A 56,126-nucleotide genomic window follows, 5' to 3' on the forward strand; every position below is an offset into this window, starting at 1 on the left:
GGTCGTTCTTGTAGCTGATGACGTTGTCCGGCTTGATGCTCGGGTTGTCGGTGATCGGGTCCCGTGTGGCGTCGGGGTGGTTGTGGACCGACGCGCCGCACCGCCAGCGGCCCACCAGGCGGGAGGCGAGCCATTCCATCGACGTTTTCGGCCCCACGACCTTGGCGTCCTTGAGCTTCTTCAGCTCGGTGCCGACCTGCGCCCACCAGCCGGGCACATCCTGGCCGAGCCGCCGTACGACCTGGAAGGAGCCGTTGCGCATCCACTCGGGCACCCCCTCGGGCAGGGCGCTGCCCGTGGCACCGAGGACGAAGAAGTCGGCGGAGAGGAGCCGGGCGCCCGGCTCGGGCTTTGCCTCGATGCCCTCCACGTTCGGTTCGCTGACGCCGTCCTTGAAGCCGAAGTGCTCCTTGCCGCCCCGGGGTTGGGGCAGGGTGGCGCCGGACTGCTCGTGGACGGGCACGAGACCGGCCCGGGTGGCGGCATCCTTCTGGCGCGTGAGTTCCTTGTCGTGGTCGTCCTTGAGGTCGGCGGCGACGGTGAGCACGGCGTGCGTGACCTGTTTGTGGTCGTCGCCGAACAGCCAGTTGTCGGGCGCGTTGTTGTCGACATCGCCCAGGGGGCGGGCGCGGCGGGCGGCACCCTGGACGAAGGCGCCGACCGCGTCGATGCCGTCGTTCTCCGGCAGCAGGTCCTGCTTGCCGGTGAGGACCGTCAGACCCGGGTAGGTGAGGCTGAGGCCCACCCAGGTGGCCTTCAGATCGGGGTCGGCGCCCTTCAGGTTGTCTCGGCCCTCACTGAACTGGGCGTTGAAGGCGGCGACTTGCTGGGTCGTGGCCAGGCGATTGTTGTCGACCAGGTCCTTCAGCCAGCTCCGGGCGGCGGCCGCGTCGCCGAAGCGGAGGAAGAGCAGGGTCATGTGGTCTTTCTTGAATCCCGCGAGGATGTCGCCCTGGATCTCGGTGCTGTCGCGCAGCGCCATGGGGAAATCTCCCTTGATGGTGTGGGGACGGGGACGGACTTGGTGACCGGGCGGCCCCGGGGGGCCCGTGGGCTGGGCCGCCCGGGAGTCCGGCGGCGGGGGACGGTCAGGCGCCGGGGCGCAGCTGCACCCAATGGCCGATGCTGGGCACGCCATTGGCGTCCAGGACGTAGAGCAGGTAGTAGCCGGGCGGGGCGTCCTTGACGGACTGCGGGCTCTGCAGGTCCAGCGTGTTGCCGGCCCGCGCGTTGATCTGCAGCTCGATGCGGCGCTGGCTGGTGTCCACCGAGTGGGTGGAGGTGATGGGTGCCATCAGCACGACCTTGCGGGCCAGCCTGGAATTGGTGGTGTCGATCTGGAAGTCGGTGTTGTACCCGATCGGCCCGTCCGGCACGGTGCGCAGTCCTGGCCGCTCGCCGCCCTGGTTCAGATACGGCGGCTTGAAGATCTCGATGGAGCCGTTCATCCCGGACTTGATGTCCGGGTTGTTGGCGATCTCCTGGAGTTCGTCGCCGGTGATCATGATGCGGCCGTCGGGCAGGATCACCGCGTTGGAGTGGTAGCCGCGCGGCAGTCGCTGCTGCGGGCCGAGCTTCCAGGTGCCGTCGGCGCCGCGGATCTCGGTCTGCCGCCAGAAGTCTTCGGCGTTGGGGTTGTACTCGCCCTTGCCGTAGTCGCGGATGTCGAAGGCGCCGTTGACGGTGAAGAGCCGGCCGTCGGGGAAGATCAGCGTGTCGTCCTGGGTGCGGCCGAAGGCGCGTGAGGTGTCCTCGTTCCAGGTGCCGCCGGAGAACTTGTACGTCTTCGGGTTGTTGCGGTCGCCGCCGAGGATCAGCGCCGAGTCGGGGCCGTTTCCCGGGGTGGGGTTGGGCAGGGCCACCGCGGAGCCGTATTTGCGCTCGCCGCCGTCGGGGCGGTTGGGCAGCTTCTGGCTGGTCTCGCCGACCGGATCGAAGGCGTACTGCTGGTCGTAGGCGCGCCCGAAGCCGTAGATCCTGCCGTCCCGCAGGGAGAACAGGTGCGGATAGTCGGTGGAGTAGTCGGCGTTCACCGGCCACTTGTCGAGCTGCTCGTTGTCCGGGACGCTCGAATGGTCGTACGACACGGCGGTGTTCTTTGCCGGGAAGCGCTCGATCGTCTTGGAGAGCTTGCCCCAGCCGATGTCGCCATGGCCGGAGGTGATGAACTGCCGGCCGTCGGCGCCGGTGACGACCGACGGGTACCAGCGGCCCTCGGCCATGTCCTGCTGCCGGTGCCAGGTCTCGGTCCAGGGGTCGAAGACGAGGGCGAGATGGGCGCCGCTGCCGTGGTTGCCGCCCAGGTTGCCGCCGAAGATGCCGACCATGCCGTTGGGCAGATAGGAGTGGCCCGCGCAGAAGATCGGGGCGGGCCGCGGCTCGTTCAGGCCGTCGTCCATGTCGACCACGGGCGGCGGTACGGCCTTGAAGGTGCCCGCGCCGGTGTCGTCGTCGGCGGCGGGCGGCGTCCAGACGTAGGCGCGGCCCGCGTTCTGACGGCCGATGACCTGGGTGGGCGCGGTCTCCATGTTCGGGTTGTCCTCGACGGCCTCGAAGGAGAACAGCAGCACCTTGCCAGTGGGGAGCAGAGCGACGTGGTCGCCGTAGTCGGGGCTCTTGATGTACTGCTTGAACTCGCCGAACTGGGCGGCCGAGAAGGCCGCGTTCGCCGCCGCCTGGGAGTCGGTGTGCTCCTTCAGGCTGCGCTTGCGCATCGGATCCGGATAGCCGGCGTCGACAGCGCGCAGGCCGATGCGGTCGCGGGCCAGTTCCTCGGCACGGGCCCGGCCGAGCGCCTTGACCTCGTCGGGGCGGACCTCCTTCGCGATCTGTTCAGGGGTGATGTGCACGCCGCCCGCAAGGGGCTCGACGACGTGCCGGGCCGGCGCGGTGGAGCCGAGCGCGATGGGGGCGGTGACGGACAGGACGAGCGCGGCGCAGCCGGCCGTGAACGTCCATCTCCGGCTGCGGGGGATCCCTCTGCGGGACATGGGACTCCTCGGGGGAACACGGGACGCCGTGCGCGGCGCGGGGCAGCACAAAGTGACCACGTAGAGTGACGAAACGCGAGTAGTCAATCACGCTACGTAGCGATTGGTGGGCGTCTGCTCGTGAAGATTGACCGTTCTACCCCGATAGGCGGTAACGCTGCGTGTCCAATGCAGCAGGGCCGGACCGGCGGGCTCCAATGGGCGGGCTCAGTCCCCTCCCCCTCTTCCCAGGAGCCTCAGCATGACCACAACCACCCGTGTCCCCCTCGCCGCGGCGGGGGCTCTCGCCCTGCTCGGCTGCACCGTCGCACCGGCGGCTGCACTCGCCGACTCGCCGCAGCCGCCCCGGCATATCGTGGGCGAGCTCATCCCGGGCGGCGCCGACGGCACCCGCCACGAGGTGTTCTGCCCCGACACCCAGCACGTCTACGGCGGCGGCTTCAGCCTCTCCGCCCGCAATGGCACCCAGCTCTCCGAGGACGCCGCTGCCGACGTGCAGGAGAACCGGCCGAACGACAACGCCACCGGCTGGATCGTCACCGTGCACAAGATCACCTGGTGGCAGCGGCCACGGCACGGGCAGCGCGGCCCGGCCGGCGGGGACAAGAAGAAGGGGGGCGACGCCGGTCCGGCCGATCTGACGATCCACCTCACGTGCAGCGACGACACGGAGATGCACGGCATGTGACGGATGACCGCCGTACCGGGTGCGCTCAGTTCAGGAACGCCGTCTCGATCCGGCGGCGCACCGTCCGCGGACGCATCCGGTGCAGCCGCTCCACGGTGTCGGCGACCTGCTGCGGGCCGCCCACCGACAGGAACTTCCCCCGCACCGGCTCGGCATGGCCCGCCCTCCGGCCCGGCTGCGCCGACCGGGGTCAGCCGGGTGCGGGAGACCGTACGGCCGTCCGTCAGCCGCACGGTGTCCCGGGTGGACCGGGAGAAGCCCCGGCCGTCCGCCTGCAACGCGGCCACCAGATCGCCCAGTTCGTCCCCGCCGAAGCCGTGCGGCCACGGCACGGCCGGCTCCCCCGCCTCGCGCACCGCCTCGCCGAACGGCCTGTCGGACAGGAAAAGTTCGCGGGTCATCTCGCCAGTCGTGCTCCAGCCGGATCCGCTTCGCCGACGCCCACCGACCGGGGTCGTCCGGATACGGTTGCGAGAAGTCGTCCACGCCGGGGACGCGACGACCAGTGCGGCGGACACACCCAACGTGAAGTACCCGTAGACCGCGCTTACCCCGAGCGGGACCGCCCCGACGGCGCCAGGTGCGCATGAGCGACCTGGACTCCCTGCAGCACGTGAACAACGCCCGGCTGCTGGAGATGATCCAGGAGCCTCAGCGTTCGATCCGTACCGGCTTCGTCTCGCTCACCTGGTCGATGTCCGACACCCGCACCGTCGCCTTCATCTCCCAGGTGCCGGGGATGGGGAGGTTGACGGCGGCGGCGCCCCAGTAGCCGCCCTTGTCGGTGACCTTGGCGTCGATGGGGCCGATGTCCTGATCGGGCAGGCTGAAGGACAGACGCAGCTCGGGGACGCTCACGAAGCCGCCGTCGGGGCCGTAGACCACGGCCTGCAGCCCGTTGTCGCCGACCCGGCCCGGGTCGAGGGTGACCTGCACCTTGCCGCTGACGGTGCCGACCCGGGGGGTGTCGATCTCGAAGGGGATGTTGGTCACCGAGGCCACGGGGAGCCCGGCCGACTGCTCCGCCGTAGCCGCCTCGGCCGCCGCCCGGCCCGGAAGAGTGCCCGTCAGCACGGTGGTGAGGACGAGTACGACGACGGAGACCGCGACCTCCGCCAGCACGGAACGACGCAGCGCCCGGCGATGGGCGTCCTCGGCGGGGGTGAGGGCCGACCGCTTGGCGGGGGGCTTCTCAACGGCAGGTACCTCGACGGAAGGCTTCTCGGCGGAAGGCTTCTCAGGGGAAGGCTTCTCGGGCAGCACCAAACCTTCCGCCCGTCCGGTGGACGATTGCGCGGCCGATACGGCCGCCCGTCCCCCCACCGGCTGCGGAACCCGTGCTTCCTTCTGCTCGTCAGCCGTCTCGACCGCCACGTTCCCCGCCGTCCTTTCCGTCGCCTCCGTCGCCTCCGTCGCCTCCCTGGCCTCCCTGGCCTCCGTTGTCTCCGTTGCTCCCCTCGCCCCTCTTGTCGCCGTGGTCACCGTCTGGCGTGAGCGCGCGCCCGCCGCCAACAGCAGCGTCACCATCGCCAGTTTGGCGAGCAGGACCCGGCCGTACGTCGTGTCCGTCAGCGCGGACACGGAGCCGACGCCGCGCCAGGACTGGTAGACGCCGGTCACCACCAGGACCGTCACCGACCAGCCCGCCAGCCGGGAGAAGCCGTTGACGACGCGCCCCGGGACGGACGCGCGGTAGAGCAGGGTGAGCAGGGCCGTCAGACCGCCCAGCCACACCGCCATGGACAGCAGGTGCAGGACCGAGGACGTCATCGCCGCCGGGACCTGGATGCCGGCCGAGGCGTGTTCGGCGGCGGCCCAGGTCAGGGCGAGGCCCACCGCCAGCACGGCGCCGGTCAGGAGCACCGGGCGCGACGGCTGCTCCCCCTTCCGCTCCTTCAGGAGCCCCCGCTGCCGCAGCAGGAGGACCGCGGCCGCCGCCAGCAGCGCGAGGCGCGCCACCAGGGCCAGGCCCGGACGGGTGCCCAGCGTGCGGGTCAGGCCGGCCGGGTCGAGCACCTCCGCGGGGCCGGCCCCCGTCTCGTAGGGGCCGCGGAGCAGCAGCAGGAACACCGTCGACACGGTGAGCGCCCACCAGCCGGCCAGCAGCAGCCCGCGCAGCGGCCGGATGTCCGGCGGCCGGCAGACGGCGACGAAGGCGGCCGTGCCGATGAGCAGGGCGGCGGCCAGGTAGGCGACATAGCGGCCGATGTTGAAGAGGCCGCTGGTGGCCGAGTTCTCCACGGAGGTGCTGGGCAGGGCCGGCGGGATCGCGGAGGGTTCGCCCACGGAGAAGGTGAAGGCGCCCGCGATCGGGTGGCTGTCGGCCGACACGACCCGCCACGCCACGGTGAACGTGCCGGTGCCCAGCTTGCCGGGCAGGGTGATCCGCGCGGTGTCCGCGCGGCCGTCTGCGTGCTCGCTCTTGCCGGTCTTCAACCGCTGGTTGTCGGGGTCGAAGACGCGGAAGGAGTCGTCGAGCAGGCCTACCGACTCGGTGAAGGTGAGGGTGATGGAGCCGGGGGCCGTCTTGACGACGCTGCCGTCGGCGGGGTCGGCGCTGCGGAGGGCCGCGTGCGCCGAGGCCGGTCCGCCGCCCAGGAGGAGCAGGACCAGCACGGTGCCCAGCAGCACCAGCCCCTGAAGTCTCCTTCGTCCGCGCCCGTGCCACTCACCCCCGTGCCGACCGGCGCCGCCTCGGCCGCCACCGCCGTGCCGTCGTCCGCCATCGCGCCCTTCGCTCACGTCAACCGCTCCGTACCGCTTGAGACTCGAGACTCGCGTGCTCGGTGATACGTACGCATGCACACGGCATCCGGTTCACCCGGGTCACTACGTCGGGCGCGCCGACGCCCGGCCGTCCGGCCTCTCGGGAGGGGTGATCGGGGTGATGGGAGGCGATCGGGGTGATGGGCGGCGATCGGGGTGATCAGAGTGATCGCTGAGGTCACTCCGGGAACGCTGTCTCCCGGCGCAGGAAGGCGAGTTGGGCCTGTTTCTCGGGCAGGTACACGTCCGGGAGGTCGATCTCCGGGAGTGTGACGCGCGGTCCGGCCTCGAATCCCTGCCGCAGGAAGCGGGCGATCGCCTTCTCGTTGCGCACGTCCGGGTCCACCACGATCCGCCGCCGGTCCAGGCCCAGCAGCACGTACGACGCGAAGGTCCCCATCAGCGCCGCCGACCAGCCGGGCCGTGCGCCCCGCTCGTGCGCCGGCGCGATGAGCACGTGCACGCCGATGTCGCCGGGCTCGACCTCGTAGACCTCGCCGACCCGGTCCTCGGTGGGCTCGTAGGTCTGGAGGAGGGCGACCGGGACGCCGTCCAGCTCGGTCAGGAAGGCGTGGTGGGTGTCCAGGGTGTCCATGTGGGCGTAGATCTCGGCGACCTGATCCCGTGTCAGGCCGTTCATGCCCCAGAACACGGCCCGCTCCTGGCTCACCCAGCCGTGGACGACGTCCGCGTCGCGCTCGGCGTCGAGGGGCCGCAGGCGGACGGTGCCGAAGCCGTCGGCCGCCTGCTCGTGCACCGGGGCGTGGGGAAGGCGGGGGTCAGGCATGGTCGCTCTCCTTCGTAAGCTGCGCCCAGTCCGTGACGACCGGGGCCAGTTCGCCCCTGAGCCACAGGGGGAGCTGGTCGTGGTGGTGGGGGTGGTCGGGCAGGCCGGACGCGCCGTACGGCACGACCCACAGGCTGTCCTCGCGGCGCGCCAGGTCCCACACGTAACGGGCGGCCGGGCCGCGTGCGGCGAGGTCGGTCCAGCCGGGAACGGCCGAGGTGCACAGCACGCAGTCGTGGTCGCCGGAGAGGGCGGGGGCCTGGTCCGAGGGGTCGGGGAGCGCCCGCCAGGGGGCGAGGCGGTGGGTGTCGCCCCAGCGGGCGGTCGGCTCCGGCCGCTGCCGGGCGACCTCCTCCAGGGCCTGCCGGACCAGTGCCGGGCGGTCGATGCCGTACAACTTCTCGGCGCGCAGGAGGTGTTCCAGGGCGAAGCCGATGCGCGGGAGGAGGGCCAGCCAGGGGAGGAAGACCTCCGGGTAGGCGGGCGGGGTCGTCAGGGGAGCGAAGGCCGGGTGCGCGGCGAGGCGGCGGACGAGGGCGCTGCGCAACGCCGCGAACCGGCCGCTTCCCGGCTGTCGGCGTCCATGCGGCGGTTCCAGCGCAGGAGGCGGTCGCGGAGTTCGGCGGCGGGTGCGGTCAGGTCGTCGAGGGCGGCCAGGCGGTCCAACAGGGGTGCGGCGGAGGCCAGATGCGTGTCCGTGTGGAGGGCCGGCATGTCGGACGCGGACCAGGCGCGCTTCTCGTCCAGCAGCGCCCGGATGCGGTCGGCGCGGTGCGGGGCAGCGAACTCGACGCCCAACTCGGCTGCCGGCCCCCGCTGGTTGGCCATCACGGCGACGCCGTCGATGAGTCCCGCGCGGGGCATCTCGTACCAGCCGGTCCACTCGTGGCCGGGTTCCCAGGCGGGCACCAGCCGGGTGCCGTTGGCCTCGGCGCGCCGCGGCACCCGGCCCGCGACCCGGTGCAGCAGGCCGCCCTCGGTGTCGGCGGCCTGGACGACGTTTACGGGCTCCACCCAGAGGTCGACGGCCCGGTCCACGTCGGCGACCCGGCGGGCCCGGAGCAGCGGCAGTAGGGCGCTGAACCCCAGGTCGGAGGTGACGCGGGGCGGGTGGCACAGGCTCAACGCGAGCGGGGTGCCGTCGTCGAGGCCCTCGGGCCCGCCGGCGACGACCGGGCCGCGTTCCGTCTCCAGGACCTCGACCTCGACGGTCTCCTCCCCGGCGACGCGCACGAGTTCGGTGTGCCGGGCGACCCGCCGCCAGGTGCCGTCCGGGCCGAGCGCCTGCACTCCCGCGCCCGTGCGGCGCAGACGTTCGCGGTAGAGGTCCTGGTAGTCGGCCATGGCGTTGGTGATGGCCCAGGCGACCGTGCCGGTGTGGCCGAAGTGCGCGATGCCGGGGACGCCGGGGACGGCGAGGCCGACGACGTCGAACTCGTCGCAGGCGAGGCGTATCTGCTGGTAGACGCCGGGGTCCTCGATGAAGCGGTGCGGGTCGCCGGCGATGACCGGCTGCCCGGTGACGGTCCGGGAGCCGCTCAGCAGCCAGCCGTTGCTGCCGGAGGTGCCGGGTCCGTCGGTGGCGAACAGGCCGACCGCGTCGGGGCCGAGACGGCGGGCGGCCTCCTCGCGCCACAGCTTGGCGGGGAAGCCGGCGAAGAGGATGTGGGTGGACAGCCAGACGGCGAGCGGGGTCCAAGGCTCCCAACGGCCGGGGGCGAGACCGACCCGCTCGAACTCGGGAGCCACGGTCGCCGCCGACCACTCGCCGACGCCTCCCTCCCCGTCGGCTTCCTCGCCGACGAGCCCCTCGTCGACGAGCCCCTCGTTGACGCCTTCGGCGTACGCCCGTACCCAGTCCGCCGTCTCCGGGTCACGTCTCTCCAGCTCGTCGAAGCAGCGTCTCGCCGTGTCGTCGAGGCGCACGCGGCGCGCGAATCGGTCCCAGGGGAGGGCCTCGGGGCCGAGGAAGGAGGCCGAGGTGCCCCGCGCGCGGTGCCGTTCGACCTCCAGCTGCCAGGCGCGGTCTCGGGCGGTGACCAGCCCCTGGAGACGGGCGAGCGCGCGGGCGTCGGCGGCGCGCAGATGCGGGACGCCCCAGGCGTCGCGGTAGATCTCGGCGGTCACCTGGGACCCCTCTTCGCTTTAGGTTAGCCTTGCCTAATCAGCCCTGCCGGAATCGTACGCGAGGCGTGAGGACCCGGCTGCACACGCCGGAGCACTGGCGCGCAAGCGGAGCGCACAAGCGGGATCATCGACGCATGGACGTCACCCTGCACCTCTCCCAGGACCCCGAGGCCGACGAGCTCCTCGGCCGCTCCCCGCTCGCCGCGCTGGTCGGGATGCTGCTGGACCAGCAGGTTCCGATGGAGTGGGCGTTCAAGGGCCCCCGGACGATCGCCGACCGGCTCGGCGCCGACGACCTGGACGCCCACGACATCGCCGCCCAGGACCCGGAGGCCTTCGCCGCGCTGCTCTCCGACAAGCCGGCCGTGCACCGCTATCCCGGCTCCATGGCCAAGCGCATCCAGCAGCTCTGCCAGTACCTCGTCGAGCACTACGACGGTGACGCCGGCGCCGTCTGGGACGGCGTGGCCACCGGCGGGGAACTCCTCAAGCGCCTCCAGGACCTGCCCGGCTTCGGCAGGCAGAAAGCGCAGATCTTCCTGGCCCTGCTCGGCAAGCAGCTCGGCGTGCAGCCGACGGGCTGGCGGGAGGCGGCCGGCGCGTACGGCGAGGAGAAGTCCTTCCGGTCCGTCGCTGACATCACCGGCCCGGAGTCACTGGCGAAGGTGCGGGCGCACAAGCAGGAGATGAAGGCGGCGGCGAAGGCGGCGAAGGGTTAGACCCCCAAGGGGCTGGACCCCCAAGGGGCTGGACCCCCAAGGGGCTGGACCCCCAAGGGGCTGGACCGCCAAGCGGCAGGGCCGCCAAGGGGCAGGCGACCGTGGGGCAGGGAGGCCGTGGGGCAGGCCGGCCGTAGGGCAGGCCGGCCGTAGGACGGGCCGACCGCGGGACGGGCCGGCCGTGGGACGGGCCGACCGCGGGACGGGCCGGCCGTGGGACGGGCCGGCCGTGGGACGGGCCGGCCGTGGGACGGGCCGGCCGTGGGACGGGCCGGCCGTGGGACGGGCCGACCGCGGGACGGGCCGACCGCGGGACGGGCCGGTCGTGGGACGGGCCGGTCGTGGGACGGGCACTCAAGGGGTAAGTCGTGTGGCCCGCCCGGGTGGCGGGCCGTCGCCGCCGGGTCTGAGCTGGGGACATGACCGAGCCACCGACCGGCCCCTCCTGGAGCCGGGAGTACGACGACCGCAAGGTCCACACCCAGCGGCACGGCCACGAGCCGGAACCGCCCTTCGAAGGCCCGCTGCACGCCCTGTCCCGCGCCGCCTGGCAGATCGTGCTGCTCACCGGCATCGCCTCGCTGATCCTGGGCGTCCTGGTGCTGGTCTGGCCGGGCGCCTCGCTCTTCGCGGCCGGCGTCCTCTTCGGCCTCTACCTCGTGATCAGCGGCGTCTTCCAGCTGGTGTCCGCCTTCGGCACGCTCCCCCACGCTCGAACAACCTCGCGCGGGGGGACCCCCATGACCACCTCGCTGCGCGTCCTCGGCTTCATCAGCGGCGCGCTGTCCCTTCTGCTGGGCCTGTTCTGCTTCCGCGGCCCGATGCAGTCGATCCTGCTGCTCGCCCTGTGGATCGGCATCGGTTGGCTGATCCGCGGGATCACGCAGACCCTGGCCGCCGTCTCCGACACGTCCATGCCGGCCCGTGGCTGGCAGGTCTTCCTCGGGATCGTCACCTTCGTCGGCGGGATCGTCCTGATCGACTCGCCCTTCGAGTCGGTCGCCGTGCTCACCCTCGTCGGCGGCATCTGGCTGGCGGTCGTCGGCGTCGTCGAGATCGTCACCGCGCTCAGCATCCGCGGCCGGGCCCGCCAGGTCCCGCGCGCCCTCTGAACACGCCCCCCTGCTTCCCGCGCCCCCTCCTCCGAAGGGGTGATTCTCGCGCCCGGCGTGCTGAACGCCGGGCGTGTCGCGGGGAGATGACCTGCCATGAGCACCGTACGCAGCCACTCCCGCAGCCACGCCTGGCTACGGGTGCTCGTCGTGCTCCTCGCCCTGCTGATGCCGGGCGCGCCCGCGGAACTCTCCGCGCCGGCGACCGCGGCCGCCGGGACCATCGAGTACGACGTCCTCGACACGGTGCTGCGACCCGCCCCCTGCGCCCACCGTCCCGTCGCACCCCTGCGCCCCGCCCCGCTCCCGGCCCCTGCACCCGGTGACCCGGCCGACCGGCCGCTCCCCGCGCCGCCGAGGCCGTCGTACGCCCTGCACACGCTGCGCACCGTGGTCCTGCGCTGCTGACCGGTCCCCTGCCCCGAGACCAGTCAGCACGACGTGTACGAGCAAGACGTGTACGACGCAAGGAGCACAGCCATGCCCACCGACCCGTACGCGGTCCTGCGCGCCCTGCTGCGCGCGGAGGCCGTCCGCAACACGCCGAAACCGCAGGTGAAGGAACCGATCCCGCAGCCGCCCCAGGAGAAACGGGACCACTGACCGGACGGCGCAGGCGGCACCCGGCGGGCAACCGCCCGCCCTGCCGCCTCCGCCCGCCCTGCCGCCTCCGCCCGGCCTACTGCCTCCGCCGGGCCGTGCCGGAGAGGGAGCAGGTGATCTCGCGGCCGATCTGGGTGCCGACGGACCGCGCCAGGGACTTGAACATTCCGCTGCCGACGACCTGTTCGCCGACCGACGGCCCCTCCTCGGCCCTCGCCTCCTGCGACTGCTTCGGCTGCTTCGGGTGCTTCGGATGCTTCGGATGCTTCGGATGCTTCGGCCGTGGTGGCCGCTCCGCGGGCGTGGCCGCCAGCTTCTCGAACGCCGATTCTCTGTCCACAGCCTGTGCATACCGTTCGTAGAACGGCGATCCCCGCACCGCGCTGTCGAGGGCCGGGCCGTCCCCCGGGCCCATCAGTGACTCCGGGATGCGCAGCCGGGTCGCGGCGACCGGGGGGCGGGGCGCCCTTCTCGCTGAGGACCGTGACGACGGCCTCGCCGGTGCCGAGCCCGGTGAGGAGTTCCTCCAGGTCGTAGGCGGACTTCGGGAACGTCTTCACCGTGGCCTTGAGGGCCTTCTGGTCGTCCGGGGTGAAGGCCCGCAGGGCGTGTTGGACACGGTCGCCGAGCTGGGCGAGGACCTCGCCGGGAACATCCCTGGGTGTTTCAGTGACGAAGAACACTCCTACCGCTTTCGAGCGAATCAGGCGCACGGTCTGCGTGATGGCGTCGAGGAACGCCTTCGAGGCGTCGTCGAAGAGCAGGTGTGCCTCGTCGAAGAAGAAGACGAGCTCCGGTTTGTCGGCGTCGCCGACCTCGGGGAGCTGCGGCTTGTCCTGGACGGCGGGCAGTTCGAGGACCGACACGATCCCGCGGCCGTCGGACGCCGTACGCAGGAACTCTGCGGTGTCGAATGCCGGCTCACCGAAGAAGCTCGCCCCCGCACCCTGTCGTTTCACAGCGCCCGGCGCCGAGACCCCGGACAGGTCCCTCTTGACGTCCGCGAGGAAGACCGGCACACCCTGCGCGGAGAGCTGCTCGGCGATCAGCTGGAGCGTCGTGGTCTTCCCGGTGCCGGTGGCGCCCGCGACCAGGCCGTGCCGGTTCGGCATGGGGAGCGGGATGCGAACCGGGGCGTCGGGCAGGCACGTGCCGTCCCACAGCAGCGCGCTCAGTCGAGGGCGGGGCCGGCGAAGGCGTACCCGGCGGCGATGTCACCGACGCTCGTCCACTCGCTCACCGGCAGACCTCGTTCCGTTTTACCCCCGTTCATCACGTCTTTTCCAGCGTTGCACTCCGTCTCCATGGCTGCGCCCGGAACGTCTGGACCGGTAGGCTTTCCGTGTGATCTTCAAGCGCATCGGAAACGGCCGGCCGTACCCCGACCACGGCCGGGAAAGCACCCGGCAGTGGGCGGACGTCGCGCCGCGCCCGGTCCGCCTCGATCAGCTGGTGACCACCAAGCAGCAGCTCGACCTGGAAACCCTGCTCGCGGAGGACTCGACGTTCTACGGCGACCTCTTCGCGCATGTCGTGAAGTGGCAGGGCGACCTGTACCTGGAGGACGGGCTGCACCGCGCGGTGCGGGCGGCGCTCCAGCAGCGACAGGTGCTGCACGCCCGCGTCCTCGAGCTGGACTGACCTGCGCCGCGCACCCGGCTGAACCGCTGGCTGAACCCCCGGCCGCACCCTCGGGTTGACCCGTTCGGGTGCTTTCCCGTGCCCCGCACGGTGTCGGATGATCGTTTATTAGTCACGGCCGCCCGGGCGCACTACGCTGCGGCCATGAGCATGCTGACTCCCCCCGGCATGGGCGGTAAATACCGGATCACGGGGGACAAGTACCCCCGCATGCGCCCCCACCGGCGACGCGGCAGGCTGGTCGTCGTGGTCGTCGCCTGCGGTGCCGTGCTCGGCGTCGCCGGCTGGGGCACCCTGCAGCTCATCGACGTCTTCACGGGCGGCGGAGGGACGGCCACGGCGGCCGGCGCAGGCTGCTCCGACACCACCAAGGCAAGCCCCGCGGCCTCCGGATCCGCCGCAGCGGGCGGCGCGGGCGCCCGGACGGGTGCGGCTTCGGGCACTGGTTCGGGTTCGGGTGTCGGCTCGGTTCCCAAGCCCGCGCAGATCACCGTGAACGTCTTCAACGCCACCACCCGCAGCGGCCTCGCCAAGACCACCGCGGACGAGCTGAAGAAGCGCGGCTTCAAGATCGGCGACGTGGGCAACGCCAGCAAGCAGTACGACAAGAAGGTCGCGGGCACCGGGATACTGCTCGGCCCCGCGTCCTCCCTGAACACCTCGCTGCCGGTCCTCGCCACCCAGCTCAGCACCGCCGAGCGCCGCACCGACGCCGCCCGCACGGGCCCGACCCTCGACCTGATCATCGGCAACGGCTTCAAGGCGCTCACCAGCCAGGCGGACGCGACCAAGGCCCTCACGGCCCTGTCCGCACCGCAGCCGACAGTGGGCACCGGCACGAAGAAGGCCTGCTAGCAGCCCCCTGCTCAGCCGCTGCCCACCCACCCCGCCGGTCAGCCGGCGGTCAGCGACAGGGTTACTCCGCCGCGCCGTACAGCCGGTCGCCCGCGTCTCCGAGGCCCGGGACGATGTAGCCGTGCTCGTTGAGGTGGTCGTCGACGGCCGCCGTGACGACGGTGACCGGGGTGCCCGCGAGCTCGCGCTCCATGATCTCCACGCCCTCCGGGGCGGCGAGCAGCACCACGGCCGTCACATCGTCGGCGCCGCGCCGGATCAGCTCACGGATCGCGGCGACCAGCGTGCCGCCGGTGGCCAGCATCGGGTCCAGGACATACACCTGGCGGCCCGAGAGGTCCTCCGGCATGCGCGTGGCGTACGTCGACGCCTCCAGCGTCTTCTCGTTGCGGATCATGCCCAGGAAGCCCACCTCGGCGGTCGGCAGCAGCCGGACCATGCCGTCCAGCATGCCGAGGCCCGCGCGCAGGATCGGCACCACGAGCGGGCGCGGGTAGGAGAGCTTGACGCCGGTGGTCGGGGCGACCGGCGTCTTGATGTCGACCTGCTCGGTGCGCACGTCGCGCGTGGCCTCGTAGGCGAGCAGGGTGACCAGTTCGTCGGCCAGCCGGCGGAAGGTCGCGGAGTCCGTGCGCTGGTCGCGCAGCGTGGTGAGCTTGTGGGCGACCAGAGGGTGGTCGACGACGTGGAGACGCATGTCCACAACAGTAACCGGGCCGAACCCGCCCGGCGTCCCCACACACAGTGAGCCTCTCCCCCCGGCTTCGGCCGTTCGCTGGCATCAAACCGCCCGTCGGAGGGAAAGTGAGGGAAAGATATGGAGACGGACCGGGGTACCCGGGGTGGTGTGCTGATGCCTGACGTGCCCGACCTGCCCGACTCGCCGGACCGCGACGCGCCGGAGACGCAACCGCCCGAGTCCGAGTCCGAGCGCCGTCGGCGCCGCGCCCGGTTCCTGCGCGAACTGGCCGAAGCCCGCGAACTGCGCGACCGGGTCCAGCCCCGCCGCGCGAAGACCGCCCGCCTGCGCCACGCGATGCGCATGCGCACGTTCCGCTGGTAGCCGCGCGGCAGCCGTTGCCGTACGGGACTTGGGGCATACGGGGAAGATCGCCACCGTCATGGGCGTCCCATGGGGTGGGCGTGCGTGGGTCCGCGGGAAAGCCGCGTACGATCCGCTGGTGGCGGCAACGAGTGTGCTGGTGAGTCGCGCACGGACGACCTCACGTACGTGCGATCAAAACCACCGGACACAGGGAGCCGAAGACGTCCCCTGAACGCCTTGTTTCTGCCACGATTCCGAGTGGGTGGGGCTCGGAGCCTGAGCTCTCTCTCCGCCCGTAACCTCCGCCGGGGGGACCCCCAACCGGCACGCCTATGACCAGTGGGAGAGTCACGGTGTACTTCGCCGCACTGCTCGCGCGCACCGAAGACGGGTGGGAAGCGAGCGACACAGAGCTCGACGATGTGGAGACCCTGTCGGATCTGGCCGACCTGGCCCGGGAAGCCTCTCCCGACGAGGACACGGTGCTCGTGCTGATCGAGCAGGAGGACTCCTGGTTCGGGGTCGTCCGCATCGACGGCGAGGAGGACCCTCGCATCTTCGTCTCCGACGCCGCTGCCGCAGCCCGCAGTTCGTACGGCGAGATCCTGCTCACCGACGAACTGCTCGGAAGGGATCCGGATGACAACGATACGGATCTGGACGCCCTCGACCTCGACGGCACCGAAGACGGTGAGGACGAGGACGAGGACGAGGACTCCGACGACCCCCAGGGGGGCGGCTCCGCCGAGGCCGTGCCGCACGGGCCGGTCGGCGACGCCGCCATCCTCGACGACCTCGGCGTCGGCGAGAAGGAACTGAAGTCGCTGTCCGAGGACGCGCTCACCGAGATCGCCGACGCCCTCGGCGCCTCGGAGGTCCTGGAGACCGTCCGCTGACCGCACCACAGGCCCCGCCGGACCCCGTCCGCGATCCCTGGCGGGCCGCGATGCGGCTCGCCCTGGACGAGGCCCGGCTGGCCGCCCGGGGCGGGGACGTCCCGGTCGGCGCGGTCGTGCTGGCTGCGGACGGCACGACGGTCCTCGCCACCGGCCACAACGAACGCGAGGCGGGCGGCGATCCGACGGCCCACGCGGAGGTGCTCGCCATCCGGCGGGCGGCCGCGAACCTGAAGGATGCGGCGACACGCACCGCCCCCGGCAACGGTGGTGGGCGACAGCCGGGCGAGTGGCGGCTGTCCGGCTGCACGCTCGTCGTGACGCTCGAACCGTGCACCATGTGCGCGGGCGCGGTCGTGCAGTCCCGGGTGGACCGGGTCGTCTACGGCGCCCGGGACGACAAGGCGGGCGCGGTCGGCTCCCTCTGGGACGTCGTCCGCGACCGGCGCCTCAATCACCGCCCGGAGGTCGTCGAAGGCGTCCTCGCGCAGGAGTGCGCGGGGCTCCTCACGGACTTCTTCCGCGATCGCTGATCCCCCTCCCGAATACCGATTTCAAACCGGGGCTCACCTTGTTGTAGGGTCTCTCTCGGTAGCGTGTCCGAGCGGCCGAAGGAGCTCGCCTCGAAAGCGAGTGTGGCGCAAGTCACCGAGGGTTCAAATCCCTCCGCTACCGCTGTGGACGAAGGGTCCGGTTCGATGAACCGGGCCCTTCGTCGTGTCACCTATGTGCGTGCTCTGCTCGCTCGGCTCGGGCCGCTCGCTCGGCTCGGGCCGCTTGCCCAGGTAGGTCCAGGCGAGGCCGCCGACGATCGGGGCGCTGAACATGAACAGCAGCCACAGCAGCTTGGGCACGTGGCGAACGCGCTCCTCGGGGGTGCGGACGCAGTCGAGCAACGCCCCCACACACAGCACGGCCACGATGACCATCGGGACGGCCGACAGCAGTTGCAGCGTCATGCGTCTCTCCTTCGCACCCTCTTCGCCCGCCTCCGTCCGGCGGCCTTCAACCCTTCATCGGATGAGGCCCCCCGAACGGTTCACGAACGCGCCGCCGTTCATGAACGCGCCGCGAATGCTCAAAAGCAGTGTGAAAATCGGACGGGCGGTTACACTCGCCGCCGGCAACAGGGGCCCAAGTGGGCGCATACAGGGGAGGCCAGGTGGCGGTGAACGCCAAGAAGATCGCCGTCTACGTGCTTGTGGTCTTCGTGCTCTACGTGATCATCACGGACCCGGCGAAGGCGGCGGATTACGTCCAGATAGGCTTCGAGGGCATATCGGACGCAGCCAAGGCCATCGGAGACTTCTTCACCTGGCTCGCCGACGGGGCGCGGTAGCCGGGGCGCGGTGCCGGGGCCGTCGTACGCACTGGGAGTGCCCATGATCCGCCACCTGGTCCTGTTCAAGCTCAACGAAGGCGTCCGGCGCGACGATCCCCGGGTCGTGCGCGGCGAGGCGGCCTTCCGGGCGCTGGGCGAGCAGATCGCGGAACTGCGCTTCTGGGAGCTGGGCTGGAACATCAGCGAGCGCCCCATCGCCTACGACTTCGCGATCAACTCTGCGGTCCAGGACGCGGACGCGTTGAAGCGGTACATCGAGCACCCGGACCATCAGGCGGGCGTCGCCCTGTGGCGGGAGTTCGCCACCTGGGTGGTCGCCGACTACGAGTTCTGAGCCGCCTCCGTCGGCAGTACTCGGCAGTACGAAGCCCTCCGCCCGAACGGCGGGGGGCTTTTGCGCGTCCTGGATCACCACCAAAGCCCCAACTTCTTGCTCAACACGGAGTTATGAGGTGCTTGCACACAGTGCACATGTCTTGTGATGCTATGACCGCTTTTGACGGATGAGTTGACCGATGTTGACCTGACGAAGAGGTGGCGTTGACCGTGTCGGCCAGTACTGCGCCGCCTCAGCATGAGGCACCCCCGGCACCCGCTCCGGCACCCACCCTGGAAGTCGTCGCCGTCCCGGAGGCCGCCGCGGAGGCCGCCCCGACGCCCGAGCGGCGCCGTGGCGCCGACACCCGGGCACTGACCCAGGTCCTCTTCGCCGAGCTCAAGGAGCTCCAGCCGGGCACGCCGGAGCACGATCGGGTGCGCGGGGCGCTCATCGAGGCGAATCTGCCGCTCGTGCGCTACGCGGCCGGCCGCTTCCGCTCCCGCAACGAGCCGATGGAGGACGTCGTCCAGGTCGGCACCATCGGCCTCATCAACGCCATCGACCGCTTCGACCCGGACCGGGGGGTGCAGTTCCCGACGTTCGCGATGCCGACGGTCGTGGGCGAGATCAAGCGGTACTTCCGTGACAACGTCCGCACGGTCCACGTGCCGCGCCGGCTGCACGAGTTGTGGGTGCAGGTCAACAGCGCGACGGAGGACCTGACGACCGCCTACGGACGCACCCCGACGACGGCCGAGATCGCCGAACGGCTGCGCATCGGCGAGGACGAGGTGCTCTCCTGCATCGAGGCGGGCCGCTCGTACCACGCCACCTCCCTGGAGGCGGCCCAGGAGGGCGACGGCCTCCCGGGCCTGCTGGACCGCCTCGGCTACGAGGACCCGGCGCTGGACGGCGTGGAGCACCGCGACCTCGTCCGCCACCTCCTGGTCCAACTCCCTGAGCGCGAACAGCGCATCCTGCTGCTGCGCTACTACAGCAACCTCACGCAGTCCCAGATCAGCGCGGAACTCGGCGTGTCCCAGATGCACGTCTCCCGGCTACTGGCGCGTAGCTTCCAGCGGCTGCGCTCGGCGAACCGCATCGAGGCGTGAGCCGCGACCCGGCTTCAGTCGTCCCTCGATCGGGGATCGCAAGCACGATCGAGACGTCACCGTTGGGGGCGAATCGCCCACCTGGACTGTTCCCGACAGATCTGCGCTGAAAAACCGTCACACCCCCTGTTTCCAGGGCCGATTCGTTACTCACATGTCGACATGTCACTACAGCGTGTTGCCGACATGTGACATTCTGCCGGAAGCGCGTTTGCCGGGGCTTCGGCGCCGGTATTCAGGTGAAGGCTGACGTTCCTCAAGCGGGAATGTTCGCCGCGACCGTCCCGCGACCCAAAGGGGGTGGCATGTCCGCAGATCAGGGCAGCTCGAAGGTGCTCACGCTCACGAAGAGCGAGACCGCGCCCGTCGTGCCTGTCGAGCCCGACGTGCTCGACGACGTCACAGCCCCCGAGGCCGCCCAGGCCCCGGCCCTCACCACGGCCACGGGGGCCATCGACACCCGCACCCTGTCCCGCTCCCTGTTCCTGCGACTGGCCACACTCGCCGAGGACAGTCCCGAGCGCGTGTACGTCCGGGACACCCTCATCGAGCTCAACCTCCCCCTCGTGCGCTACGCGGCGGCCCGCTTCCGCTCGCGCAACGAGCCGATGGAGGACATCGTCCAGGTCGGCACCATCGGCCTGATCAAGGCGATCGACCGCTTCGACTGCGAACGGGGCGTCGAGTTCCCGACGTTCGCGATGCCGACGGTCGTGGGCGAGATCAAGCGCTTCTTCCGCGACACGTCGTGGTCGGTGCGCGTGCCGCGCCGCCTCCAGGAGCTGCGCCTGGCTCTCACCAAGGCCAGCGACGAGCTCTCCCAGAAGCTGGACCGCTCCCCGACGGTCGCCGAACTGGCCGCGGTCCTGGGCGTGTCCGAGGAGGACGTCGTCGACGGCCTCGCCGTCGGCAACGCGTACACGGCCTCCTCGCTGGACTCCCCAGCGCCCGAGGACGACGGCGGCGAGGGCTCCCTGGCCGACCGCCTCGGCTACGAGGACACGGCGCTGGAGGGCGTGGAGTACCGCGAGTCCCTCAAGCCGCTGCTGGCCAAGCTGCCGCCGCGCGAGCGCCGCATCATCATGCTGCGCTTCTTCGCCAACATGACCCAGTCCCAGATCGGCGAGGAGGTCGGCATCTCCCAGATGCACGTCTCGCGCCTGCTCACCCGCACCCTGGCCCAGCTGCGCGACGGCCTGATCTCCGACTAGGGCCTGTCCGGCGGATCAAGCCGCAGGAAAGCGGACGGCACCGCATCAGCACCGGTGCGCGGGGCGATGGGGATCCCCGGATCCCCCCGCTCGAGCCCAGCCGAGGCGGGGCGCGGGCAGCCGCGAGGCGGAGGAGGGCATCGACACGATCGGCGCCCCTCCCCGCTCCGGCGAAGTCGAGAGCGGAGGAGTCGGCAACCGCCGACAACACCGCTGAGGATCCCCGCCGGGGAAGTGCCTGCCACACCCCGCGTCCACCGCTTGACCCGCTGGACAGGTCCGAAGGCCCGGCCTGGCGAACCAGGTGGCGGGAAGAGCAGGACACGGCCGGGGCGAGGGCGAAGGCCCCTTTGACGGCCGGAGTCCCGGAGCCCGGCTCGCCGCAGGGTGGCTCGTCGGCCGGTGCCGACTCACCCGCCGGGGGCGACGCGTCCATCGGGGGCGACGCGTCCATCGGGGGCGCTTCGTCCACGGGGGGCACCTCGTCCGCCGGAGGCGGCTCGTCCGCCGGAGGCGGCTCGTCCGCCGGAGGCGGCTCGTCCGCCGGAGGCGGCTCGTCCGCCGGAGGCGGCTCGTCCGCCGGAGGCGGCTCGGGTGGGCATACGACGCCGGGGTCGGCCTCGCCTTCGCCCTCGCCGGTCCCGTCCGGTGGTGCGTCCGCCGGGCCGGCGGTGCTCGTCGTGAGCGACACCGTCCGCGCGGGCACGGATCAGCGGTGGTGTGAGGACGTGACCCTCACGCTCCACAACTCCGGTGGCACAGCGGTGCGTTCCGGCACGGTCACGTTCGGGACCCATGTCGTCGACGCGCTCGGCATCGACTGGGCGACCCGCGAGTCGACGGCCCCGCTCCCGACGCCGATCGCCGCCGGCGCGCGTGCGGAGAGGACCTGGACGGTGTGCGTCGACGCGATGGGGGTCCCCCCGCTCGAGCGCAGTCGAGAGTGGGGGAGGGTCCCGCTGGGGATGCACATCGAGACGCGGGACGTGTCGGTGCGGTGGGAGTGAGAAGAGGCCGAGGGGCGCGGTGACGCCGTGGCGCCACCCGGCGTCCCCGTGCGGACGTTACTTCAGCGCCAGCCAGGCGACCGCGGCGACGATCACGACGGCGGCGATGACGCCGACGATCAGTCCGATGCGGGAGCCGGTCGGTGCGGGAGCCGGCTGGGCGGCCCGGGGGGCGCCCTCGTCGACGAACGCGCGGAACATCTGGGTGCTGCCGGCGGGGTCGTGGTTGCCCTGGGGGCCCTGGGTGTTAGCCATGGGCCGAGACACTAGCGAAAACGGGCGGGGCGCCCCAAGTGGGGGTCGCCACACGGGCGGTGAACAGGCCCCTGCGACCCGGCGTCTCGGCCGACTGCCGCGCCATCCCCACCCATGCCCCCACCTGCACATTTACCCTCGCAATACTTGCCTTTGCCAACTTTTTGCGACCCTCGCGCCGATTTTATTTGCCTGCAGCAACCAACCGCTCCTATGGTTGCCCCGAGCAACAAAATGGGAGGTGTGAGATGGCCGGGCAGGCGCAGTACGAGGAGTTGGCGCGTCAGCTCAGCGCCGTCGGGGCCGTGAAGCGGGACCTCGGGCGGATCCTGCCGCACGACTGCTCCGCCGGCTCGGCCGCCGTACTGGCGCTGCTGGGCCGCCACGGCGACATGCGCATGAGCAATCTCTCCGAGCTGCTCGCCGTCGACATGTCCGTGACCAGCCGGCACGCCGCGCATCTCGCCGACCGCGGTTGGATCGAGCGCTCCCCCGACCCGGCGGACAAACGCTCCCGCATCCTGCGCCTCACCCCCGAGGGGCACGCGATGCTCGCCGAGCTGTCCCGTCGGAGCACCGAGCTGCTGACGCAGCGGCTGGGCGACTGGACCGACGCCGAGGTCGGCCAGCTCATCGGACTGCTGACCCGGCTGCGCGCCAGCTTCGGCGACTGCCGGACGGTCCCGCACCGGCCGCCGCCCCCGCCCGCACCCCCTCCGCCCGCACCTCCGCCTCCCGTTTCATCCGTTTCAGCCCCCGGTTCCGTCCCCGGTTCCCCCGTTTCCCCCGTCTCCGGGGGCGAACGGACACAGACCACCCGTACACCCGCACAAGCAACGTAAGAGAAGGAAGCCCATGGCAACGACCACACCAGCCGGTGTGCGGGCTCACGCGAAGCACGGCGGAGGGTCCCACGGCTCCGCCGCGGACGCTCCGATGACGCACCGGCAGATCATGGAGGCGCTCTCCGGGCTGCTGCTCGGCATGTTCGTCGCGATCCTGTCCTCCACGATCGTCTCGAACGCCCTCCCGGAGATCATCGGCGACCTCGGCGGCGGCCAGTCCGCCTACACCTGGGTCGTGACCGCCACCCTGCTGGCGATGACGGCGACCACCCCCCTGTGGGGCAAGCTCGCCGACCTCTACGACAAGAAGGCGCTCGTCCAGATAGCGCTCGTCATCTATGTGCTGGGGTCGGCCGCGGCCGGGCTCTCGCAGAACTCCGGCATGCTGATCGCCTGCCGTGTCGTCCAGGGCGTCGGCGTGGGCGGGCTCTCCGCCCTCGCGCAGATCGTGATGGCCGCGATGATCTCCCCGCGTGAGCGCGGGCGCTACTCCGGTTACCTCGGCGCGACCTTCGCCGTCGCCACCGTCGGCGGTCCGCTGCTCGGCGGTGTCATCACCGACACGAGCTGGCTCGGCTGGCGCTGGTGCTTCTACGTCGGCGTGCCCTTCGCCGTCATCGCGCTGATCGTGCTGCAGAAGACCCTGCACCTGCCGGTCGTGAAGCGGGACGTCAAGGTCGACTGGGCCGGCGCGTTCTTCATCTCCGCCGCGGTCTCCCTGCTGCTGGTCTGGGTCACCTTCGCCGGTGACAAGTACGACTGGCTGTCCTGGCAGACGTACGCGATGGTCGCGGGGTCGGTCCTGCTCGGGCTCGTCTTCGTGTTCGTCGAGTCGAAGGCCAAGGAACCGATCATCCCGCTGCGCCTCTTCCGCAACCGCACCATCACGCTGTCGTCGATCGCGTCGATGTTCGTGGGCGTGGCGATGTTCTCCGGGACCGTCTTCTTCGCGCAGTACTTCCAGCTGGCCCGGGACAAGTCCCCGACCATGTCGGGCGTCTTGACGATCCCGATGATCGGCGGTCTGTTCGTCTCCTCCACCGTCTCCGGGCAGTTCATCACCCGCACCGGCAAGTGGAAGGCCTGGCTGGTCAGCGGCGGTGTGCTCATCACGGCCGGCCTCGGACTGCTGGGCACGATCCGCTACGACACGGACTACTGGAAGACCGCGATCTTCATGGCGCTGCTGGGTCTCGGCGTCGGCATGATGATGCAGAACCTGGTGCTGTCCACGCAGAACCAGGTGGATCCGAGCGACCTCGGCTCGGCCAGCTCGACCGTGACCTTCTTCCGGTCCCTCGGCGGTGCGATGGGCGTCTCGGCGCTGGGCGCCGTCATGGCCAACCGCATCACCGACTACGCCAAGGACGGCATCGCCGACCTCGGCCCCAAGTACGCCTCCCTCGCGTCCGGTTCGAGCTCCAGCGACTCCATCCCGGACATGGACAAGCTGCCCGCGCCGCTGCGCACGGTCATGGAGAGCGCGTACGGCCACGGCATCGCGGACGTCTTCCTGATCGCCTCCGCGCTGGCCCTGCTGGCCTTCCTGATCACCCTGTTCATCAAGGAGGTCCCGCTGCGGACCAAGGGCGCGCTGGCGCAGGCCGCTTCCGAGGACGCCTCGGCCGACAGCACGCAGACCCCGGCCGACACCGCGCAGGCCGCAGTCGCCACCACGGAGGCCCCGGCCACCGTCGAGGCCCCCGTGACGGCCGAGGAGAACGTCCCGAGCTGGGCCGTCGCCGCCTCCAACACCGAGGCCGCCGGCACCGAGGGCACGCAGCGGCACGCCGCCGTCGCCACCCTCGACGCCCCCGCCGCGCAGTCTCCCTCGGGCGGCATCCCGGTGCACGGCTTCGTGCGCGGCGCGGAGAGCACGCCCGTGCCGCAGGCCGCCGTCACGCTGATCTCGCTCGGCGGACGTCAGCTCGGCCGGTCGGTCGCGCAGGCCGACGGCGCCTACGCGCTGGACGCGCCGGGTACGGGTTCGTACGTCCTGATCGCCTCCGCGGACGGCTTCCAGCCGCAGGCCTCGACGGTCGTCGTGAACGGCGAGCCGGTCGCGTACGACATCCTGCTCAGCGGGACCAGCGGGCTCAGCGGTGTCGTGCGCGCCGCCGAGTCGGGCGACGGCGTCAAGGACGCGATGGTGATCGTCACCGATGTGCGGGGCGATCTGCTGGCCACCGCGGCCACCGGCGAGCAGGGCGAGTTCTCCTTCGCGGAGCTGGTTCCGGGCGCCGTGACCGTCGCGGTGAACGCCGTCGGGTTCCGGCCGCGCGCCCTGCCCGTCGAGATCGGCGCGACGGGCGTGACCCGCGCGGAGGTCGTCCTCGACGCGGGCGCCCAGCTCCAGGGCGTCGTCCGGGCGCCGCACGGTCCGCTGGCCGACGCGCGGGTGACGCTCGTGGACGCGGCGGGCAACGTGGTCGGCACCGCCACCACCGGCGTGGACGGCGCGTACGCCTTCGCCGACCTCGACGGCGGCGACTACACGCTCATCGCGACCGGCTACCCGCCGGTGGCCACCGCGCTGACCGTCGCGGGCGCCGGCGTCGACGGCCACGACATCGAACTCGCCCACCCCGGCGAGTAGTTCGGTTCGCTACAGGCTCCGGCCCGGTGCGGGGGTTCACCCCGCACACCGGGCCGGTCGCAGTTGAGGAGCAAGAGAGATGGGACTGACCGCGAAGATCCGCACGCGGGACGGGTGGGCCGTGTCGCACGCGGTCGTCACGGTGACCGACATGACGGGCGGCCAGGTGCTGCGCGCCGAGGCCGACGCGGAAGGAGCCGTACGGGACACGACCGAACTCGCCCCGGGGGCGTACACGGTGATCGTCACGGCCGTCGGGTACGCGCCCAGGGCGTCCAGCGCGATCGTGACGGCGAGCCGGCGGGCGGAGGTCGGCACCGTGACGCTGGCCCGGCAGGGCGGCACGGAACTGCCCCCGCCCGGCCCCTGGACCGTCGACCCGGCGCACTCGACCGTCGCCGCGGTCGCCCAGCACCTGGGCATCTCCAGCGTGCGCGGCCGGTTCACGGACTTCACGGCGTCCGTCGAGATCGCCCCGGACGACGTCGCCAAGTCCCGGGTGGAGGCGGTGATCCGGGCGGCGTCCATCGACACCGGCAACGCCATGCGCGACACGCACCTGCGCTCGGCGGACTTCCTGGACGTCGAGACGTACCCCGAGCTCACCTACCGCTCGACCGGTCTGACCACGGCCGGCCCGGACCGCTGGACCGTCCACGGCGAGCTGACCATGCGCGGGGTGTCCCGTCCGGTGGACCTGGACCTGGCCTACCTCGGCACGGGCTCGGACCCGTGGGGCGGTACCCGGGCGGCCTTCCGGGCGACCACCGAACTGCGGCGCGAGGACTTCGCCATGGACTACAACCAGGTCGTCCAGGCGGGCATCGCGGCCATCGGCACCACCCTGAAGGTCGAACTCGACGTCCAGGCGGTGCAGGGAGACGCCCTGCCGCAGCAGTAGCAGTAGCAGGACCACGGGATCAGTGGACGCCGGCCCGGACATAGGCACAGCAGGGTCAGCCGAAAGGGGGGCCGCGCGGCCTAGGGTGGGCTCATGGCACCGAACATCGCGACGAACACCAAGGTCTCCCTGGACGAGCTGCTGGACTTCGTCCGCCCCCGGCACCGGGCGATCCTGCTCACCCGGCGCGCCGACGGCAGCGCCCAGGCCTCGCCGCTGACCTGCGGGGTCGACGACTCGGGGCGGATCGTCGTCTCCACCTACCCCGAGCGGGCCAAGACCCGCAACGCCAAGCGGGACGAGCGGGTCAGCGTCCTCGTGCTGAGCGACGACTGGAACGGGCCCTGGGTCCAGATCGACGGCACCGCCGAGGTCGTCGACGCGCCGGACTCCGTGGAGCCGCTCGTGGAGTACTACCGCAACATCGCCGGCGAGCACCCCGACTGGGACGAGTACCGCGAGGCCATGCGGAAGCAGGGCAAGTCGATCATCCGGGTCACGCCCGAGCGATGGGGACCGGTGGCGACGGGCGGCTTCCCGGCCCGACTGGTTCAGGAGGACTAGACCGGACCAGTACGGGTGAGTATGGACGAACGCGGGCGAGTACGGGCGAGTGCGGGCGAGTACGGAACAGGACTGGTCGTAGGGCCTGGTCAGCCGTGTTTCACAGGCCTGGTCAGCCGCGTTTCACCATCGCCTCGATGCCCGCGACCAGCAGGTCCAGGGCGAAGGTGAAGTCGCGGTCCATCATCTCCTCGACCGTGTCGCCGCCGCGGGCCGCCATCAGGCCCCTGGACTGCTCGACGATCTCCGCGGTCTGCGGCGCCTCGGCGCTCGCGCTCAGGGCGTGCCGGAAGTACTCGTCCGGGCTCAGACCGGTGTCCGCGGCGCGCGCGATGAAGTGGCCCTCGATCGTGCCGTAGCCGTACACGAACTGGAAGACGGCCGAGATCGTGCCGGTGATGCCGTGCGCGGGCAGGCCGGTGCGCAGCACGACCTGCTGGACCGTGCGGGAGAAGCGCAGGGAGTTCGGGCCGAGGTTGAGGTAGCGGCCGGCGAGCGGGGACAGCCAGGAGTGGCGGACCAGCAGCCCGCGGTACACCGTGGCCAGCGTGCGCAGTTGCTCGCGCCAGTCCGCGCTCTCGTCCTGCGGGTCGGGCAGTTCCTCCAGCTCGCCGTAGACGCTGTCCAGGGCGAGTTCGAGGAGGTCGTCCTTGGTGTCGACGTACCAGTACACGGACATCGCGGTCACGTTGAGGTCGGCCGCCAGCCGCCGCATGGAGAACCCGGTCAGCCCCTCGGCGTCCAGCAGCCGCACGGTCGTCTGGATGATCCGGTCCAGGTCGAGCCCGGACGGCTGCCCCCCGCCCCGCCCACGCCGACGCGCCTTGCCTTCCAGCCACACGCTGTGCTGGGCGGCATCCTTGGCGGTCTCGGCCATGGCAGGGCCCTTCCGGGAAAAAGCAGAGGCAAGGAGGTTGCCCATTCCTTGCCACTCTCAACTTATAGCGCACCGGGGGGCTTGCGGCAAGGCCCCCGTCGTGCCGCAGAATCTCCGGCCTGGACCGGAATCCGCGGAATACGGGGGTCGCGAAATGCGCGTGCTGTTGACTACTTGGGGATCGCGCGGGGACGTCGAACCGCTGGCGGGACTGGCGGTGGCGTTGCGGGAGCTCGGCGCGCAGGTGCGGGTGTGCGCGCCGCCGGACGAGGAGTTCGCCGCGCTGCTGGGGCGGGTCGGCGTGCCGCTGCTGCCGCTCGGCCCGACGGTGAAGTCGGTGGTCGCCGGACCGAAGCCGCCGACGGCGGAGGCCGCGTTCCGGCTCGCTCCCGAGCTGGTCGCCGCGCGGTTCGCCACGCTCACCGCGGCGGCCGAGGGATGCGACGTGCTGCTGGCGACCGGCCTGATGCCGGCCGGCGCACGGGACGTGGCCGAGAAACTGGGCATCCCCTACGTCCTCGCGTGCTTCCACACCTTGGGCCTGCCGTCGCGGCACTTCCCGCCGGGGCGACGGCCGGGCACGCCGTCCCCGCAGGACGAGACCGACAACCGGGTGCTGTGGGAGCAGGACGCCCAGCGGGTGAACGCGTTGTACGGGGAGGCGCTCAACAGTCATCGGGCGGCGATCGGCCTGCCGCCGGTGGACAACGTCCGCGACCATGTCCTGACCGGCCGGCCGTGGCTGGCGGCGGACGCGACGCTGTGGCCGTCGCAGGGCAGGACGGACCTCGACGTGGTGCAGACCGGGGCGTGGATCCTGCCCGACGACCGTCCGCTTCCGGCGGACCTGGAGGCGTTCCTGGAGGCCGGCACGCCACCGGTGTACGTCGGCTTCGGCAGCATGGCCGCGTACGCCCCGACGGATATCGCCCGGGTGGCCATCGAAGCGACCCGCGCGCGGGGCCGGCGCGTACTCCTCGCCCGCGGCTGGGCGGGCCTGGCCCCGATCGACGACGGCGACGACTGCTTCGTCGTCGGCGAGGTCAACCAGCAGGCGCTGTTCCCGCGGGTGGCCGCCGTCGTGCACCACGGCGGCGCGGGCACCACGACGACGGCCGCCCGGGCCGGCGCGCCCCAGCTGGTGGTCCCCCGGATCGCCGACCAGCCGTACTGGGCGAAGCGGGTGGCCGAGCTGGGCATCGGCGCGGCACACCTCGACCCGACGCCGACCATCGAGTCCCTGTCGGCCGTGCTCGAGACGGCCCTGGACCCCGAGACCCGCGTACGCGCGAGCGCCCTGGCCGCCACGATCCGCACCGACGGGGCGACGGTGGCCGCGAAGCTGCTGCTCGACGCGGCCGGCCAGGACAGCGGGGACGGGCGGGACGGCCCGGATCGGCCGCCCGCGACCGCGTGACGTCGGTCACGCCCGTTCGGACGCCCTCTTCCCGCGTGCCATGGTCGTATGCGACCTCTTATCGGAGCTGATCAAGTGAACCCCCTGACCACCAGCGCGTTCGACCTTCCCGACCGTCTTTCCGCCAAGGCCGACCCGGCGCTGATCTCCGACGACGAGCGGCACTTCGCGGCCATCGCGCAGTGCCTCGACGAGGCGATCGCCGAGCTGTCCGACCGCCTCGACGCCGAGCGCCGGGCACCCGGCGGCATGGGCCGGCACGCGATGGACCGGGACACCGAGATCCACCGGCTGACCGGCCGGCTGCGCGCCCTGCGCCGCTTCGGCCTGGACCTGTGCCTCGGACACATGGTCGACGCCGACAGCGGCGAGCCCCTGTACGTCGGACGGCTCGGCCTCACCGACAGCGAGGGCCGCCGGCTGCTCGTCGACTGGCGTTCGCCGGCGGCCGAGCCGTTCTTCGGGGCCACCCACGCCAACCCGATGGGGCTCGCGAGCCGCCGCCGGTACCGCTGGACCCGTGGTCGGATCAGCGACTACTGGGACGAGGTCTTCACCTCGGACGGGTTCGCCGGGCACGCCGCGCTCGACGACCAGTCCGCCTTCATCGCCAGCCTGGGCACCAACCGGTCGGCGCGGATGCGCGACGTGCTCGGCACCATCCAGGCCGACCAGGACGCCGTCATCCGCGCGGGATCCCGAGGCGCGCTCGTCGTGGACGGCGGTCCGGGCACCGGCAAGACCGTCGTCGCCCTGCACCGCTCCGCCTACCTCCTGTACTCCGACCCGCGCCTCGGACACCGCCGGGGCGGCGTGCTGTTCGTCGGCCCGAGCCGGCCCTACCTGGGGTACGTCGCCGACGTCCTGCCCAGCCTCGGCGAGGAGGGCGTGCAGACCTGCACCCTGCGGGACCTCGTCGCCGAGGGAGCCACGGCAGCGGTCGAGGCCGACCCGGAGGCAGCCCGCCTGAAGTCGTCCGCGCACCTGGTGAAGGCGATCGAGAAGGCCGTCAGGTTCTACGAGGAGCCGCCCGCCGAGGGGATGACGGTCACGACCCACTGGTCCGACGTCCAGCTCACCGCCGGCGACTGGGCCGTGGCCTTCGAAGCGGCGGAACCCGGCACTCCGCACAACGAAGCACGTGAGCAGGTCCTGGAGGAGCTGCTCACGATCCTGATGGACAAGCACGAAGCCGGCCACGACGGCGAGGACGTCCCGCCCGCCCTGCTGCGCAAGTCGCTGCTGCAGAACCGGGAACTGCTCACCGCCTTCAACCGCGCGTGGCCGCTGCTCGAAGCGGCCGACCTCGTCTCCGACCTGTGGACCGTGCCCGCCTACCTGCGGATGTGCGCACCCTGGCTCGACCGGGACGACGTCCAGCGGCTCCAGCGCGCGGACGCCCAGGCCTGGACGGTGTCCGACCTGCCGCTGCTGGACGCGGCACGGCAGCGGCTCGGCGACCCGGAGACGGCGCGGCAGAAGCGCCGGCACGCGGCGATCCTCGCCGCCCAGCGCGAGCGCATGACGCAGGTCGTCGACAACCTGATCGAGGCCACCGCCAACTCCGGTGCCGACGGTGACGACGGCGAAGGTCTGGTGTCGATGTTGCGCGGCGAGGACGCCCAGGCCAGCCTGGTCGACGAGACCGAACTGCCCACGCTCGAGCCGGATCTGCTCGTCGGCCCGTTCGCGCACGTCGTCGTCGACGAGGCCCAGGAACTCACCGACGCGGAGTGGCAGATGCTGCTGCTGCGGTGCCCGTCGCGGAGCTTCACCATCGTCGGGGACCGCGCCCAGGCCCGGCACGGGTTCACCCAGTCGTGGCGGGAGCGGCTGGAGCGGCTCGGCTTCGACCGGATCGAGCTGGCCTCCCTGAGCATCAACTACCGGACGCCGGAGGAGATCATGGCGGAGGCCGAGCCGGTGATCCGGGCCGCGCTCCCGGACGCCAACGTGCCGACGTCCGTGCGCAGCGGCGGCGTTCCCGTCGTCCATGGATCCGTCGCGGAGCTGGGTTCGGTCCTCGACGCGTGGCTCGCCGCGCACGACGACGGGATCGCCTGCGTCATCGGCGATCCGTCCTTCCGGCCGACGTCGTCCCGGGTCCGGTCGCTGACCCCGGAACTGTCCAAGGGGCTCGAGTTCGACCTGGTCGTCCTCGTCGACCCGGAGGAGTTCGGCGAGGGCATCGAGGGGGCGGTGGACCGCTATGTCGCGATGACCCGGGCGACCCAGCGGCTCGTCGTTCTCACACGTTCGTAAGCATCCGGGGGCATTGAGGAAGGGCGGTGGCCTCGAGCCACCGCCCTTCCTTCGACCGGTCCCGGAGCGGGTCAGCCGCTCGCCTTCTGCGTCAGGTCGTAGAAGGTGGCCGAACCGACCGTCACCTTCTTGAAGTTGGCCTCGACCCAGGAGCTGATCTGCGAGGACGTGCCGCTGCTGCTGCCGCCCATGCTGCCGCCGCCCGAGCCACTGCCGATGAAGTAGTGGATCTTGCCGTCGGACACGTACTGCTTGAACTGCGCGAGCGTCGGGGACGGGTCGGTCCCGTTGAAGCCGCCGATCGCCATCACCGCGTCGCCCGTGGCGAGCTGGTAGCTCGCGGCGTTCTGGGCGCCGATCGCGGCCGCGGCCCAGGTGTAGTTGCCGGAGTCGGTCTCCAGCAGCTTCTTGGCCTCGTCGGTGACCGACGCGCCGTTGAGCAGACCGCCGACACCGCCACCGCCGCCCATGCCTCCGCCGCCGTCACCGGTCTGGCCGCCGGGCAGCTGACCGCCGCCGGGGAAGCCGTTGCCGTTCCGGGTGCTGCCGTTGCCGTTCTGCTGGCCCTGCTGGCCCTGCTGGTTCTGCTGGCCCTGCTGGTTCTGCTGGCCCTGCTGGTTCTGGCCGCCGCCCATGCCGCCGCCGAAGCCGCCCCGGCCGCCGCCTGGACCGCCGCCGCCCATCATGCTCGCGCCGGCCGGACCCGCCGTCACGATGGAGCCGGTGTGGCCGTCCTGCAGCGTGCTGAGGGTGTACGCCGTCGGTCCGGCCAGCGCGGCCACCAGGCCCACGGAGGCCGCCGCGAGAGCGAGCTGACGGTTGATCCGGCTCGCGAAGGTCAGGCCGAGCGCGGCCACCAGGCCACCGACCAGGACCAGCCACTTCAGCCAGGGCACGTAGTCGGGGGTGCGGTTGAGCAGGACGTACGACCAGGAAGCCGCCGCGACGACCGAGGCCGCGAGGGTGATCGAGGCCCAGATCTCGGACCGCTTCTCCCAGAGCAGACCCGCGCCCATGCCGATCACGGCCGCCAGGTAGGGGGCGAGCGCCACCGTGTAGTACTGGTGGAAGATGCCCGCCATATAGCTGAAGACGACCATGGTGATCAGCAGCGAGCCGCCCCAGACCAGGAACAGCCCGCGGGTGACCGAGGTGCGCCGGAACGTCCGGGTGGCCACCAGACCGCCGACCAGGAGGACCAGCGCGGCCGGCAGCAGCCAGGAGATCTGGCCGCCGATCTCGGAGTTGAACATCCGGTCCCAGCCGGTCTCGCCCCACTGGCCGGTGTTGCCACCGCCGCCGCCGACGCTGCCGGTCTCCTCGCCGTTGAGGCGGCCGAGACCGTTGTAGCCGAAGGTCAGCTCCAGGAAGGAGTTGTTCTGCGAGCCGCCGATGTACGGGCGGGAGGAGGCGGGCCACAGCTCGACGATCGCGACCCACCAGCCGCCGGAGACGACCAGCGCGGTGGTGGCCGCGGCCAGCTGTCCGAACCGCTTCTTCACCGACGCCGGCGCGCAGACCGCGTAGACGATCGCGAGCGGCGGGAGGACGAGGAAGGCCTGGAGCGTCTTGGCGAGGAAGGCGAAACCGATCGCGGCACCGGCCCACACCAGCCACTTCGTCCGGCCGTCCTCCAGCGCGCGGGCCACGAAGTAGCAGGCCACGGCCATCAGCAGGGCCAGCATCGCGTCCGGGTTGTTGAACCGGAACATCAGCGCGGCGACCGGGGTCAGCGCGAGAACCGTGCCGGCGATCAGACCGGCCGCGGGGCTGAACCGGCGGCGCACGGAGGCGTGGACGACGGCGACCGTGCCGACGCCCATCAGCGCCTCGGGAGCGAGGATCGCCCACGAGTTCAGGCCGAAGATCCTCACCGACAGGGCCATCGGCCACAGCGAGGCCGGGGGCTTGTCGACGGTGATGGCGTTGCCCGCGTCCAGCGAGCCGAAGAAGAAGGCCTTCCAGCTCTGGCTGCCGGCCTGGACGGCCGCCGAGTAGAACGAGTTGGCGTAGCCGGAGGCGCTCAGGTTGTAGAGATAGAGGAGGAGGGTGGCGGCCAGCAGGCCGAGGAAGGCCGGGCGGGCCCAGCGGGGGTCCTCGGGGCGGCCGCGCCACAGTCTGCGGTGCAGGGGCTGCTTCGGCTCACCCGACTCGGGGGCCGGGACGGCCGGCTGCCGCGGGGTGACCGGCACGGTGGCCGACGGCGTATCCCAGGCGGTCGTCTGTTCGAGGTGGGTGGTCATCGGGCGTCCCCCGGGTCGGTGTCGTGGGGGCGCACCGGCTGCAGCCGCATGGTGACGTCCCTCCGGCTGCCGTCCGCGGCATCACCGGCGCGGAGCTGAGTCGTGTCGTACGGGGTGGTGGCGGGCTGCTGCTGCGGGTTGACCGGGCGTTGCGGCAGCGGCACGAAGGGGCCGCCGGCCTGCGCGGACGCGGGCGTGGGCTCGGACGCCGTCGGGTACGACGAGGAAGTCGGGTGCGTCGGAGACGGGCTCACCTGGTCCGCCGGGTCGTCGCCGTCGCGTCGGTCGGAGAACACCCACACGCGGAAGAGCAGGAAGCGCAGCACCGTCGCCGCGAGGTTGGCGGCGATGAGGACCGCCAGTTCGGTGGAGTGCGCGGGGTGGGACGTCGCCGCGTTCAGTGCGGCGAGCGAGCCGCTGGTCAGCGCGAGGCCGATGCCGAAGACGACCAGGCCCTGCGCCTGGTGCTTGACGGCCCCGCCGCCGCCCCGCACCCCGAAGGTCAGACGTCGGTTGGCGGCGGTGTTGGCGACCGCGGACACCAGCAGGGCGAGCGCGTTGGCGACCTGCGAGCCGCTGAACTGGCGGAAGCCGCTGTAGAGAAGCAGGTAGAAGAGGGTGGACAGGCCGCCGACGACACAGAAGCCGACGAGCTGGCGGGCCAGGCCCTTGGGGACGTCCTGGATGTCGCGGTCGCGCGGATCGTCGCCGAACGGGCGGGTGAGCCGGTCGAGGGACAGCGAACCGGTGGCCAGGGCCTTGCCCACGCGCCACACCCCTTTCAGGTCGTCGGTCGCCGTCTTCACGATGTGCACCGTGGAGTTCGGGTCGTCGACCCAGTCGACCGGCACCTCGTGGATACGGAGGCCGGCACGCTCGGCGAGCACCAGCATCTCAGTGTCGAAGAACCAGCCGGTGTCTTCCACCAAGGGAAGGAGAACTTGTGCGACGTCACGCCGGATCGCCTTGAACCCGCACTGCGCGTCCGAGAAGCGGGCCTGGAGCGAGCCGCGCAGGATCAGGTTGTAGGCGCGGCTGATGAACTCCCGCTTCGGCCCGCGCACCACCCGGGAGCTACGGGCCAGCCGGGAGCCGATCGCCAGGTCGGAGTGGCCGGAGATCAGCGGCGCCACCAGCGGCAGCAGCGCGTTGAGGTCGGTGGACAGGTCCACGTCCATGTACGCGAGGATCGGGGCCTCCGACGCCGACCAGACGGTCCGCAGCGCTCGGCCGCGGCCCTTCTGCTCGAGCCTGAAGTTCCTCACCTCCGGGATCCGTTCCGCCAGCCGCTGCGCCACCAGGGCAGTGGTGTCGGTCGACGCGTTGTCCGCGATCGTGATGCGGAAGGAGTAGGGGAACGTACGCGTCAGGTGGTCGTGCAGTCTGCGGACGCACGGCTGGAGGTCCTTCTCCTCGTTGTAGACGGGGATCACTACGTCCAGGACAGGCGTACCGGCGGTGGCGGCCGGGAGGTGCTCCCGCGCCGGCAGGGTGCCGGGAGAAGAGTCGGTTCGCATGTCATCGACTCTCGTCAGGCGTCCTGTTGTACCCATGTGGTGGCACTGTGCTCGACCTGTGAGTCGAGTTGCCAGTTCGTTTCGGGGGCGGGCCGGGGCACGGCGGGGCCGAGTGCCGGCAGGTGCACGGTGAACACGGTCCGTCCGGGCCCGCTGTCGACGGTGACGGCGCCGCCGTGCGCGGTCGCGACGGCCTGCACGATGGCGAGGCCCAGGCCGGTGGAGCCGGAGGCCCGGGAGCGCGAGGAGTCGCCGCGGGCGAACCGTTCGAAGACGTGCGGAAGCAGGTCGGCGGGGATGCCCTGGCCGTTGTCCTGGACGTCCACGCACAGCCACGGCCCGCGCCGTTGCACACGCGCGGTGACCGTCGTCCCGGGCGGGGTGTGCGTACGGGCGTTGGCGAGCAGGTTGACGAGGACCTGCTGCAGCCGGGCCGCGTCCGCGGACACCAGGGCGGGCTCGTCGGGCAGTTCGAGCCGCCAGACGTGGTCGCGTCCGGCGGCGCGGGCGTCGCTGACGGTGTCGATGACGAGGGGGACGAGGTCGGTCTGCTCGAACTGCAGCGGCCGTCCGGCGTCGAGACGGGCGAGCAGGAGGAGGTCCTCGACGAGGAAGGTCATCCGGCCGGCCTCGGACTCGATCCGCCCGAGGGCGTGCCGGGTGTCGGGCCCGACCTCCTCCCGTCCGCGCCGGGTCAGCTCGGCGTATCCGCGGATGGACGCCAGCGGCGTACGGAGTTCATGACTGGCGTCCGCGACGAACTGCCGGACCCGCATCTCGCTCTCCTGGCGGGCGTGCAGCGCGCCGTGGACGTGGTTCAGCATCCGGTTGAGCGCGGCGCCGACCTGCCCGACCTCGGTGTGCGGGTCGGTCTCGGTCTCGGGCACCCGCTCGCTGAGGTTGACCTCGCCGGTGTGCAGGGGCAGTTCGGAGACCCGGGTGGCGGTGGCGGCGACCTTGCGCAGGGGGCGGGTGGCGACACCGACCATCACGGTGCCCGCGAGACCGGCCGCGATGAGGCCGGCGACGGTGAGGCTGACCTCGACGAGGATCAGGGTGTCGATGGTGTTGTCGACCTCCGCCGTGGGGATGGCCACGTAGTAGCTGGAGGTGTCGTTGCCGGCGTACTTGACGCGGTAGTCGCCCAGACCGGGGAGCTCCACGGTGTGCGTCTTCTCGTCCTGGGAGACGGAGTTGAGCACCTTCTTCTGGGCCTCGGTGAGCGGCTTGTCGCCCATCGAGAAGTCGTTCGTGGACTTCACGCCCCGCTCGGCCTCGGTGATGGTGCCGTTCACGACCTTCGCCGCGACGGTGCTGTCCGACTGGGGGCCTTTGACCAGCTGCGCGAGGTCGGTCACCTGCGCCTTGCCCTGCTGCCAGCCGGGCGTGACGGCGCCGTTCTTCGCCTGGTCCGGCGGCCCTCCGAACCCGCCGCGGGGCGCCGCACGCGCCGCACGCGCCGCGACCTCACCCAGTCGCCCGTCGAGCTGGCCGTACAGGTGATCCCGCAGCACCAGGGTGGTGACGGTTCCGATCAGCGCGCAGATCACGGCGATCAGGGTCACGGACACGACGACGAGCCGCGTCCGCAGGGTGCGCGGTTTTCCCGCTCGTCTCTTCTGCGCACGCGGCCGTCGTCGCCCGCTCATGACACAGCGGGCTTGATCAGGTACCCGGCGCCACGCCGGGTGTGGATCATCGGATCCCGCCCCGCGTCTATCTTGCGCCGCAGGTAGGAGATGTACAGCTCGACGACGTTGGCCTGGCCGCCGAAGTCGTACGACCAGACGCGGTCGAGTATCTGCGCCTTGCTGAGCACGCGCCGCGGGTTGCGCATCAGGTAGCGCAGCAGCTCGAACTCGGTGGCGGTCAGATGGATGTTGTCCCCGCCCCGCGAGACCTCGTGGCTGTCCTCGTCGAGGGTGAGGTCCCCGACGACGAGCACGGAGTCGGAACGCCGGTCGGCGGCGCCGGAACGGCGGATGAGCCCCCGCAGCCGGGCCACGACCTCTTCCAGGCTGAACGGCTTGGTGACGTAGTCGTCGCCGCCTGCGGTGAGCCCGGCGATACGGTCCTCGACGGCGTCCTTGGCCGTGAGGAACAGCACCGGAACGTCCGGCAGGTCGCGCCGCAGCCGCCCCAGGACCGTCAGCCCGTCCATGTCCGGCAGCATCATGTCCAGGACGACGGCGTCGGGCCGGAACTCACGGGCGGTCTGGATCGCGCCCGTGCCGTCACCGGCGCTCCGGATCTGCCATCCCTCATAGCGCAGGGCCATGGACAGCAGTTCGGTGATCGACATCTCGTCGTCCACCACAAGCACTCGGACGGGGCTCCCGTCCGGCCTCAGCAGTTCGGTGCGCCCCTGGGGCGAGGTCGTGGTCATGGTGGACACCTTTTCGGGGTCCCCTGAGAGCACTCTTTCACTTGTCTGTGATTTCACTGAGAAACGCACAGGGACTTCTCAGGCAACACCTGGGAACCCCACGCCCCACCCCCGAGCCGATCCTCACACCGAGCCGATCCTCACACCGAAGGGACGGGTACGCCCTCCGGCCCCACGGTCTTCCGCACCCGCGCGCCCGCACTCCCGCGAGCCCGCACTCCCGCAGGCCCGCACTCCCTCGGGCCCTCAGAACAGTCCGTCCTGAAGGTGCCCCGTGCCGACGTCGAAGTGGCGTACGGGAAAGGCGACTTCACCGCTCCCCACCGGAACCAGCTCCCACCCCCGCAGCAACCGCGTGTCGAGGACGACCACCCCGCCCGGGGCGGCCAGGTGCAGATCGGGCCCGGCGGCCGCCACCAGCTCCCCGCTCAACGAGCCCCCGGCGACGAGCTCGCTCACCTCGCCGAGAGCGGCCGTCGCCTCGACGAGCCCGAACGCCCGCACATGATCCACGGGTTGGCACGGCGCACGTTCCAACGACTCGGGCCAGCCGCCCAGTTCCACCGCCTGCTCGTACACCTCCCTTATCTCACGCGCCCGTTCCTCCTCCGTGTCGGGCAGCGCGGCTCGCACCGCCCGCTTCTGCGCGTACGGAATCCGGTCCGGCACCCGCAGCGCCGCCCGCAGCAGCTCCTCGGTGCGCCGGGCGGCCATCAACGGTCCGACGCCAAGCCACGTGAAGCAGACCGCCCCCTGCTCCAGCAGCCGCACCGACCCCCGCTCCAGGCCCGTGATCCCGACCTTGACGAGCCCCGGACCGAACCAGGCCAGGTACACCCGGTACGGCCGCGGATCGTCGGCGACCCGGTCCGCCGCGACGGAGTGCGCCCGGTCCAGCCGCCCGCACTCCTCGCACCGGCCGCCCGTGCTCCGCCCCGACACGACCACTTCCCGGGGACACGCATGCCCGCGGGCCCCGACACAGCGCCGTACACCCCCCTCCGCGACCCCGAAGGCCACCCGTTTCCCCCAGGACAGCGGGCTACGACGCCCCCCGTCCCACATCAGCACGGGCCCCTCCGCCGGCCACCGCAGCCCCGCGCACTTCCATGCCTGTCCCATCACCCGCAACGGTAGGCCCAGGCACTGACAACGCGCCCTCGCCCATGGGCGCGCGCCCGGCGAGCCGGCACCCGACACACCCCGGATGACCGCCCCGAGCGCCCGGGTCCCGCACCCGCATCCCCCACTCCGCCCGGGGCCGCACCCCCGGCGGCTTGCCCCACCCCGTGAGATGCAGCCCCCAGGTGACCAGCGCGCTCACGCCCACGACTGCGAGCCCACCGGCGATCAGCACGGCGGACACGGCACACACCCCCACCCCGGCCACGGCGGTCCCGACGGTCGCGATCCCGACGCCCGTCCAGCCGGCGACGGTGTGCCCTTCGTCGTACCGATGTCCCTCGTCCTGATGCCCCGACACGATTTACCTCACGATCTAAGAAGTCGCGAACCTAAACTTCTTACAAGGTAAGACAAACCGAAAGCGGATAACAAGGACCCAGCAACAACCCACCACGAAGGAGCTCGGGCCCCCGCGATGACCACCACGCCACCCCCTCCTCGCCCCGCCGCGACCCCCGCCCAAGCGCTCTCCGCGATGGACGACCTCATCGCGGCGAGCATGATCGGCCAACAGGAGATGGCCCAGCGCCTGGGCCTGAACGTCTCCGACCTGACCTGCTTCGCCTACGTCATCCAGGCCGGCGAGAACCTCCTCACCGCCGGCGACCTCGCCACCCGCGTCCACGTCACCACGGGCGCGGTCACCGGCATCCTCAACCGCCTGGAACGGGCCGGCTACGTGACCCGCCGCGCCGACCCCACAGACCGCCGCCGGGTGCGCGTGGCCGCCGTACCGTCGGCGGTCGCCCGGGTCCACGAGCTCTACGCACCGCACTACGACCGCCTGAACGCGCTCTTCGCCGACTACTCACCCGCCGAGATCGCAGTCCTGACGGACTGGTTCACCCGCGCGACGACTCTGGCGAACGCCTACCGCGAGGAACTCCGCGAGCACTAGGTGTTCTGTCCCGGGAGGTTGTGGACGCGTGAGCCAGGTCTCGGCTTCGCTCGAGCGGGGGACCCCCATCGCGGAGTGCACGACCGGGTGTTCGTCCGCGACCCGACCGGCGGCAGCATCGTCGTCGTCACCGACCATGCGGGCGCGGTCGTCCAGCAGATCACCGCCGAGGAGGGAGCCGCGGGCCTCGTGCTCCCGGCGGACTCCACGAAGCTGTACGTGGCCCTGTCGACGGCGGGCGGCAAGCTGTGGTTCGGCTACGCGGTCGACAGCAGCGGCGGCGGCATCGGCTCGCTCGACGTGGCCTCCCCCGCCCAGGCGGCGACGCTCGAATCCGGCACGACCTTTTCGTTCCGAACCACAGTAGGGGCATTGAGATCTGTTGGGCTGGTCGGGTGGTGAGTCGAGGCCGCTTCTGCAGCGATTGCACTGCGGTCATGGTGCTGTACTCCGGCCTGTACGAGCAGGTCGGAACCGGTTGTTCCCACAAATGCTGCGCCTTATAACTCCCGCTCTCGACTTGCGCGAGCTTTCGGGAATTCTGCAGCCATGTGACGCATGATCGAAATGCGGTCGGCGGCGCGCCCCTCGACGATGGCAATGAAGGGCAGAGAGCAAGACTTGTGACCGTCGAGCTCTCAGCCATGTCATGCATGAAAAGAAAGAGGGAACCATGACGGCAACGACGGAGACTCCCACTCGGGAAAAGGCCGAGGTCGGCCAGGACGAGTTCGGTGAGGAATCCGCCTTCGGTCCGCTCCTGCTGGCAGCGATGCTGGCCCGTCGTGAGGAGCGCGGTGAGGAGCCGATGATCGAGCACCCGCTTCTCCTCGCGGCGCTCATGGGCCGCCGTGAGGAGCGGGGCGAGGACTCCATCGTCCAGCACCCGCTTCTCCTCGCGGCGCTCATGCGCCGCCGCGAGGAGCGGGGCGACTCCATGATCCAGCACCCGCTTCTCCTCGCCGCGCTCATGCGCCGCCGCGAGGAGCGGAGCGAGTCGCTGATCCAGCACCCGCTTCTCCTCGCCGCGCTCATGGGCCGCCGCGAGGAGCGGGGCGAGGACTCCATCGTCCAGCACCCGCTTCTCCTCGCGGCGCTCATGCGCCGCCGCGAGGAGCGGAGCGAGTCGCTGATCCAGCACCCGCTTCTCCTCGCCGCGCTCATGCGCCGCTCATAGGAAAAGGCGATATCCCTGCCCTCCGATCGTGACTGACGTCGGCATCGGGGGGCAGGTCCCGTACGGCAATCGAAGACTTGAGGAACCATAATGGCAGCTGAGTCCGGCGGAGAATCGGAACGGGATCCCGTGGAGGCCTTCATCGACGAGGTCTTCGAGGAAATGGTACGCGAGGCTGGAATTCCGCATACCGGCACCGGAGTCAAGTATGGAAAGGACCCACTGGCTGGAGCTCTGATGGAAGCAGCCGTGGCGTCCCTGTCCCAGCCGCCCTCCCGTTCCTCGGAACTGGAAAGGGCACTGTTCGCGCAGACCGTGGCGACCGCGCTGGCAGAATCCCTCGCACCTGCCCTGGCGGACGTGCTGGCCTCGGAGATCATGAAGGTCCTGACCCACCACGCCGCCTCTCACACAGGCAGCACCCAGGAAACCGTCGGCACGGCCGACCGCAGCCACCGCACTTCCGGCGGTGGCGGTCATCACTCCTGACCGGACCGTCGTCCGGTGATCATTCCATCGACCACCCTCGCCCACGCCCGGAGGCGCGGGCGAGGTGGAGCAGGCTCGTGCTGCTCACTACTGAGGGCGGCGGAGCAGCTCTGGGGTGGCGCTGCTATGGCACGAGTGATCATGGCCTCGTAAGCTTCCGGCACGTCGGGCAGGTAGTGGACCCTGCCCGGTAGGGCACGACGCTGGGGCCATGATCTGCGAGGCCCGCGCCAAAGTGGCTCCGTAGAGCCGTGGAGCCGACCGCCCCGGCCAGATCGCTCAGTGCGGCTGAAAATCCGGTCATGAGTGTCTTGTGTGCGACGTCGTGAAGGTCTATCGGGCGTGAAGGTCTAACGGGCTCGTGTCGAATATGCCCGAGTGGACGTTCGCGGCTGCGTCGTACGCGGGTCGGGTGCAGCACGGATACCGCCGCCCAGCGGCCGACGAGACCACAACCACAACCACAACCACAACCACAACCACAAGCCTCACCCCTCCATGGTGATCGTGTGGCCGGCCTCGCTGCCTGGACGACGACCCGGTGGGCGATCGCGCTGACCATGCCGAGGCCTCGACCGTGTTCGGCGTCCTGGTCCTGGCGCTCGGCCTCCGGGACCGTGCCCGTGCCTCCGTCGACCGCGACCGCGACCGCGACCACCTGAGCCGAGACGGCCACGGCCAGGTGGAAGCTGCCGGACTCCAAGCCGCTGGCGGTGTGGGTGAGCGGCTCGGCGAGGGAGGATCGCGTTCACGCTCAGCACGCTCACGATCAGTTCGGCGTCCCGGGCAAAAGGGGAGCCGCGCAGAACGTCGCGCGTCCAGCGTCGGGCCCGACTGACCTAGGAGATCAACAAGAGCGTGTGCGCACTGCGCTCGGCAAGCTGTCCGAAGCCGTGGGCGGCAGCGGAGTGGGCTGACGACAAGCCCTGAAGCGGCCGACATCAACCGTTGCTGTACTTCGCTGCTGTACAGCACCCAAACGTCAAAGGCCCCGGATCTCTCCGGGGCCTTTGACCTGTGTGCACTCGGCAGGATTCGAACCTGCAACCTTCTGATCCGTAGGATCGGGCAGCGCGCTGTGAGGAGTTCCGGCAGCCCCCTGCTCCGGTCGCTCAGGTTAGCGATCATGCGTGTCTGTGTGCCGTCGTTGCCGTCAGAGTTGCCGTCAGATGCGAAACGGCGAGGCCAACATGATGCCCTTCGGGCCCAGCAGCCGCGTAGCGCACGCGCTCCGCTTGGCCAACTGAGTTACAACTCTCTTCACGGGTTCAAGTGCGGCTCGCTCCTGTCTCCACCCCGCTCCAGCCCAGCCGGCACCCGTGCCGCGCTCTAGGGCGTGTATCGAAAGTGCTGCCAGGTGCCCGAGCTGTATGCGCGATGAACGAGCGCAACTCGATGGCGTCTGGAGTGGAAATCAGGAAGGCTCGCGTGCATGGTCTCGGTATTGCAGAACGTGGCGATTGACTGCGCGAATGCCTACGAGCTGGCTCTGTTCTGGAGCAGGGTGACCGGCCGTCCGCTGCATCCGGAGGACAAACCGGGTGATCCGGAGGTTCAGGTGCTGCTGGCGGAGGGCCCAATGCTGTACTTCAACCAGGTGCCCGAGTCCAAGACGATCAAGAACCGGATCCATCTGTGTTTGCGCCCGGAGACCTCGCGCGAGCAGGAGGTGGAACGACTGTTGGGCCTCGGCGCCACCCTGGTCACCGACCATCGCAATCCCAATGGCTCTGGCTGGGCGGTCCTTGCTGATCCCGAAGGCAACGAGTTCTGCGTTCTGCGCAGCGAGTCAGACCGAGCCGCCATGACTTCCTGACGCTTCTGCGATCATCCTGGCCGATTTCGGATGAGTGCTGATCACAGCCACTCGTTGATGGCCGCGACGAGGACGCTCGCCTCAACGGATCCGGGTCGCTCGCCTGGATCTGCTCGAACTGGCGGTGGGCTTCCGTGATCGCCCGGTGAGTGGACGTCTGGCTGGCGAACGTCGCCCAGGGCAAGGTCCGCCGGACGACCTACGTCAACTACGAGTCACTCGTCCGCAACTACGTCACCCCGGACTTCGGCCGCAAGAAGCTGGTCCGCCTCACGGCCCGCGACATACGCGCCTTCCTCGCGAAGACGGCCGTCACCTGCCAGTGCTGCGCGCAGGGAAAGGACAAGAAGCGGCCGGAGCACAAGCGGCGCTGCTGCGCTCTCGGCAAGTGCTACAAGAAGCTCCCGTCTGACAGGACCGTGCGCTTCCTGCTGGTGATCCTGCGTGCCGCCCTCCAGCACGCCGTACGTGAAGACGAGTTGCCCCGGAACGTGACCCGGAACGGGAGCTGAGCATGGGAACGAAGCGCGAGATCGAACCGCTCACGGTCAAGGAGGGGCGTCAGCTCCTGACGCCAGCTCGGGAGAACCGGCTGTGGGCCGCGTACGAGCTGGCGGTCCGTATCGGCCTACGGCGCGGGGAACTGCTCGGGCTCCGCTGGTCGGACATCGACCTCCACGAAGGCGTCCTCACCGTCCGGCAGGCTCTACAGCGGGTCGGCGGTGAGCTGCTGATCGTTGCGCCGAAGACGCAGCGCTCGGCCCGCCGCGTGGCCCTGCCCGCCGAGTGCGTGACCGCGCTTCGGGCTCAGCGCGCGCAACAGATCGCCGACTGGAAGGGAGCTGGCAACAACTGGAAGGGGACGGGCCAGGGCCTCGTCTTCACCACACGGAACGGAACCCCCATCGAGCCGCGCAACCTGAACCGCTCCTTCGAGGCGCTGTCCATCCGGGCGGGCGTGCGCAAGGTCCGCTTCCACGACTTGCGGCACACCTGCGCGTCACTCCTCCACGAACAGGGCGCCGACGCTCGCATGATCATGGAAGTCCTCGGCCACAACTCTATCCGGGTGACCATGGACATCTACACCTTCGTCCGGCTCGACTCGCAGCGCTCGGCCTTCGACCGCGTCGGGGACGCGCTCAGAGATGACGCCGACGGACCGGACGATGGCGACGGCATGACCGGTGCTCCCGCAGCCGTCTAGCTGCTGGTCTTACAGCCCGCCGCTGACGGCATGTCGCGGCACAACTGGTCCTGGTGGGACTGCGCCGCAGCCCCACCAAAGATGATGACGCAGATCAGGGCAGCCATGATGGCCTGGGTGACGACCGTTACGACGGCCCCGGCCCGCGCGGCGATCAAGGTAGCCGCGATGGCGAGGACTCCGACTCCGCCAGCGGCGGCCAGGTAGTTCCACAACGAGTCGGTCGTGACGGTCTTGCCAGGGTCGAGGTTGAACCCTGACAGGAACCAGAGTCCAAAGATCACCGCCAAGGCAATCAGTTCCAGGAACACGAGACCGCACCCGGCTCCGATGTCGGCGCCCCGGTCCGCACGGCGGCGCTGTCTCGAACCGGTGGTCGCGAAGAAGGCGGGCGGGGCGACGGGTAAGTTCATACCCGCCACCTTGCTCGTGCGGGTGAGGCGGGCGCATGAGCACGAGTACTCAGCTCCGCCCAGGGAAGTCCCATGATCCACCTGACATCCCTGATCGGCCCCGCGCCCGCCCTCTGAGGCGGTTGCCGTCAAACACTGCCGTCAAGGCAAAAACCAGAGGCCCTCCGGATTACTCCGCAGGGCCTCTGGTCTGCTGTGCACTCGGCAGGATTCGAACCTGCAACCTTCTGATCCGTAGTCAGATGCTCTATCCGTTAAGCTACGAGTGCTTGTTATTCGGTTTTTCTGTCTTTGCTTCTGACCCTTCCGGGCCGCTCGCGGCGACAGGAAGAACATTACATGACTGCCGCCGCCATGTGAAATCCGTTTGCCGCACCCCTTGTGACCTGGGAAAACGACTCCAGAGGGTCCTGTGGGGGACACCACGAAGCCCCGGTCCGAGGACCGGGGCTTCGATGATCGAGCGGAGGCGGAGGGATTTGAACCCTCGATGGGATTGAAGTCCCAAACCGCATTAGCAGTGCGGCGCCATAGACCGGACTAGGCGACGCCTCCAGCACAACCGCTCGCGTGCGTGCGAGTGGTGCGTGCAGATGATGACACAGTCGAGCGGTGCGTCACCAATCGGCATCCACGGTACTAGGCAGGCGGGCCGCAGGGCAAAGCCGTTGTCGGGGCGCAACGTCGTCGACGGGGCAGCGTTAGTCCGGTCATGTTCCAGGTCACCCCGCTTCGACGGCTCGCCATCACCGCCTGTGCCGCCGTGATCGCCTCGGTGCTCGTCGGCCCCGCCCCCGCGTCCGGGTATGCCGGGACGGCCGTCGGCCCCCTCGCGCCGCCGCCCGTGCGGGACGAGGACCAGGTCCCCGACGATCATCTGACGGTCACCGTGCGGCACGCCGGTGGGCGAGCCGACGGGACGTTCGAGGTGTACTGCCACCCCGAGCGCGGCGATCACCCGGACGTGGGACGCGCCTGTCGCGCCGTGGACCGCAACACCCGGTGGGGCCGGGAGGCCTTCGCGCCGGCCCCGGACGACGGCGTCTGCACCATGCGGTACGGCGGGCCGGCCACCGCCCATGTCACCGGGCGCTGGGCCGGACGCCCGGTCGACGCGACGTACGACCGCAGCGACGGCTGTCGGATCGAGCGGTGGGACCGGCTCGTGCCGCTGCTGCCGGACCTGCGCCCGGCCCCCACCCGCTGACACGGCGACGTAGCGACGTTGGGGCGGGCGGCCCGGTTCCGGTCCAGTCGAGGTTTTGGGGCCCTCGGGGGGGTCTCGCCGATGACTCACTGCGGAAGCGCCCGTTCCGTAAAAGTCGCGCGAAGGTCCCGCAAAGCCTGAGCTGCCGGTCGTGCCCGACGACGCACGGCGACAGGCCAGGACATACGTTCTGTGTCACTTCGTCGTGCGAGCTCCCTCTCATCCGGCGTCGCCGACGGGACCCCAGCCCTTAGACTCCCTCGCGTGACACGCTGCGGGCCGGTTGGCAAGATGGCCCGATCGGTCGGCAAGGTGCGGTAACAGGGAGGAAGCGACTCGTGAGCAGCAGGCCATCCCGAGGCGCTGCTCGCCTCGCAGCCATACTCGATGCGCTTCCCGACGCGTTGGTGCTGGTCAACGCCAACGGGACCGTCGTCAACGCGAACACCATCGCGCTCGAGGCGTTCGAGACGCCGGGCACGGCGCTGGTGGGGCGTGGGCTACTCGATCTCCTTCCGGAGTTTGACTCCAAGCTCATCCCGGGCTCCATGCGGCGGCCCGACCACATGGACCCGCGGGGCCGGACCAAGCCGACCCGGATGGTCGCCCGGCGCACGGACGGGTCCGAGTTCCCCGTCGAGGTCACCAGCGCCAATCTCGAGAACGGCCAGCAGGCCTACGACGGCTACGGCTACGCCTCCGCCTCCGACGAGCTGCTGATGCTCGTCGTACGCGATCTGTCCGGCACGGTGGACACCGAGGCCGAGCTGGCGCGTTCGCAGCGGCAGACCGAGATGATCCTGCGGGCCGCGGCCGAGGGCGTCGTGGGCACCGACACCGACGGGCGGATCGTGCTCGTCAATCCGGCCGCCGCCCAGATACTGGGTTACCGGGCGAGTGATCTGGGCGGCAAGGAGCTGCACACCCTCGTGCTGCACTCGCGCGCCGACGGCTCGCCGTTCCCGTACGACGAGTCGCCGCTCGCCGACACCCTGCGCTCCGGGCGCAAGCACCGGGTGCGCGGGCAGGTGCTCTGGTCCAAGGGCGGGGAGAAGGTGTCCGTCGACCTGACCACCGCTCCCGTGCGCGACGGCGACCAACTCGTCGGCGCCGTCATGACCTTCACCGACCGGCGGCCCTACGACGCTCTCGCCGAGGAGAAGGACGCCGTCGAGAAGCGGCACGAGGAGGAGCTGGAGAAGCTCTCCGAGGAGCACGCCTCCGACCTCACCGCGCTGCGCCAGCAGCACGTCACCGAGGTCGAGGAGCTGCGCGAGCGGCACGAGGAAGAGCTCGCGGCGGGCGAGGAGCGGTACGCCGCGCTCGGGGAGCGGGAGAAGGACCGCTTCGAGGCGCTCGCCGGGCGGCACGACCAGCTGCTCACCCTGCTCGGGGACTCCTTGCGCGGCCCCCTGGACGAGCTGCGCCGCGAACTGGCCGCACTCGCCGCGGACGACGCCGGCCAGCTGTGGCCCGAGGCCAACCAGGTGCTCCATCACCTGTCGGCGGGCTACTCACGGATCACGACGCTCATCGACAACGTGCTCGGCTATCAGCGTCTCGACACCGGCGCGGAGTCGGTCGTCCGGACGAAGGTGATGCTGGACGCCGTCGTCGCCGCCGGTGTCGACGGTGCGGTGGAGCTCATCGGGCCGGGGCGGGTGCAGTTCGCGGTGCACGCGCCGCCCATCGAGGCCGAGGTCGACGCGCGGCTCCTCGCGACCGCGCTCGCGCACCTCGTGGCGGACGTCGCGGGCGTCGACGCCACCGGCAACGCGCCCGTCTCGGCGGGCGGCTACATGGACAACACCGTCGTGGTGGCGGCCGCCCAGCGCGGGGAGGTCGTACGCATCGAGGTGCGCGGGCCGTACGCCGGCGGCGACCGCGTGCACGAGCCGATCGTGCGCGGGATCGTGCGGGCGCACGGGGGCGTGCTCCAGACGCACGAGGTGCCGGGCATGAGCGGCAGCGCGTATGTCCTCGAGGTGCCGCTCGGCGGCGGGGCGGGGGCCGTGGCGGCTCCGGCGGCCATGGCGCTGCCCGCCCTCGCGTCCGGCGCAGGCCGGGATGCGGGCTCGGGCATGGGCGCGGGCGTGGGCGGGGGCGGGGCTTCGGCGGAGGCGACTCCGGGCGAGCAGGGCGCCGGTGGGCGTCGGCGGGCCCGACGGTCCTCCGTGGACGCCTTCCTGGAGAGTGACGGCCCGGGCGCCGAGGGCGGTGCCGGCGCGGAGGCGGCGGTTCCGACCGGACGGCGACGTAGGCGTGCCGCCTCCGCCGCCCCGGCCGGGGAGCAGACGCCGGGTGAGGCGTCCGCGAACGCGGAGGTCGCGGACGGCGCGGACGGCGCGGATGGCGCAGAGGGTTCCGGCGGTACCGGACGGCGGCGCGGACGGTCGGCCGAGGTCTCGGTCGTGGGGGTCGAGGCGGGCGTCGACGGCGGTGTCGGCACGGCGTTCGGTGCGGCGGTCGACGGGGGTGTGAGCGAGGGCGCTGTCGTCACGGCCGCCGAGCATGCGGCGGGGACCGCCGCCTCGGGTACGGGGCTCGGCGGCACCGTACCGCCGCAGGGGGTACCGGCTCCGGGCGGACGGCGGGCCCGGCACGCGCCGGACGGCGGCCAGCAGCCCCAGAACGCGTTGCCGCCCGCGCTGCCGGCGCTCGCGAGCGCAGCACCGCCGGCCGACGCCTCGCCGACGGGCATGGGCACGGGTACCGGTACCAGTACCGGTGCCGGTACCGATGCAGGTACGGAGGGGGAGAGCGGGCAGCCGACGGGGCGCCGTCGGCGTGCCTTGGCCGCGGCGAACGAGCGCGCCGCCGCCCAGGAGGCGGGACCGCGTGCCGTGTTCGCCCTGCCGCCGGCGGAGGCCGACCGGGCGCCGGACGGCTCCGGCGGCACGAGCGCGGCCGACCAGTCCCGGGCCGCGGGCCCGACTCCGGCGCAGGGGCCGATCCCCGCGCAGGGGCCTGTTCCGGCGTCGGGCCCCGTGCCCGGTCAGGGGCCTGTTCCCGTGCAGGGGCCGATCCCCACGCACGGGGCTGTTCCCGCGCAAGGGCCTGTTCCGACCTCGGGTCCCGTGCCTGGTCAAGGGGCTGTTCCCGCATCGGGTCCCGTGCCTGGTCAAGGGGCTGTTCCCGCATCGGGTCCCGTGCCGACTCAGGGGCCGCCTCTTCCTGCCTCGGGTCCCCTTCCTGCTTCGGGTCCCCTTCCTGTGGCTGGTCCTCTTCCCGTGCCAAGTCCTCTTCCGGTTCCGGCTCCTGGAGCGGTTCCGGGGGCGGGAGTGGTTCAGGTGCCCGCCCAGGCCCCGATTCCCGGCCAAGTGCCGATTCCCGCGCAGGTCCAGGCCTCTGGTCAGGGGCACGCCCAGGCGCCGGCACAGGTGCCGGTTCAGGGTTCCTCCGAGGGGCCGGCGGGCGATCATGGGCGGCACGACGCCGTCCCTCACGACCAGGCCGACGACCACACCCCGCCCCAGCCGCACCCCACGAACGCGCCCACGGGTCGCCGCCGCCGGGCCGTCGCCCAGCCCGCGGAGGCCGGCGGCATGGCCGGGGAGGGCGTGCCCGCGGGGGCCCAGGCCGCCGTCCCGGCACAGGGGCACCCCCAAGCCCAGGCCCAGGCGCAGGCCCAGTCGGGGGCCGACGCCGCGCAGGCAGTCGGCCACGTCAACCCGGCCGTTGCCGTACCCCCCGCGCCCGGTCAGGGGCAGCCGCTCCCGGCCGAAGCGGCGCCCTCCCCCGCGCAGGCCATGCCGGGCGCCCCGGCCGCGCAGACGCCCGGTGGAGGCACCCCGCTTCCGCCCGAGGCCGTCGTAGGGCAGCCGCGGGCGGCGCAGCCGTTGCCCGCCGAGGCCGCGGCGGGTCTGCCCATGGACCCCAACTCGACGCAGGGGCGGGCGATCAGCGTGCGCACCCTGGGGCAGGGCGTGCCCTTCACCCGGCAGGCCGCGCAGGTGCAGCAGCTCCAGCCGCAGCCCCAGCAGGCACCGGCCACCCCTGCCCCGAACGCCCCCGGTACTTCCGGGCGGCGCCGCAAGCTGGGGACGCCGCCCGACCCGGCCGCCCGCCCGGAGCAGACGGCCCGACCTGAGCAGACGGCGCGCCCGCACCCGCCGGCCGAGCAGCCCGTCGGACCGCAGGCCCCGTCGGCCTCGGTGGCCCCGCAGCTGCCGATGCCGTCGCAGGCCGTCGGGGCCCAGGCGCCGCAGTCCACCGCGACGCCCACCCGCACACCTGCCCCGACGTCCGCCTCCTCGCCCCTTCCGCATCCCTCCCTCGCCGGTCAGACGCGGCTCGTGCCCGGGTCGGCGACCGAGGGCGCCGGGCGGTCGTACGCCATAGGGGCGCCGGACGAGAACGCCGCCGAGGGGCCCGAGCCGTTGGACGGGCCCGGTGGGGCCGTCGAGGTGGCGGATCCGCCACGGCCACAGCCGCTGGACGACGAGCTGCCGCCGGAGCCCCTGGACAACCCGCGTCGGCTGCTGGTGTGGCCGGTGCCGGACGTCAGCACGCAGCAGGCGCTCAGCGACCGGGGCTACCGGCCGGTGATCGTGCATTCGCGCGAGGAGGTCGACGCGCAGATCGCCGCCTTCCCGGCCGCGCTGTTCGTCGACCCGCTGACCGGGCCGATCACCCGGACCGCTCTGCAGTCGCTGCGTACGGCCGCCGTCGCCGCGGAGGTTCCGGTGCTGGTCACGGCCGGGCTCGGGCAGGCGACGCGCGAGGCGGCGTACGGCGCCGACCCCGCCGTCCTGCTGAAGGCGCTCGCGCCACGCGACAGCGAGCAGCATCCGCCGCGGGTGCTGCTCATCGAACAGCACGCCGAGATCGCGCTGGCGCTGACCTCGACGCTGGAGCGGCGCGGGATGCAGGTCGCGCGGGCGGCGAGCGACGCGGACGCCGTCACGCTCGCCGGGCAGTTGCGGCCGAATCTGGTCGTGATGGACCTGATGCAGGTGCATCGCCGTCAGTCCGGGATCCTGGACTGGCTGCGGGCGAACGGCCAGCTCAACCGCACTCCGCTGGTCGTCTACACGGCCGCGGTCGACCAGGCGGACCTGCCGCGGCTGGCGTCGGGAGAGACGGTTCTCTTCCTCGCCGAGCGGTCGACCAGCCCCGAGGTGCAGGGCAGGATCGTGGACCTGCTGGCGCGCATCGGCACCAACTAGGACAGGTCCTCAACCCTGAAGAGAGGGGTCCTGGTCCACCGGTCGGGTCAGGGCTTCGCGATGAGCCTGCGCGCCGCCTCCTTGACGGAGGCGCGCAGGCGGACGCGGTCGGTGTCCTCGGCGCCCGCCAGGATGCGGCTCATCTGGGGTACGACGGTGGTCCAGTTGGCGATCGCGACCAGCAGGAAGAGCAGGTCGGGGGCCGGGATGGCGTCGGTGATCACGCCCCGGTCCTGGCCGTCCCGCATGGCGGCGACCTTGAGCGCGTAGTGCTGTTGGCGTTCCGCCTCGTCGGGCAGCTCGGCGGTGCCGTACTCGATGCCCTCCCAGTAGAGGAGGCGCAGGAGTTCGGGGTGGGCGGCGTGGTAGTCCATCAGCCGGTCGATCCAGCCCTCGATGTCGTCCGGGTCGACGGGGACGGCGGCGGCGAGGTCGACCATGCAGCGGCCGAGGACCTGGGAGAACAGCTCCGCCTTGTTGCCGAAGTAGGCGTAGATGAGCTGCTTGTTCGCCTTGGCCTCGGCGGCGATGCGGTCGATGCGGGCGCCCGCGATGCCGTAGCGGGCGAACTCCGCGACGGCCGAATCGAAGATCCGCGCCTTGGTGGCCTCGGGGTCCCTGGTCGTTGCCATGGGCACATCGTAGCCACGCGATCAGGCGGGTAACCAACTAGTTGGTTGACAGGGAATGCGCCCCGGCGGCAGGCTGTTGGACCTTCCGTTCCAACCAACTGGTTGGTTACTAGAGTCGGCTCGAAGGAGCATCTCCGCCATGGCGACCTCGCCGTCCCCGGTCACCACCCCCCAGCACACGAGCACCCCGCCCCGGCAGACACCCACCCACGGCCCGGACGGGGGGCCGACCCACGGTCCGTCCGCCGGCCCGACTGGCGACCCGACCCACAACCCGACCATCAGCACGACCATCAGCACGACCGGCGACCCGGCCCACGGCCCTGGTCCGACCCCCGGCGCCGCCGCCACCCGCGGTCGGAACCTCCTCCTCGTCCTCATCGCTCTCTGCACCGCCGTCACGGCCGCCAACATCTACCTCGCGGCCCCCCTGCTCCCCCTCATCGCCCACGACTTCGGCTCGACGCCCTCGGCCGTCGCCTGGATCGCCTCGGTCGCCCAGTTCGGGTACGCGGCCGGCCTGCTCTTCTTCGCCCCGCTCGGCGACCGTGTGAACCGGCGCCGACTGGTCGCCGTCCTCTCGCTGGTCACCGCGGCGGCCCTGATCGCCGGGGCATCGGCCGCCGGGACCGGCGCCCTCGCGGCGGCCGTGCTCGTCGCCTCGGCCGCGACCGTCGTCCCGCAGCTCCTCGTTCCGCTGGTCGCCGAACGCGCGCCCGCCGACCGGCGCGCCCGGCATGTGGCCGCCGTCATCGCCGGACTGTTCACCGGCATCGTCGCCGCGCGAGTCCTCGGCGGACTCGCCGGACAGGCGTTCGGCTGGCGGGCGGTGTTCGTGGGGGCGGCCGTCCTCACCACGGCCCTGGGCCTGCTGACCGCGGCCGCCCTCCCCGCCGAGCGCCGCCGCGCCCGCGAGGGCCACCTCTTCGCCGGCCTCACCGCGATGCCGGGCCTGGTGCGACGCTCACCCGACCTGTGGCGGGCCTGCGTGCGCCAGGCCGGGATGTACGGCGCCTGGAGCGCGTTGTGGACGTCCCTGGCCCTGCTGCTGACGAGCGACGAGTCGTACGGCCTGTCGACGGCCACCGCCGGTCTGTTCGGTCTCTTCGGACTGACCGCCAGCGCCGTCGCGCCCCTGGCGGGCGGGCTGGTCGACCGCTTCGGCGCGGCGAAGGTGGTCCGCAACGCGTACCTGCTCGCGGCCGTCTCCGTGCCGCTGTTCTGGCTGGGCGGGCAGGTGCTCGCGGCGCTGTTCGCGGCCGCGATCCTGATCCACGCGGCGCTCGTCGCCTCCCACGTCGCCAACCAGACCCTCGCTCTGACCACCACCTCGGCACCGGCCACCGCCAACAGCGCCTACGTCGTCGCAGGCTTCGCCGGCGGCGCCACCGCCTCGGCCCTGGCCGGCCTCGCCTTCACCCGCTTCGGCTGGACCGGAGTCGTCGCGGTAGCGGCCACCTGGCTGCTCCTGGGCTGGACAACCACGACCACTCGCCGCCCCACCACCCCGACGCACCGCTGACCACGTCCCACCCCGCCAACGCCGACGCCCGCCGAGCAGGAACCGCTAGAAGCCCTGCCCGGCGGGCGCGCGTGACGGGCCGAGCCGCCGAGAGGGCAGGGCCGCGGGCCCGAGTCGAACACACCCTGGACCCCGGGCCCCGGTCAGCGGGGCCGCGTTCAGCGACCAGCCTCCGGACCCGGAGGCCGTGGCCTGGGCATGGGCATGGGTCGGGGCCTGGGCATGGGTCGGGCGTCGGAGGTCGGGGGTCGGGGGTCGGGGGTCGGGGGTCGGGGGTCGGGGGTCGGGGGTCGGGGGTCGGGTCAGAGTTGAGTGATGGTTAGTTCGCCCGCCGCGTACTGCCTGCGGAGCACCTTCTTGTCGAACTTGCCCACGCTCGTCTTCGGGACCGCCTCGATGATCGTCCAGCGCTCGGGGAGCTGCCACTTGGCGATCTTCCCCTCCTCGGCGAGGAAGGCGCGCAGGGTCTCGAAGTCGGCGGTGGCTCCCTCCTTCAGGACGACCGTGGCCAGCGGGCGTTCGCCCCACTTCACGTCCGGGACGGCGACGACGGCGGCCTCGGCGACGTCGGGGTGGGACATCAGCGCGTTCTCCAGGTCCACCGACGAGATCCACTCGCCGCCGGACTTGATGACGTCCTTGGCGCGGTCGGTGAGAGTGAGGAAGCCGTCGGGGGAGATGGTGCCGACGTCGCCCGTCTTCAGCCAGCCGTCCTCGCTGAACTTGTCGGCGGGCCGCAGGGGTTCGCCGTCGGGGCCGTTGTAGTAGGCGCCCGCGATCCACGTGCCGCGCACCTCCAGCTCGCCCGCGGACTCGCCGTCCCAGGGCAGACGCTCCCCACCGGGACCGGTGAGGCGGGCCTCGACGCCGGCCGGGAAACGGCCCTGGGTGAGGCGGTAGCCGAACTCCTCGTCGGTGCCGACCACGTAGGCCGGCGGGCGGGCGATCGTGCCGAGGGGGGACGTCTCCGTCATGCCCCAGGCGTGACAGACCCGCATGCCGAGCTCGTCGAAGGCGGACATGAGGGAGGGCGGACAGGCCGAGCCGCCGATGGTGACCTGCGTGAGGGTGGAGACGTCCCGCGGCTTCGCGGTGAGCTCGGCCAGCAGGCCCTGCCAGATGGTGGGGACGGCGGCCGCGTGGGTCGGCTTCTCGCTCTCGATCATCTCGGCGAGCGGCGCGGGCTGCAGGAAGCGGTCCGGCATCAGCATGTTCACGCCGGTCATGAAGGTGGCGTGCGGCAGTCCCCAGGCGTTGACGTGGAACTGCGGGACGACGATGAGCGAGGTGTCCCGGTCGGTCAGGCCCATCGACTCGGCCATGTTGACCTGCATGGAGTGCAGGTAGATCGACCGGTGGCTGTAGACGACGCCCTTGGGGTCACCCGTGGTGCCGGAGGTGTAGCACATGGCGGCGGCCTGGCGTTCGTCCAGCTCCGGCCAGTCGAACGTCGTCGGCTTGTCCGCGATCAGCTCCTCGTACTCGTGCACGCGCGCGTGCACGCCGTCGAGGAGGGAGCGGTCACCGGGGCCGGACACGACGACGTGCTCGACCGTGGGCAGCTTCGGCAGCAGCGGCGCGAGCAGCGGGAGCAGGGAGCCGTTGACTACGACGACCTTGTCGGCAGCGTGGTTGACGATCCACACCAGCTGCTCGGCCGGAAGACGCAGGTTCAGGGTGTGCAGCACCGCACCCATGGAGGGGATCGCGAAGTACGCCTCGACGTGCTCGGCGTTGTTCCACATCAGGGTGGCCACCCGGTCGTCGCCGTGGACGCCGAGGTCGTCGCGCAGGGCGTTCGCCAGCTGCACCGCGCGCCTGCCCGCCTCGGCGAAGCTGCGCCGCTGCGGTTCGCCCTCACCGGTCCACGTGGTGATCCAGGACCGGCCGTGCACCAGCACACCGTGCTCGAGGATGCGGGTGACGGTCAGCGGTACGTCCTGCATGGTGCTCAGCACGGCGTCCTCCCAGGGCGGCTACATTGCCTACGCGGTGGTAACGGTTGTGCTGATTCTGCGCACATACCAATCGGTATGTCACTAGGAAGCGGTGAACGATCGGGTCACGCCGTCAGGCCAAAACCCCACGTCACCCCATGTATAACCCACGTATTCCTTCGGCGTCGCGCCCCACGTCACGCCCCACGTCACGCCGCTATCGAACAAGCACCAGCTCAGGGTCCTCGCGCAGCTTGCCGAGCGCCCGCGACACCGCCGACTTCACCGTGCCCACCGAGACGCCGAGCACCTCCGCCGTCTGGGCCTCGCTGAGGTCCTCGTAATACCTGAGGACGACCATCGCACGCTGCCGCGCGGGCAGCTTCGTGATCGCCCGCCACATGGCGTCATGCAGCGCCTGCTGCTCGGCCGGGTCGTCCCCGCCGGGAGCCGGTTCCGGTTCCGGCAGCTCGTCGCACACGTACTCGTCGACCTTGCGCTTGCGCCACTGCGACGTACGGGTGTTCAGCAGGGCCCGACGGACATAGCCGTCGAGCGCCCGATGGTCCTCGATCCGCTCCCACGCGACATACGTCTTGGTGAGCGCGGTCTGCAGCAGGTCCTCCGCGTCGCTCGGGTTCGCGGTCAGCGACCGTGCGGTGCGCAGCAGCACCGGCTGACGGGCCCTGACGTACGACGCGAAGGACGGGTACGGAGCAGGCCGCGTCATGCCGTTCGAAGCGCTGGTGCACACGGGTGTGGTCATGTCTCCACGCTAGGTTCGACTGCCGCTCGGGCGGATCGGCCGCAGGTCCCGAAGGGAAGTCCGTCTCAGGTTGTAGGGGTGGTGCCTGCCCCACCTCCTGAAGGTGGACGAACAGGCGTCGACTACTACGGGATGACCCCTGGGGTGACCCCTGGGGTGACCACCGACGGGACGATCCGGACTCCGGCTCGCAGCCCGGTCCGCGCCTGTGCCCACGCGTCCGGTCCGGGTGCTCACCGTCCGGTCCGGGTGCTCACCGTCCGGTCCGGGTGCTCACCCGTCCGAGGTCAGGACCAGGCCCGAGGTCGGCACCCCGGTCCCCGCCGTCACCAGGGTCCGGCTCGCGCCGGGTATCTGGTTCACGGACGTGCCGCGCAGCTGTCGTACGGCCTCCGCGATGCCGTTCATCCCGTGGAGGTACGCCTCGCCGAGCTGGCCGCCGTGCGTGTTCAGCGGCAGCCGGTCCGCCGCCACGAAGGCCGCGGCCTCGCCGGGCGCGCAGAAGCCGAACTCCTCCAGCTGCATCAGCACGAACGGCGTGAAGTGGTCGTACAGGATCCCGACGTCGATGTCGGCCGGCGCCAGCCCGGAGCTCCGCCACAGCTGGCGGGCGACCACGGACATCT

General features: G+C 71.4%; 51 protein-coding genes, 3 tRNA genes and 3 pseudogenes (2 of these 57 cut by a window edge). 32 read left to right on the top strand and 25 right to left on the bottom strand.

From position 1 onward, the window contains the following. A protein-coding gene (locus ACIBTS_RS27810; RefSeq protein WP_399322946.1) for a Dyp-type peroxidase crosses the window boundary here: on the bottom strand, positions 1-982 show its start. Its footprint begins 1,325 nt before the window's first position; 982 of the gene's 2,307 nt are visible here — the first part of the coding sequence; it begins with the start codon at positions 980-982; its stop codon lies beyond the left edge, outside the window. A gap of 106 nt (positions 983-1,088) precedes the next feature. Next, a complete protein-coding gene (locus ACIBTS_RS27815) occupies positions 1,089-2,990 on the bottom strand; it encodes a galactose oxidase-like domain-containing protein (protein ID WP_399322948.1) in 1,902 nt (633 codons plus the stop codon). 241 nt (positions 2,991-3,231) lie between these two features. Between ACIBTS_RS27815 and ACIBTS_RS27820 the strand changes: the two genes are divergently transcribed. Both ACIBTS_RS27820 and ACIBTS_RS27825 read left to right on the top strand, forming a co-directional pair. Beyond that, positions 3,232-3,678, top strand: a complete 447-nt coding sequence (locus ACIBTS_RS27820) for a hypothetical protein (RefSeq protein ID WP_399322949.1) — start codon at positions 3,232-3,234, stop codon at positions 3,676-3,678. Positions 3,679-4,264: 586 nt separating this feature from the next. Next, positions 4,265-4,318 (top strand): annotated as a pseudogene (locus ACIBTS_RS27825) (hypothetical protein); the annotation flags it as partial. A gap of 11 nt (positions 4,319-4,329) precedes the next feature. On the opposite strand, the gene ACIBTS_RS27830 reads toward ACIBTS_RS27825, so the two are convergent. The 4 genes from ACIBTS_RS27830 to ACIBTS_RS27845 all read right to left on the bottom strand — a co-directional run bounded on the left by ACIBTS_RS27830 (position 4,330) and on the right by ACIBTS_RS27845 (position 9,358). Continuing rightward, positions 4,330-6,309, bottom strand: coding sequence for a copper resistance CopC/CopD family protein (locus ACIBTS_RS27830; RefSeq protein ID WP_399322950.1), 1,980 nt, complete (start codon positions 6,307-6,309; stop codon positions 4,330-4,332). 313 nt (positions 6,310-6,622) lie between these two features. Next, positions 6,623-7,231 carry a GNAT family N-acetyltransferase gene (locus ACIBTS_RS27835; protein WP_399322952.1) on the bottom strand — a complete coding sequence of 203 codons (609 nt, stop codon included), beginning with the start codon at positions 7,229-7,231 and terminating at the stop codon, positions 6,623-6,625. Then, positions 7,224-7,778, bottom strand: coding sequence for a penicillin acylase family protein (locus ACIBTS_RS27840; RefSeq protein WP_399322954.1), 555 nt, complete (start codon positions 7,776-7,778; stop codon positions 7,224-7,226). The genes ACIBTS_RS27835 and ACIBTS_RS27840 overlap by 8 nt, the downstream gene beginning before the upstream one ends. Continuing rightward, on the bottom strand, positions 7,724-9,358 hold the full coding sequence (locus ACIBTS_RS27845) for a penicillin acylase family protein (RefSeq protein WP_399322956.1): 1,635 nt from the start codon (positions 9,356-9,358) through the stop codon (positions 7,724-7,726). Before ACIBTS_RS27845 ends, ACIBTS_RS27840 begins: the two co-directional genes overlap by 55 nt. Before the next feature lie 134 nt (positions 9,359-9,492). Between ACIBTS_RS27845 and ACIBTS_RS27850 the strand changes: the two genes are divergently transcribed. The 3 genes from ACIBTS_RS27850 to ACIBTS_RS27860 all read left to right on the top strand — a co-directional run bounded on the left by ACIBTS_RS27850 (position 9,493) and on the right by ACIBTS_RS27860 (position 11,597). Further along, a complete protein-coding gene (locus ACIBTS_RS27850) occupies positions 9,493-10,077 on the top strand; it encodes an HhH-GPD-type base excision DNA repair protein (protein WP_399322957.1) in 585 nt (194 codons plus the stop codon). Positions 10,078-10,496: 419 nt separating this feature from the next. Further along, positions 10,497-11,189, top strand: a complete 693-nt coding sequence (locus ACIBTS_RS27855) for an HdeD family acid-resistance protein (RefSeq protein WP_399322959.1) — start codon at positions 10,497-10,499, stop codon at positions 11,187-11,189. Positions 11,190-11,285: 96 nt separating this feature from the next. Further along, the gene (locus tag ACIBTS_RS27860) at positions 11,286-11,597 is read left to right on the top strand and encodes a hypothetical protein (RefSeq protein ID WP_399322961.1); all 312 of its coding nucleotides are present in this window, start codon (positions 11,286-11,288) and stop codon (positions 11,595-11,597) included. A 271-nt stretch (positions 11,598-11,868) separates the two neighbouring features. Here ACIBTS_RS27860 and ACIBTS_RS27865 read toward each other — a convergent pair. Then, positions 11,869-13,065: pseudogene (locus tag ACIBTS_RS27865) on the bottom strand (helicase HerA-like domain-containing protein). Positions 13,066-13,136: 71 nt separating this feature from the next. Between ACIBTS_RS27865 and ACIBTS_RS27870 the strand changes: the two are divergent. Continuing rightward, complete coding sequence (locus tag ACIBTS_RS27870) at positions 13,137-13,433, top strand: type II toxin-antitoxin system VapB family antitoxin (protein WP_004943146.1); 297 nt, start codon at positions 13,137-13,139, stop codon at positions 13,431-13,433. Positions 13,434-13,601: 168 nt separating this feature from the next. Next, positions 13,602-14,288: a LytR C-terminal domain-containing protein gene (locus ACIBTS_RS27875; protein ID WP_399323073.1), complete on the top strand. Its 687-nt coding sequence runs from the start codon at positions 13,602-13,604 to the stop codon at positions 14,286-14,288. Between the two features lie 61 nt (positions 14,289-14,349). On the opposite strand, the gene upp is transcribed toward ACIBTS_RS27875, so the two are convergent. Then, positions 14,350-14,985, bottom strand: a complete 636-nt coding sequence (gene upp / locus ACIBTS_RS27880) for a uracil phosphoribosyltransferase (protein ID WP_079661289.1) — start codon at positions 14,983-14,985, stop codon at positions 14,350-14,352. A gap of 156 nt (positions 14,986-15,141) precedes the next feature. Between upp and ACIBTS_RS27885 the strand changes: the two genes are divergently transcribed. The 4 genes from ACIBTS_RS27885 (at position 15,142) to ACIBTS_RS27900 (ending at position 16,904) form a co-directional block, all read left to right on the top strand. Further along, the gene (locus ACIBTS_RS27885) at positions 15,142-15,351 is read left to right on the top strand and encodes a hypothetical protein (protein ID WP_399322962.1); all 210 of its coding nucleotides are present in this window, start codon (positions 15,142-15,144) and stop codon (positions 15,349-15,351) included. 335 nt (positions 15,352-15,686) lie between these two features. Next, entirely contained in the window at positions 15,687-16,229 is a 543-nt protein-coding gene (locus ACIBTS_RS27890) for a hypothetical protein (RefSeq protein ID WP_399323075.1), read from the top strand. Positions 16,230-16,279: 50 nt separating this feature from the next. After that, positions 16,280-16,762 carry a nucleoside deaminase gene (locus tag ACIBTS_RS27895; protein WP_399322963.1) on the top strand — a complete coding sequence of 161 codons (483 nt, stop codon included), beginning with the start codon at positions 16,280-16,282 and terminating at the stop codon, positions 16,760-16,762. 57 nt (positions 16,763-16,819) lie between these two features. Further along, a tRNA-Ser gene (locus ACIBTS_RS27900) sits at positions 16,820-16,904 on the top strand. Here ACIBTS_RS27900 and ACIBTS_RS27905 read toward each other — a convergent pair. Next, complete coding sequence (locus tag ACIBTS_RS27905; RefSeq protein ID WP_399322964.1) at positions 16,886-17,188, bottom strand: PLD nuclease N-terminal domain-containing protein; 303 nt, start codon at positions 17,186-17,188, stop codon at positions 16,886-16,888. The genes ACIBTS_RS27900 and ACIBTS_RS27905 overlap by 19 nt on opposite strands. A 179-nt stretch (positions 17,189-17,367) precedes the next feature. Here ACIBTS_RS27905 and ACIBTS_RS27910 point away from each other — a divergent pair, with 179 nt between their 5' ends. From ACIBTS_RS27910 to ACIBTS_RS27930, 5 genes are all read left to right on the top strand, one after another. Then, positions 17,368-17,568 (top strand): hypothetical protein, encoded by a 201-nt coding sequence (locus tag ACIBTS_RS27910; protein ID WP_143688218.1) that lies wholly within the window; start codon positions 17,368-17,370, stop codon positions 17,566-17,568. A 43-nt stretch (positions 17,569-17,611) separates the two neighbouring features. Continuing rightward, on the top strand, positions 17,612-17,905 hold the full coding sequence (locus ACIBTS_RS27915) for a Dabb family protein (protein WP_399322966.1): 294 nt from the start codon (positions 17,612-17,614) through the stop codon (positions 17,903-17,905). A gap of 206 nt (positions 17,906-18,111) precedes the next feature. Next, the gene (locus ACIBTS_RS27920; protein WP_399322967.1) at positions 18,112-19,002 is read left to right on the top strand and encodes an RNA polymerase sigma factor SigF; all 891 of its coding nucleotides are present in this window, start codon (positions 18,112-18,114) and stop codon (positions 19,000-19,002) included. Between the two features lie 305 nt (positions 19,003-19,307). Further along, positions 19,308-20,213: an RNA polymerase sigma factor SigF gene (locus tag ACIBTS_RS27925; protein ID WP_079661284.1), complete on the top strand. Its 906-nt coding sequence runs from the start codon at positions 19,308-19,310 to the stop codon at positions 20,211-20,213. A gap of 680 nt (positions 20,214-20,893) precedes the next feature. Continuing rightward, complete coding sequence (locus ACIBTS_RS27930) at positions 20,894-21,220, top strand: hypothetical protein (RefSeq protein WP_399322969.1); 327 nt, start codon at positions 20,894-20,896, stop codon at positions 21,218-21,220. A gap of 57 nt (positions 21,221-21,277) precedes the next feature. Here the strand turns inward: ACIBTS_RS27930 and ACIBTS_RS27935 are convergent, their stop codons facing one another. Continuing rightward, on the bottom strand, positions 21,278-21,475 hold the full coding sequence (locus tag ACIBTS_RS27935) for a hypothetical protein (protein ID WP_079661282.1): 198 nt from the start codon (positions 21,473-21,475) through the stop codon (positions 21,278-21,280). Positions 21,476-21,723: 248 nt separating this feature from the next. Here ACIBTS_RS27935 and ACIBTS_RS27940 point away from each other — a divergent pair, with 248 nt between their 5' ends. From ACIBTS_RS27940 to ACIBTS_RS27955, 4 genes are all read left to right on the top strand, one after another. Continuing rightward, positions 21,724-22,317 carry a MarR family winged helix-turn-helix transcriptional regulator gene (locus ACIBTS_RS27940; protein ID WP_399322971.1) on the top strand — a complete coding sequence of 198 codons (594 nt, stop codon included), beginning with the start codon at positions 21,724-21,726 and terminating at the stop codon, positions 22,315-22,317. 13 nt (positions 22,318-22,330) lie between these two features. Continuing rightward, positions 22,331-24,916 carry an MFS transporter gene (locus tag ACIBTS_RS27945; RefSeq protein WP_399322972.1) on the top strand — a complete coding sequence of 862 codons (2,586 nt, stop codon included), beginning with the start codon at positions 22,331-22,333 and terminating at the stop codon, positions 24,914-24,916. A gap of 79 nt (positions 24,917-24,995) precedes the next feature. Further along, positions 24,996-25,817, top strand: a complete 822-nt coding sequence (locus ACIBTS_RS27950; protein ID WP_399322974.1) for a YceI family protein — start codon at positions 24,996-24,998, stop codon at positions 25,815-25,817. Positions 25,818-25,910: 93 nt separating this feature from the next. Continuing rightward, complete coding sequence (locus tag ACIBTS_RS27955; RefSeq protein ID WP_079661279.1) at positions 25,911-26,381, top strand: PPOX class F420-dependent oxidoreductase; 471 nt, start codon at positions 25,911-25,913, stop codon at positions 26,379-26,381. A 112-nt stretch (positions 26,382-26,493) separates the two neighbouring features. Here the strand turns inward: ACIBTS_RS27955 and ACIBTS_RS27960 are convergent, their stop codons facing one another. Next, complete coding sequence (locus ACIBTS_RS27960) at positions 26,494-27,258, bottom strand: TetR/AcrR family transcriptional regulator (protein WP_399322975.1); 765 nt, start codon at positions 27,256-27,258, stop codon at positions 26,494-26,496. A 154-nt stretch (positions 27,259-27,412) separates the two neighbouring features. On the opposite strand from ACIBTS_RS27960, the gene ACIBTS_RS27965 reads away from it, so the two are divergent. Then, entirely contained in the window at positions 27,413-28,675 is a 1,263-nt protein-coding gene (locus ACIBTS_RS27965; protein ID WP_399322977.1) for a glycosyltransferase, read from the top strand. A 75-nt stretch (positions 28,676-28,750) separates the two neighbouring features. Then, positions 28,751-30,937, top strand: coding sequence for an RNA polymerase recycling motor ATPase HelR (gene helR / locus ACIBTS_RS27970; RefSeq protein ID WP_399322979.1), 2,187 nt, complete (start codon positions 28,751-28,753; stop codon positions 30,935-30,937). Positions 30,938-31,008: 71 nt separating this feature from the next. Here the strand turns inward: helR and ACIBTS_RS27975 are convergent, their stop codons facing one another. From ACIBTS_RS27975 to ACIBTS_RS28000, 6 genes are all read right to left on the bottom strand, one after another. Beyond that, positions 31,009-33,180 (bottom strand): ArnT family glycosyltransferase, encoded by a 2,172-nt coding sequence (locus ACIBTS_RS27975; RefSeq protein WP_399322981.1) that lies wholly within the window; start codon positions 33,178-33,180, stop codon positions 31,009-31,011. Further along, complete coding sequence (locus tag ACIBTS_RS27980) at positions 33,177-34,697, bottom strand: glycosyltransferase (RefSeq protein ID WP_399322983.1); 1,521 nt, start codon at positions 34,695-34,697, stop codon at positions 33,177-33,179. The genes ACIBTS_RS27975 and ACIBTS_RS27980 overlap by 4 nt, the downstream gene beginning before the upstream one ends. Positions 34,698-34,711: 14 nt before the next feature. Then, positions 34,712-36,346, bottom strand: a complete 1,635-nt coding sequence (locus tag ACIBTS_RS27985) for an ATP-binding protein (RefSeq protein ID WP_399322984.1) — start codon at positions 36,344-36,346, stop codon at positions 34,712-34,714. Beyond that, a complete protein-coding gene (locus ACIBTS_RS27990; protein WP_399322985.1) occupies positions 36,343-37,083 on the bottom strand; it encodes a response regulator transcription factor in 741 nt (246 codons plus the stop codon). The genes ACIBTS_RS27985 and ACIBTS_RS27990 overlap by 4 nt, the downstream gene beginning before the upstream one ends. 246 nt (positions 37,084-37,329) lie before the next feature. Beyond that, entirely contained in the window at positions 37,330-38,205 is an 876-nt protein-coding gene (locus ACIBTS_RS27995; protein ID WP_399322986.1) for a DUF2797 domain-containing protein, read from the bottom strand. Beyond that, positions 38,126-38,566, bottom strand: coding sequence for an HGxxPAAW family protein (locus ACIBTS_RS28000; protein WP_399322988.1), 441 nt, complete (start codon positions 38,564-38,566; stop codon positions 38,126-38,128). The genes ACIBTS_RS27995 and ACIBTS_RS28000 overlap by 80 nt, the downstream gene beginning before the upstream one ends. Positions 38,567-38,683: 117 nt before the next feature. Here ACIBTS_RS28000 and ACIBTS_RS28005 point away from each other — a divergent pair, with 117 nt between their 5' ends. From ACIBTS_RS28005 to ACIBTS_RS28020, 4 genes are all read left to right on the top strand, one after another. Continuing rightward, on the top strand, positions 38,684-39,166 hold the full coding sequence (locus tag ACIBTS_RS28005) for a MarR family transcriptional regulator (RefSeq protein WP_319675914.1): 483 nt from the start codon (positions 38,684-38,686) through the stop codon (positions 39,164-39,166). 75 nt (positions 39,167-39,241) lie between these two features. Further along, complete coding sequence (locus ACIBTS_RS28010; protein WP_399322990.1) at positions 39,242-39,568, top strand: hypothetical protein; 327 nt, start codon at positions 39,242-39,244, stop codon at positions 39,566-39,568. A gap of 271 nt (positions 39,569-39,839) precedes the next feature. Further along, positions 39,840-40,343 carry a hypothetical protein gene (locus ACIBTS_RS28015; RefSeq protein WP_399322991.1) on the top strand — a complete coding sequence of 168 codons (504 nt, stop codon included), beginning with the start codon at positions 39,840-39,842 and terminating at the stop codon, positions 40,341-40,343. A 129-nt stretch (positions 40,344-40,472) separates the two neighbouring features. Then, positions 40,473-40,832, top strand: coding sequence for a hypothetical protein (locus ACIBTS_RS28020; RefSeq protein ID WP_399322992.1), 360 nt, complete (start codon positions 40,473-40,475; stop codon positions 40,830-40,832). A gap of 488 nt (positions 40,833-41,320) precedes the next feature. Here ACIBTS_RS28020 and ACIBTS_RS28025 read toward each other — a convergent pair. Next, positions 41,321-41,638 (bottom strand): annotated as a pseudogene (locus tag ACIBTS_RS28025) (ATP-binding protein). Between the two features lie 626 nt (positions 41,639-42,264). Here ACIBTS_RS28025 and ACIBTS_RS28030 point away from each other — a divergent pair. The 3 genes from ACIBTS_RS28030 to ACIBTS_RS28040 all read left to right on the top strand — a co-directional run bounded on the left by ACIBTS_RS28030 (position 42,265) and on the right by ACIBTS_RS28040 (position 43,855). Next, positions 42,265-42,648 (top strand): VOC family protein, encoded by a 384-nt coding sequence (locus ACIBTS_RS28030; protein WP_399322994.1) that lies wholly within the window; start codon positions 42,265-42,267, stop codon positions 42,646-42,648. Between the two features lie 149 nt (positions 42,649-42,797). Next, positions 42,798-43,160, top strand: coding sequence for a hypothetical protein (locus ACIBTS_RS28035; protein ID WP_399322995.1), 363 nt, complete (start codon positions 42,798-42,800; stop codon positions 43,158-43,160). A gap of 2 nt (positions 43,161-43,162) precedes the next feature. After that, complete coding sequence (locus ACIBTS_RS28040) at positions 43,163-43,855, top strand: tyrosine-type recombinase/integrase (RefSeq protein WP_399322996.1); 693 nt, start codon at positions 43,163-43,165, stop codon at positions 43,853-43,855. Here ACIBTS_RS28040 and ACIBTS_RS28045 read toward each other — a convergent pair. From ACIBTS_RS28045 to ACIBTS_RS28055, 3 genes are all read right to left on the bottom strand, one after another. Next, on the bottom strand, positions 43,852-44,268 hold the full coding sequence (locus tag ACIBTS_RS28045) for a DUF6234 family protein (RefSeq protein ID WP_399322997.1): 417 nt from the start codon (positions 44,266-44,268) through the stop codon (positions 43,852-43,854). The two genes, ACIBTS_RS28040 and ACIBTS_RS28045, sit on opposite strands and share 4 nt — an antisense overlap. Positions 44,269-44,464: 196 nt before the next feature. Next, positions 44,465-44,537, bottom strand: a tRNA-Arg gene (locus tag ACIBTS_RS28050). 195 nt (positions 44,538-44,732) lie between these two features. Next, a tRNA-Ser gene (locus ACIBTS_RS28055) sits at positions 44,733-44,823 on the bottom strand. Positions 44,824-44,980: 157 nt separating this feature from the next. Here ACIBTS_RS28055 and ACIBTS_RS28060 point away from each other — a divergent pair. Together ACIBTS_RS28060 and ACIBTS_RS28065 are read left to right on the top strand one after the other, a co-directional pair. Beyond that, positions 44,981-45,475 (top strand): SSI family serine proteinase inhibitor, encoded by a 495-nt coding sequence (locus ACIBTS_RS28060; RefSeq protein WP_399322999.1) that lies wholly within the window; start codon positions 44,981-44,983, stop codon positions 45,473-45,475. Between the two features lie 338 nt (positions 45,476-45,813). Beyond that, on the top strand, positions 45,814-50,643 hold the full coding sequence (locus ACIBTS_RS28065) for a PAS domain-containing protein (protein WP_399323001.1): 4,830 nt from the start codon (positions 45,814-45,816) through the stop codon (positions 50,641-50,643). 47 nt (positions 50,644-50,690) lie between these two features. On the opposite strand, the gene ACIBTS_RS28070 is transcribed toward ACIBTS_RS28065, so the two are convergent. Further along, on the bottom strand, positions 50,691-51,275 hold the full coding sequence (locus ACIBTS_RS28070) for a TetR family transcriptional regulator (protein ID WP_399323003.1): 585 nt from the start codon (positions 51,273-51,275) through the stop codon (positions 50,691-50,693). Between the two features lie 280 nt (positions 51,276-51,555). Between ACIBTS_RS28070 and ACIBTS_RS28075 the strand changes: the two genes are divergently transcribed. After that, the gene (locus tag ACIBTS_RS28075; RefSeq protein WP_399323076.1) at positions 51,556-52,797 is read left to right on the top strand and encodes an MFS transporter; all 1,242 of its coding nucleotides are present in this window, start codon (positions 51,556-51,558) and stop codon (positions 52,795-52,797) included. Between the two features lie 302 nt (positions 52,798-53,099). Here ACIBTS_RS28075 and ACIBTS_RS28080 read toward each other — a convergent pair whose 3' ends face one another. The 3 genes from ACIBTS_RS28080 to ACIBTS_RS28090 form a co-directional block, all read right to left on the bottom strand. After that, positions 53,100-54,755, bottom strand: a complete 1,656-nt coding sequence (locus tag ACIBTS_RS28080) for a long-chain fatty acid--CoA ligase (protein ID WP_399323005.1) — start codon at positions 54,753-54,755, stop codon at positions 53,100-53,102. Positions 54,756-54,951: 196 nt separating this feature from the next. Next, complete coding sequence (locus tag ACIBTS_RS28085; RefSeq protein ID WP_319676513.1) at positions 54,952-55,500, bottom strand: SigE family RNA polymerase sigma factor; 549 nt, start codon at positions 55,498-55,500, stop codon at positions 54,952-54,954. A 273-nt stretch (positions 55,501-55,773) separates the two neighbouring features. Then, positions 55,774-56,126 carry the final stretch of a lipid-transfer protein gene (locus ACIBTS_RS28090; protein WP_319676514.1) on the bottom strand. The gene runs 817 nt beyond the window's last position, so only the last 353 of its 1,170 coding nucleotides appear in the window; its start codon lies off the right edge, out of view; it ends in the stop codon at positions 55,774-55,776.

It is taken from the genome of Streptomyces sp. NPDC050121, from assembly GCF_044460385.1.
GTDB lineage: Bacteria > Actinomycetota > Actinomycetes > Streptomycetales > Streptomycetaceae > Streptomyces > Streptomyces soliscabiei.

Bases quoted from the DNA above. Each gene is read 5' to 3' on its own strand.
- ACIBTS_RS27815 (WP_399322948.1), bottom strand. From the start codon at position 2,990: ATGTCCCGCAGAGGGATCCCCCGCAGCCGGAGATGGACGTTCACGGCC.
- ACIBTS_RS27820 (WP_399322949.1), top strand. From the start codon at position 3,232: ATGACCACAACCACCCGTGTCCCCCTCGCCGCGGCGGGGGCTCTCGCC.
- ACIBTS_RS27835 (WP_399322952.1), bottom strand. From the start codon at position 7,231: ATGCCTGACCCCCGCCTTCCCCACGCCCCGGTGCACGAGCAGGCGGCC.
- ACIBTS_RS27850 (WP_399322957.1), top strand. From the start codon at position 9,493: ATGGACGTCACCCTGCACCTCTCCCAGGACCCCGAGGCCGACGAGCTC.
- ACIBTS_RS27855 (WP_399322959.1), top strand. From the start codon at position 10,497: ATGACCGAGCCACCGACCGGCCCCTCCTGGAGCCGGGAGTACGACGAC.
- ACIBTS_RS27860 (WP_399322961.1), top strand. From the start codon at position 11,286: ATGAGCACCGTACGCAGCCACTCCCGCAGCCACGCCTGGCTACGGGTG.
- ACIBTS_RS27875 (WP_399323073.1), top strand. From the start codon at position 13,602: ATGGGCGGTAAATACCGGATCACGGGGGACAAGTACCCCCGCATGCGC.
- upp (WP_079661289.1), bottom strand. From the start codon at position 14,985: ATGCGTCTCCACGTCGTCGACCACCCTCTGGTCGCCCACAAGCTCACC.
- ACIBTS_RS27885 (WP_399322962.1), top strand. From the start codon at position 15,142: ATGCCTGACGTGCCCGACCTGCCCGACTCGCCGGACCGCGACGCGCCG.
- ACIBTS_RS27895 (WP_399322963.1), top strand. From the start codon at position 16,280: ATGCGGCTCGCCCTGGACGAGGCCCGGCTGGCCGCCCGGGGCGGGGAC.
- ACIBTS_RS27905 (WP_399322964.1), bottom strand. From the start codon at position 17,188: ATGACGCTGCAACTGCTGTCGGCCGTCCCGATGGTCATCGTGGCCGTG.
- ACIBTS_RS27915 (WP_399322966.1), top strand. From the start codon at position 17,612: ATGATCCGCCACCTGGTCCTGTTCAAGCTCAACGAAGGCGTCCGGCGC.
- ACIBTS_RS27925 (WP_079661284.1), top strand. From the start codon at position 19,308: ATGTCCGCAGATCAGGGCAGCTCGAAGGTGCTCACGCTCACGAAGAGC.
- ACIBTS_RS27935 (WP_079661282.1), bottom strand. From the start codon at position 21,475: ATGGCTAACACCCAGGGCCCCCAGGGCAACCACGACCCCGCCGGCAGC.
- ACIBTS_RS27940 (WP_399322971.1), top strand. From the start codon at position 21,724: ATGGCCGGGCAGGCGCAGTACGAGGAGTTGGCGCGTCAGCTCAGCGCC.
- ACIBTS_RS27945 (WP_399322972.1), top strand. From the start codon at position 22,331: ATGGCAACGACCACACCAGCCGGTGTGCGGGCTCACGCGAAGCACGGC.
- ACIBTS_RS27950 (WP_399322974.1), top strand. From the start codon at position 24,996: ATGGGACTGACCGCGAAGATCCGCACGCGGGACGGGTGGGCCGTGTCG.
- ACIBTS_RS27955 (WP_079661279.1), top strand. From the start codon at position 25,911: ATGGCACCGAACATCGCGACGAACACCAAGGTCTCCCTGGACGAGCTG.
- ACIBTS_RS27960 (WP_399322975.1), bottom strand. From the start codon at position 27,258: ATGGCCGAGACCGCCAAGGATGCCGCCCAGCACAGCGTGTGGCTGGAA.
- ACIBTS_RS27965 (WP_399322977.1), top strand. From the start codon at position 27,413: ATGCGCGTGCTGTTGACTACTTGGGGATCGCGCGGGGACGTCGAACCG.
- ACIBTS_RS27975 (WP_399322981.1), bottom strand. From the start codon at position 33,180: ATGACCACCCACCTCGAACAGACGACCGCCTGGGATACGCCGTCGGCC.
- ACIBTS_RS27980 (WP_399322983.1), bottom strand. From the start codon at position 34,697: ATGCGAACCGACTCTTCTCCCGGCACCCTGCCGGCGCGGGAGCACCTC.
- ACIBTS_RS27985 (WP_399322984.1), bottom strand. From the start codon at position 36,346: ATGAGCGGGCGACGACGGCCGCGTGCGCAGAAGAGACGAGCGGGAAAA.
- ACIBTS_RS27990 (WP_399322985.1), bottom strand. From the start codon at position 37,083: ATGACCACGACCTCGCCCCAGGGGCGCACCGAACTGCTGAGGCCGGAC.
- ACIBTS_RS27995 (WP_399322986.1), bottom strand. From the start codon at position 38,205: ATGGGACAGGCATGGAAGTGCGCGGGGCTGCGGTGGCCGGCGGAGGGG.
- ACIBTS_RS28005 (WP_319675914.1), top strand. From the start codon at position 38,684: ATGACCACCACGCCACCCCCTCCTCGCCCCGCCGCGACCCCCGCCCAA.
- ACIBTS_RS28015 (WP_399322991.1), top strand. From the start codon at position 39,840: ATGACGGCAACGACGGAGACTCCCACTCGGGAAAAGGCCGAGGTCGGC.
- ACIBTS_RS28030 (WP_399322994.1), top strand. From the start codon at position 42,265: ATGGTCTCGGTATTGCAGAACGTGGCGATTGACTGCGCGAATGCCTAC.
- ACIBTS_RS28040 (WP_399322996.1), top strand. From the start codon at position 43,163: ATGGGAACGAAGCGCGAGATCGAACCGCTCACGGTCAAGGAGGGGCGT.
- ACIBTS_RS28045 (WP_399322997.1), bottom strand. From the start codon at position 44,268: ATGAACTTACCCGTCGCCCCGCCCGCCTTCTTCGCGACCACCGGTTCG.
- ACIBTS_RS28060 (WP_399322999.1), top strand. From the start codon at position 44,981: ATGTTCCAGGTCACCCCGCTTCGACGGCTCGCCATCACCGCCTGTGCC.
- ACIBTS_RS28070 (WP_399323003.1), bottom strand. From the start codon at position 51,275: ATGGCAACGACCAGGGACCCCGAGGCCACCAAGGCGCGGATCTTCGAT.
- ACIBTS_RS28085 (WP_319676513.1), bottom strand. From the start codon at position 55,500: ATGACCACACCCGTGTGCACCAGCGCTTCGAACGGCATGACGCGGCCT.